Here is a 55,736-nt window from a genome sequence, read left to right on the forward strand (position 1 = left end):
GCCGCGCGCCACCCCATCGGTCAAAGACGTCCGGTCAGAACCAGAACGACAAGAATCACCAGGATGAGCCCGAGCCCACCGCTGGGACCATAGCCCCAGGACCGGCTGTGACCCCACGTTGGAAGCGTGCCAAGCAACGCCAGCACGAGCACAACGATGAGAATGGTGCCGAGCATGTGGCTATCCTTTTCCTGATCTGAAAATTGGCGGCCCTGCCACGCCTGAGGAGGGGGAGGCGCGGCAGGACCATTCGGCGGCGGCGTCAGCCCCGGTTGGGGTCGGCCTGCATCTCGCCGAATACTTGTTCGAGCGGACCGTCGATCCTGGTCGCCCGGTCAGAGAACGCGTGGAACTTGCTTTCGACCCAGCGTTCCGCGTTTTTAGAAATGCATCGGTGCCTTCTTGGCTTTGATCTTTCATCACGATCATCGCCCTTGGCCGCGTTGTCGGTCTCGGACGATTAGGTCGCGCGACCTTTTCCTGCCTGACGGATCGTCAGACGTGGTCGTGACCGGATCGACGATACCCCGCCTGCAAGGGTGAGCGCGAGGCCATCCGATTATGCACATCTTCGCGAATTTCAGCCCTCGCGGCACTAACCCACATCAGCGTTGACGACATCTGTTTTCCCTAAGATCGAGGCGTGTCTTATCCTGCGCCTCGCCCGGAATGCAGTCTTTGCACATTGCCAAACCGGGTGGGATCATCGACCCGCTCTGCGTGTCGGCATCGACGGCCAGTATCCGAGGTGGCGGCCTCCCCGGCGTGACATCCGGCACGTTCGTTGCCGGATCCGTTCGGCCCACGCGCCGGCGAATGTGAGCTTTTCAAGTCCCCGCCATGATCAGACAGATCCTTGATGCCCGCGATCATCAGAAAGGCACGCGCGCCAAATGTCAGAAGACCAAGCGAAAACAATATCGACCCCAACGCGCTCCAAGCCTGTGGGCGGATGGTTCTCCACACTCGAACGCGGTTCGTTCCAGACACTGTTTCTGGGCATCATCGCAGGGGTGATGGCCCTGGCTGCCCTGGATGCGGCCAGTCTGATCGCGATTCCCACGGTGCTGGCCTTGCTCTGTGCGATCGCGCTCGCGCCAGCAGTCCGGTGGCTGGAACGCACGGGCGCGCCCGCATCGCTTTGCGCGGCTGTCGTCGTGGGCGGCCTTCTGGTCGGGACGGCGATCACCGTTTATGCGTTCGCGCCCTCGGCCGAGGCCCTGAGCAAGCGCGGGCCGGAAATCTTGCGCGAGGCGGAGTGGCGCGCGCGCCGGATCATATCCGACCTGTCACCCGCAACCGAAGGCGGGACGCGCTCGGGATCCTCCGCCGGGCTGGAAGAAAGCCGGGTCACCAATCCCGACAATCCGCCTTTGCCGGATGAGGACGATGGAAACGACACAGACGACGACGCCATGGACAAGCTGGTGGATGGAGGGCAGCGATTGCTGGCGGACTGGGCGATCGGCGCGCCGAGGGTTGCTGCAGGTGCCTTGTTGTGGGCCATGCTGACTTTTTTCCTGTTGCGTGATCGCGTGATGCTGGCCCGCTGGGGCCTGTCGCTGATTTCCCAGGCCTCGACGCGCCGGGCGGTTGGCCGGGCCATGCGAGATGTAAGAACGAACGTCGCGCGCTACCTTCTGGCCATCACGGTTGTAAACCTGGGCCTCGGGATCGTCATCGCGATCGCGTTCCACCTGATCGGCATGGCGCATGCGCCTCTCTGGGGTCTCGCGGCCGCGCTCGCAAACTTCATGCCCATTGTCGGGTTTGCCATCCTGTCGGTGGTCACGCTTGCAGTCGGCATCGCTTCGTTCAACGATCCGGTTGTCGCTCTCATACCCTTTGCCGTGGTCGTGACGCTGAATGCCATCGAGGCCAACGTGGTTACACCCATGATCATAGGGTCGCGCATTCAGATTGCGCCGATCGCCATTTTCGCGGCAATCGCCCTGGGGGCCTGGCTCTGGGGGGCAGCCGGGGCGCTGATCGCCACCCCGGCATTGATTGTCGCGGCAGCCTTCGCGCGACGGCTCAGCGCCGCCGGGCGGCCCTCACTGCCCCGCCGCCATCAGGACGACCCGGATGGAACAGCGGTTTTGACCGACTGTCCGGGTCCCTGACGGGTCCACTTGTCGATCACCTCCCGCTATTGCGCATCAGCGTCGTGATCCGGCGGACGGCGACACGGCGGTTGGCGCGTTCGGCCTGCTGCGTGGGGATTTTCAGGAAGCGTTCGCCATAGCCCTGCACGACCATGTTTTCGGTCGGCACATCGAAATACTCGTTGAATGCGAGCGCCACGGACTCGGCGCGCCGATCCGACAGCAGCAGGTTGTAGCCCGGCTCTCCGATCGCATCGGTATAGCCCTCGATCAGAAACAGTTCGGTCGGATCCTCGGCGATGATGTCGCGCATCAGCAGGCCCATCTGCCGCAACTGCTCTGCCTGCGACGGCTGGATCGCGGCAGACGCGGTGGCGAAGGTCACGTTCCGGAGGTTGATCTCGGGGCTCAACTGCCGCACTTCATAGATTTCGCGCACCTGTTGCAGGCTGAAGCTGCGGCCGATGTCGCGCTGGTCGGCCGCAAGCAGGGCCGCGCGCAGGCTCTCGCGGTCGCTGGCCGCCTGATAGTCGTAAGTGTCGGCTTTCGGTTCGGGAAGGTCACGAACCACCACCGGCGCAAACTCCTGGGTGTCGTCGAACAGCACATATTCGCGCCCGTCCGTCTCGATCAGAACGCGCCTCAGGACGCGCCCGCGGGAATCGCGGATGGTGACGATCTCGGTGCCATCGCTGCGCATGACATTGGTGCGCGTGGAGCCGTCGCTGAACCGCTGGGTGCGCACATCCGAACCCGGCTGGCGAAGCAACGCATCGTCGTCCTTTAGGATACGGTAGTCATTGTCGTCATCCACGACGATGACCCGGTCCCCGGTATTCGCCTCGACGCGCTGACCGTTCAACAGGATCCCGCCGACCACCGCCGCGCCGAGCGCGAGCAGACCTGCCTTTTGCAGATCGCTCATTCCGCTATCGGACTTCGCTTGTGGTGCGGCATTCTGTTGGGTGAGGGTGCCCTGCTGATTTTCAGGGTTCCATTCGTCGAACTCTTCATCGCTCGAACGGCTTGTCTCTTCGGTGATCGTCTCGGTTGTCACGTCGGCCGAAGTTTCGTCATCGGCCTCGGCCGCGAGTACCTCGGCTTCCTCCGCCGCCAGGGCCTCTGCTTCCGCTTCCGCCTCTGCGTGGGCGTCAGCCGCCGCCGCATCTTCCTCGGCCTGATCCGCTGCCGCTGCGTCGGCCTCTGCCTCGGCTTCCTCCGCCGCCAGAGCCTCTGCTTCCGCTTCCGCTTCTGCCTCGGCGTGGGCGTCAGCCGCCGCCGCCGCATCTTCCTCGGCCTGATCCGCTGCCGCTGCGTCGGCCTCTGCCTCGGCTTCCTCCGCCGCCAGGGCCTCTGCTTCTGCTTCCGCCTCGGCGTGGGCGTCAGCCACCGCCGCATCTTCCTCGGCCTGATCCGCTGCCGCTGCGTCGGCCTCTGCCTCGGCTTCCTCCGCCGCCAGAGCCTCTGCTTCCGCTTCCGCCTCGGCGTGGGCCTCTGCGGCTGCCTCCGCTTCAGCCTCGGTCTGATCCGCTGCCGCAGCGTCAACCTCTGCCTGTGCCTCAGCTTCCGCTTCTGCCTCGGCCTCTGCCTCTGCCTCGATCTCGGCCGCAGCGTCGTCGACAAGGTTTTCTGCCGTCGCCACGGCTGCGCCAAGTGCTCCCACGTCGTTCCCTGTTTCTGCGTGTGTTTCGGCATCGGCAGCGTTCGCGGTGGCTCGTGCCAGCGACGGGACTGGTTGCAGCAATGAGATGGCAGCGAGAATTGCAGTGGTCGATTTCAGGGAATTGCGTGTCATGTCGTTTTCCTCTCAAAGGGGGTCAGGATTAGCATCGCGGATATCACTCCAGCGCATCGACAGCGGCCCGGCATTTCTCCAGACAAACGGGTTCGTTGTCGTCCGCGAAGAGCACCATGCCGGGCGCGCCCGATCATGCCCAAGCTAGCGCGAAAGGAATGCGGACAGGCTGATGCATGTAAGTGCCAGCGGTCGTGAATCCTGCGATACATAAGGAACGAGCGGGCGAAACGATGAGTCGTCCGCAGACGTTCACACCTGGCATCACATCCGAACAGGAGTCGTGCGGCATGCCCATCAGGGCACCGCAGAGGCATCTGGCGATGATGGTGAAAACAAGGACAATCAAAATGAACCTTTTCAAGACCACAGCCCTTTGCAGCGTATTCGCGCTGGCCGCCGCCGGCCCGCTGGCCGCGTTGGAAAAAACCCTCTCCGGCGTGGAGGTCACATCCGCCCTGAGTTCCTACGAGGAAACCAATGTCCACAAGTTCTGGCCGACCCTGGACGAGGACCTCGCCACCGCGATCAGCTCGAAGCTGAATGTCGATGACAAGGCCGACGCGCCGCGGATCTCGGTCGAGATCAACAAGGTTTCGGTCGATGGCGATACGATGCTGCCGGATTCGGGCGAATTCAACACGCTCGAGGGCACCGTGACCACGTATGAAGGGGGCAACGATCCCGAAGCGGCCAACAAGGCGGACGACACCGATTCCCAGATCGGCAGCTACGCCCTGCGCATGACGGCCACCAGCGGAGAGCGCGAGGTGCCTGACGACTGGGTCACCGTGGCCCCGTCCCAGGACGATTTCTACAATGCTCTCGTTGACGCTTACGCGACGACCATTGTCGAGCGCATCGAGGAATAATCGCTGATATGAGACGCCGGTCCGACATCGGTCGGACCGGCGTTTTTCCAATTCGGGACAGGTTTCCGAAAGGCAAGGACCGGCGCGCAGGCATTTACCGCATGCCCGACCGGATATCGACCTACCGGAGGCTTCCCGAATGATAAATATTCTCACCACCGCGACACAAGCAATGCAATGGCCAGGCAGCCTGATCCGACCGGCACTGTCGCTCCAGACGGCACTGAGCGACCTTGTTGTCGAGACGGCATTGCTGCCCTTCAGGACGTTCAGCCCCGCGACAACGGCCGACACGGACGCATCCGGGGCGGGCAAGGTCAAACGCAAGATGGGAGCCGTGATCCGGCGGTTACGGGATATGCCAACGCTTGCGTCCGGGGCCGCCACCCGAGCAGGGAGCGGCCAGATGTCCCCCCGCATTCCATCGGAGGCGCAATACCTGACCCGCAGGCATCGAAGCGCTGCGGGCTCGCGTAGCTTCCGGCTCTATCTGCCGGCCAGCCATCCCGACCGGCCCAAGGGCCTCATCCTGATGCTGCATGGTTGCAACCAGACCCCGGAGGATTTTGCCACCGGTACGCATATGAATGCCCTGGCCGAAAAGCATGGTCTGGCCATTGCCTATCCGGCGCAGACCAGGCGGCAGAACCGGGTGGCCTGCTGGAACTGGCACAAACCGCGCAACCAGATGCGCGGCACCGGAGAGCCCGCCATTCTCGCCGCGCTGACGCGCAAGCTGATGCGCGAATTCGGCCTGGGCCGCGATGATGTCTTCGTGGCCGGGCTCTCGGCAGGTGGTGCGATGGCGACAATCCTTGCAGATGTCTACCCGGATGTCTTTGCCGCCGCCGGGGTGCATTCCGGCCTTGCGCGGGGGGCGGCATGGGATACGCTTTCGGCGATGTCGGCAATGCATAGCGGCGGCGCGCCCACCGGAATTGCCGCCATCGCCGCCACGCGGGCAGGGCCGGTGCGCCGGATCATTTTCCAGGGTGCGGACGACCGCACGGTCAACCCGCTCAATGCCGGATTTATCGTCGCGGCAGAGATGGGCGGGGATGTTGCGCCGACCAGTGTGGGCAAGCGGTCCGTGCGCGGGCGTGACTATTCCCGTAGTTTCTACGCGGACCCCAAGGGCGCGGTCCTGATCGAGCTGTGGATGATCGAGGGCTCCGGACATGCCTGGTCCGGGGGCCGCGCGGCGGGATCCTACACCGACACGAAAGGCCCGGATGCCTCGGCGCAGATGGTGCGTTTCTTTCTGGACAAGCCGACCTGAGACGGGTTCGCTGATTCTGCGAGAGACTAGGGCCACGCCACGAAAGTTGAAATTTCAAGGAAAGGGATGGGACCATGACAGATGAAGACACGCTTTGGGCCATGGAAGAGCGGTTCTGGACCGAAGGCGCGGACAGCGCGCGATCGATGACGGCCAAGGGAGCCGTTCTTGTCTTCCCCTACCCGGTGGGCATCCTGCGGGGTAACGATATCTGGCGGGAAAGCCAGGTCGCGCAGCGCTGGCGCACGGTTGCTTTTTCCGAGCATTGCTTCTCCCGCGAAAAGGACGTGGCCATCCTGGCCTATCATGTGTCCGCCGAGCGCGACGGCACGCCGATCTATGAGGCGCTTTGCACGTCGTCTTACCTGAACGACAATGGCACGTGGCTGCGGATGGTGCACCAGCAGACGCCCTTTTCCTAGGCCCGGCACCTCCTGTCTTCGCGTCGCGATGCAGGGCGATCCATGAGATATCGGGCCCCGCCGCACGAGGTAAAAGGCGGCGGGGCCATCCGGCACGGGGCTCAGGCTTTGCGCATGGCCACCTTGCCCTTGCCGAATTCTTTTCGAAGGATGCCTCAGGTCGTTTTGAAGCCATCCTTGACGCGGGGCTTGGCGAGGAACGGAGATCCTGTAAGAGCGCGCGCGCGCCACGAATCATCAGCTTGATCCGATGCGCCCGCCCGGACACTAACCTGCATCAGTGCACGGGGCTCGTCGCGAAACCATCAGGACCGGCGCGCCAGAAAGAAGGCCGCGAGAAAGGCTGCAAGCGGCAGGAGTGGACGGGCTGACCGGGTCAGCGCCATTGCAAGGGCAATGTCCGCCTCGGTGCGGGACCGCGCCTCGGCAGCCTGTGCCATCCGGCGGGCCACGAGGGCGCGCCCGATCAGATGCACAGCCAGGGCCATCACTCCCATGAGAAAGGCTGCCATAAGCGCTGCTACCGGAAAACCGAACTGGCCGGTCAGCGCGGCCAGGCCCGATGCGAGCAGCAGCAGCGCCGTTAGCACACACAGCGCTGCCGTCAGGGTCACCGCCGTCACCCGGACAGCCGCAGCCCTGGTTCGGGCCGCAAAGACATCACGCAATGGCGCGAGAAACGGCAGGTCCGTCACGGATCAGCCCTTTCGCGCGACAAGGCCGAGCAAGAGGCCGATGCCCGCCGCGATACCGATCGCTGTCAGTGGATGACCGCGCACCGCGTTGGTGGCTGTTGTCTGGGCGTCCCGGCCGGTCTGGCCGATCTTGCGCCCGGCGGTTTCGATTCCGTCGGACATGTCTTCGGTGATCGTCGCGGTCAGTTTCGCAAGATCGGCGCGCAGGGTCTCGATCTGCTGGGCGATGTCATGCTCTGGCGCATCGGTCTTGGGGTTCAAGGGGGCGGATTTGTTCATGAGTGGTCTCCGGACATTGGGTCGGGTGCCACGGGTCGTGCCGTGGCTCACTTTTGGCGCAGACCGGTCCCGTGGGGCCGACGCTGGCCGGTGTCATTTTCGCGTGCGGCGAAGAGTGGTTGCGTTCAGCGAAGTCCCAGAAGGCCCAGGACGAACACGATGACCACGATCAGCCCTACGAGATAGACGATCCGGTTCATTTGGGTGCCTGTCCCGTTCGGGATCACCAACATTGGCATCCCTTCGCACAACACTAGCGCTCTGCCCAACCTGCGAAACAACATGGATCAGTATCGCCAGAGGAAGGCTCGCGAACTGCCCCCGGTGGTGCGGGTGTATCGTGGCCGGGCTGATCCAGGTAAGTGCGGTCGAGCGGGAAACCGCCATGTTGACCCCTCACCGCCGCATCTCGCGGGGGCCAAGGGTCGGGGAATGGCTCCGCTGCGGCACATGTGTCGCGCCGGAAGATACCCGTCTCAGGAGATCACACAATGACACAGTCAAACATCATCGGTCTTGTCGCGCTTGTCCTGGGCACCGTGCTGCTTTTCTTCGCATGGAGGGGAACCAACACGCCGGTCGATCAGATGACCGAGGCGATGACCGGCCGATTCTCGGGAGACACGATGTGGTTCATGATCGCCGGTCTTGTCTGCGTCGTGGCGGGCGGCGCACTGCTCATGCGGGGCCTGCTTCGCAACTGATGAAGAGGGCGGGTCACCGGGCACGGCGGATGCGCCTGTATCTGTCGCTCAATCTGCCCGCCGCTGCGCGACCATAGTTCCAATACAAGGAGTCCATTGATGTCACTAGTCAATCTCATCGTCACGCTTGTCGTCGTTGGCGTCGTCCTCTGGGCAATCAACACCTACCTGCCGATGGATCGCAAAATAAAGTCGATCCTGAACGTGGTCGTTGTGATCCTCGTGATCCTGTGGCTGTTGCGCGGCTTCGGGCTGCTTGGCGACCTCGGCTCGATCCAGGTCGGTGGCTGAGACGCACGGGCAGGTTTTGCCATTGGGTCTTGACTGAGGGCCTTGGCAGGGACCGTGGGAACGGTTAGCCGCCCGATCCCGACGCGCCCAGGAATATCGTCTGGACCAGCATGTACACCACCGCCAGGATCGCGAGGAGGGTGCTCCACGACATCGTTCTTCCCGTCGGTGTGCCGTCGCTTGATGGTTTCATGCGCGCAGTGCGCGCGGGCAGCAGGTGGGTCAGGTCATCGGCCACCGCCTGATGGTCTCGCTCGAGCAGGGGCACGTCGCGACAACGCGACAGCAAGAGGCTCAGGCGCGCGCCCGCGGCCTCGCGGCTCAAGGCGGCAAGCTCTGCCGCCTCTGCCCATGGATCGAGGTTGAGCCGCGCCAGCACCGAGAGGACACTGACCGTGCTGCCGGCCCGGTCCTCGCCTACCGGAGCATAGAGAAACCGCTCGAAATCGGGGTTGTTGGGGTTGAGCATCGTCGATGCGGACATGGGTGTTTCCTCCATTGGGTGGGTGCGTGCTGCATTGGCGGGACGCATTCCGGCCAAAAACGCGATCCGAACACCCCCGGTCGCCGGGATCATAGTGATAGGCGCGGGGCGCGGGCTGACGCAGATCAGTCCGTCGCGACATATCTTTTGCGGCGTGGCACGCCCTGCCCAAAACCCGCAGTTCGACACCACGCTAACATGGGTCAGCACGGCGTGCCCGGGTCTGCGCTAGTCTGAAACTGGAGAACAAGTCGATCCGTTGATCGTCGCTGTAGTGCCCCCTGCAAAGCGGGGCGCGGCGATGCGTTCCAGCCCCAAAGGCGTGCCCCACCAACGAAACGCCCCCCGGACCGATGCGCGGGCCTGATCGCGACACCGACACCTGAAACCACAAAGGCGGACCTTCTGACCGCCGGAGGATATGACATGAATGCTCCCGAATGGCTCAAGCCCGGTCTCTATGGGGCCGCGATCGGCGCGATCCTCGTCGTCGGCGTCGGCTTTGCCTGGGGCGGTTGGGTCACCGGTGCCACGGCGCGCGAAAGCGCGATGACCCGCGCCCATGACGATGTGGTCGCCGCCTTTGTGCCGGTCTGTCTCGACATGGCGGGAACCGATCCCGAACGGGCCCGCAAGCTCGAGACGATCCGGACCGCGACCAGTTACAAGCAGCGCGATGCCCTCATGGACACCGGCTGGGCCACCATGCCCGGCTCTGTGGATGCCGACAGGGACATCGCACAGGCCTGTCTGAAAGGGCTGGACCTGGATGCGTCATGATACCACTTCGCCTGCTGCGTGGCCGTTGGCCGCCATGCCCATCAAACGGGCCGATCAGCCGGGGCTGACGATCCTCGCCCTCCGGGGGCTTATGATTGGTGCCTTCGTGCCTCCCGCATCCCCCTCGTTCGCCCAGGCCAGTTCCGCGCCGGACAATGCCCATGCCCGCAGTTACGGGGATGGATGGGAATGCGACCGGACCTTCAGGCGCGACGGGGCGGCTTGCGTGCCGGTCGTGGTGCCGGCCAACGCCCATCTCAACCGGACCGGCAACAAGAACTTTCAGCGGTCCAGGGGCAATGCGTGCTCAACAAATAGGTCCGTGCCGCTCGCAATCTTCACCTGAACCCCTTTTGAGAAAACCAGACAGGAGCCATCATGGATATCGAAGACAGAGTCTTGCAGACCAAGCGACCCAATGCACGTGGCGCGCAAGCCCCGCCCGCGCACGGCCCGTACCTCGCCACGCGATCCGGCGCGCCGGTCGTCCCTCCTACCCCCACGGCAATCATTTATTGCGAGGGCAACTTCGCCAGGATCGACGGCAAGACCGCTAACGGCCTCGTCCGCCATTCGCAGGCCTATCGCATCGTTTCGGTGATCGACAGCACGCATAACGGGCGCGACAGCGGCGAAGTTCTCGACAATGCACCCAACGGCATTCCCGTGCTCAGGGATATTGAGACGGCCATCGCAAATGAGGCAACGATCCCCGACACGCTGATCTATGGCATGGCCCCGTCCGACGGCAAGCTGTCCGCCGAGGATCGCGGCGTCGTGCTCGATGCTATTGCGTTTGGCATGAACATCGTCAGCGGCTTGCATGAATACCTGGGCGATGATCCCGAAATCGCCGCGGTCGCGGCGTTCGGCAATGTCACCATCCGTGATATCCGCAAGCCCCGGCCAGGCAAGGACATGCGCCTCTTCGATGGCAGCGTCGCCGATGTCGAGGCGATCCGCATCGCCGTTCTGGGGACCGATTGCGCGATCGGCAAACGGACGACCGCCACGGTCCTGACCAATGCCCTGAACGCGGCCGGAATCAGGACGGTCCTTATAGGCACCGGGCAGACCGGTCTCATGCAGGGGGCCAAGTATGGGGTCGCTATGGATGCCGTGCCACCGCAGTTCTGCTGCGGAGAGCTTGAGCGCGTGATCCTTGCCGCATCGCGGGACGAGCGGCCCGAGGTCATCGTGATCGAAGGGCAGGGGGCGCTCAGCCATCCGGCCTTTTGCACCTCCGCCTTCATCCTGCGCGGCAGCCAACCGCAGGCGGTCATCCTTCAGCACGCCCCGGCGCGCGCCCATCGCTGCGACTTTCCGGGCATGGCCATGCCTGACCCGGCCCGGGAAATCGCGCTGATCGAAGCCTTCGCCGATACAAGGGTGATCGGCGTGACGATCAATCACGAGGACATGGCCGAGGCGGATCTGGATGCGACCATCACGCGGTGTCGGCGCGATCTGGCCTTGCCGGTCAGCGATGCCCTCGCCCGACCGGCTGCGGATCTGGTCGCGATGGTTCTCGCGGCCTGTCCCGGCTTGCGGGAAAATCGCGTTTTGGCCGCGCAATGAGCACGCCCCGCATCGAGATCAACCTCGACAAGATTCGCGAGAACACGCGGACCCTGGTCACGCATCTGGCCCGCCGCGGCATCACCTTGACCGGTGTCACCAAGGCCGTTTGCGGATGTCCGGCTCTCGCCGGGGCGATGCTTGCCGGGGGGGCGACAGGTCTGGCCGATGCACGGCTTGTGAATATCCAGCGTCTGCGCCGGGCCGGTCTCACCTGTCCGATCACGATGATCCGCCCCCCGATGCGGAGCGAGGTTCGCCAGATCGTCAGGAATTGCGAGACAAGCTACAATACCGAGCCGGAGATCCTCGCGGCCCTGTCCGAGGCCGCCGTGCGGCGCGGCGTCATCCACAATGTGGTCCTGCTGGTCGAAATGGGGGACATGCGCGATGGCATCCTGCCTGCCCAACTGGTGCGTATCGCGACCTATGTCACCGGTAAACCGGGTCTCGCCCTGAAAGGCATTGCCGCGAACTTTGCCTGTCTCGGCGATGTTGCGCCGGATGCGGCAGCCATGGCCACGCTCTCCGATTTGGCCAATGACGTCGAAGGCGCATGTGGTCCGATGCTGGAAACCGTGTCGGGCGGCGCGTCGGCCAATCTGCCATGGGCGCTCGGTCAAGGGCCATCGGGGCGCATCAACAACCTGCGTCTGGGCGAGGCGATCCTTCTGGGCACCGATCCCGCCTCCGGGCGGCCGATCCCGGGCCTGCACACGGACGCCTTCACGCTCGTGGCAGAGGTGATCGAGGCGAAATGCAAGCCGCTTTGGCAGCCCTCGCCCATGACCGGCGCGGGGCGGGCGAAACCGTGCCTGATCGGGGAGGCCGATGGCCGGACACGCGCTGTCCTCGCGGTCGGCCAACAGGATACCGATCCGCAGGGGCTCGGCTTTGGCGCGGGCATCCGTTTTCTCGGTGCAACCAGCGATCATCTGATTGTCGACAGCAAGGATATGTCTCTACGGGTGGGCAGCGAGGTCCGGATGCGCCTGCGCTATGGCGCGCTCATGCGGGCCATGACCACACCTGCCGTCACAAAATCCTTTCACACCACACCCGCTGTCAAACGAGACGCCGCAAATACCCGCGACAAAGCCTATCCCGCGCTGGTGGCGTGCGGACAGGCCCGAACCGATCCCGCGCCCAATCCCGGGCCGGATATGACTCTACCCAACCAAAGGATGAACCCATGTCTTTCAACGACCTGACAAAGAAGACTGCCGCCCTGGACAAGGCGAAATCAGACAAGAAACCGGAAAAGGAAACCGCAACGAAAGCGCCGAACGATCCGCCCCGGAAACCGGCCCCGAAAGTCTGAACGTCGCTCTCTGCGTCGGCGAGCGAACGTGCTTTCCGGCCAGATTCCGCGTCACGTCACCCCGAATGAGGCCCCGAGATGAAACCCGAAGTCACCGAGTTATACCGACCACCCAGCGCATTGAATGACACGCCCAAGGAGCGCAATTGCCTGCGATGCAAGGTAAAATTCTGGAGCTCCGGGTTCGGCGAGCGGGTTTGTCGTCGCTGTAAGGGGTTGAGCGCGTGGCGCAATTCGGCCCCCGCCAATCCGGGCACATCCCGCAACCGTTGAACGCATCCCCATGTCCGCCGCATCTCGCAGACCGGCAAGGAGGGACCTTCTGCCCAGCCTCGGCAAGCTGTAAGCGACAAGGTAACGATCGCGCCGCGATGTGGTCCTCAGCCCGAGCAGATTGATGCGGCGATGCGCTAGGGACCGCGCCGCCAAACGTTGGGCCGCAGGGTATACGTCGCCGATCCATGATGAATGCGAAGTAAACGGTGTTTCCCCGGCCATCCATCAACCCGGATACACCTTGCTCGAGGGATAACTTCGCCGGGTTTTCGAGCGCGCCGCATGATCGCGAAGGTGCCATGCCCATCCGCCGTCGTCAGCACGATCTCGGCCCGCCAGACGAGCTTGCGCGGGGTGTTGCGCTCGGTGATCAGGGCTTGAAGCCCTGCATGGTCAACGGGACCAAGATAGAGGCAGATGTCATCGCGTCTCATACGCCGAATACGGCACATCAAGCCGCCGACGAGAAACTTGCGCCAGGTGGGGAACACTAGCCATTCGGCCAGCCCATCAGGCTCAATAGTAAAGGGACAGGAGGGTTCATACTTTTCAGTGGTGATCGTTTGTTCTGAGACCGTATCCCGGATCAAGGTCACACGACGCTAAAGCACGCCGAAAGGATTTTCCATGAACATAGCTCTCCTCTTCAATTCCGCAGACCGGGAAATCGAACCGTCGCGCGTGAAAGCCACCTATCTCAGAGAAGTAACCGCCGGGCTTAACGACGCGGAAGCCAGGGCATATCTGCTTGAGTTGATCGAACGCGATATCGCTGAAGCCAAAGAAGGTCTTGGGAGACTCAAGGATGCAATTCCTCACGCCGACAAGCAGGGAGTGCAGGTTCTTGGCATTCTTTGGAACGCGAGACCGCGCATCAAAACCTATGGATATATCAGCCAGGAGCTGGAATATCTGAACGGAAGGTATCCCGACGAGATCGCGCTCAACAGTGCGGTCAAGCGATTGAGGCGAGCGCTGGAAAAGACTGATTTTCCCATCGAAATCCGCAACCATTACGGCATTGGATACAACCTTCACGCACCAGCTAATTGGCAGGCACCCTGGGGTGATGAATAACGTCACCTGCAAAGCCCAACGCAATACGGTGCCAGACTGAGCAGTGGCGCCGGCCGTTCAGAAATCCACCGCGCGGCGGTGGCGATGTCCCGTAGCGCCTTCTTCAACTCTTCGGTGCTGACTTCTTTTCAGTGATCACCAAACAGCAAAGGACTACCAAAATGAAGCTGGGATCCAAGGGAGCGCGCACGTTGCCATTGTCGTTCGCGACGGGGTCGGCGGCTGGCGCAATTCGCGCACGCGGCGTGTGCCTGGCGAGGTTTGCTGCTTTCATCAAGAAAGAGAACGGTGCGGTTGCAGTCATTGCAGGACTGGCGATCCCTGTTCTCCTGGGGTTCACGGGACTGGCGCTTGAATACGGTCAGATGCTTGTCGTGCGCGCCGAGGCGCAGCGCACGGCTGATCTTGCCTCGTATGCCGGTGCCGTTGCGTATGCGCAGAATGGTGATACCGGTCCGATGGTCGATGCAGCCACAGGTGTGGCGCGGCTTAACGGTTTCAGCGCTTCCGAAATCGTGGTGGTCCTCGACACCTCGTTTCCAACGGCGTCGGGGACTGCGGTCCGCGCGACGATCACCACGCCGAAACCGCTTTATCTGCCGTCTCTTTTGGGTGGCGATACCTCGGTTGATGTTACCGCATCGGCGGTCGCAGGCGCCTTGGGGGGCGAACCGGCCTGTATTCAGGCCCTTGACTCCAACGGCAGCGGGATCACCCTTTCAGGTGGAGCCATGTTGCAGGCAGATGAGTGCGCCGTCGCATCGAACGCAGAGGTTGCCGCGCCCTGCGGTACCAGCATCATCACCGCATCGCTGAGCTACGATTCGGCCAACGCGCCTGATACCGGGGGTTGCAATACCATCCGGACGCCCGAAGGCGATGCCGCGCGGATGGTCCGCCGACCGACGCCCGATCCGCTGGAAGACCTGGAAGCAATCGTTCTGGCCCGCGATCAGATGGCGGCAACCGCCATGCTGTCGCCGCCCGGGGACGTGGTCGTCGCAGCCGGACCGGATGTCGATTTTGGCTGGAACAGTCAACGGACCATCAATCAGGCCGAGGCTGTGGGATGCACGGCGTCCCTCACATCCGCGGACAGTATCTGGACCTTCTCCTGCCCCGGCCAGACCACCGTGAACCTCGGCAATGTCACGCTTGGGGGCGGCCTGACGTTGCACTTCAATCCCGGCGGCGCGGCAACAACCACCTATAACCTGTCAGGGAGCATAGACAACGGCGGCGACCGCATGAGCTTTGCAGGCGGCACCTATAACGTCGCCGACGGCATCAATACCGGCGGCGGATCCGTGACCGAGTTCGGTGCCGGCACCTATCGCATCGGCCGTTCGGATAAGCGCTGCAACGGAGACCTCTACAGCATCTGCAACACAAGTGAGTTGACGTTCGAGGGGCCCAGCGAATTCGTTCTGCCCGGCGGCGTCCGCAACTCTGGCGGCGCGAGCCTGACGCTTGGCACGGGCAACGGCAACAGCTTTCGGATTGGCCCCTCATCGTCAGGCGACGCGATTTCGACTGGCGGTGGTGCCGAGACGATCATGGGCGATGCGGATGGCGGAGTATTCGAGGTTGCGGGCTGGATCGACGGCGGCAGCGGCGGCAGTTGCCTTGTGCTTTCCTCGGCTGAGTTGCACGAGATCAAGGGTTCTGTCATCGCATCGGGCGCGGTTCGCTTCGGGGCCGGCCTTTATGTCATCGACGGATACATGCATCTGGGCGGCAATGGCGGCGGCACGGCCCCGTGCGGCGGTGAAACGATCAGTATCGAAGCGGAAGACACCACGTTCCTGATCTCGGCCAACGGACCGGAACCCAGCGGCGGACGCTGTCGCGACGAGGCATTCTGCGTGACCTCCGGCTACAGCGATGTTCACTTCACGGCACCGCAAACCGGCCCCTTTGCCGATCTGGCTTTCGTCGGGCCGCTTGATCCGTCGCGGTACCAGGGTGCTTTGTTCGCGGGAGGGGCCGGCGACAGCGTGGTGTCGGGCGCATTCTACTTTCCCAACGGTCCGATCACGCTGTCCGGCGGGGCCAGCGCAAGCGGTAGCGATGGCGAATGCCTGCAAGTGATCGGGGCCGAGATCTCGATGTCGGGCGGCACGTCGGTCGCATCCGAATGCAACCTGCCGGGTGCCGCAACCCAAGGCCGCGTGGTCCTGCTGAGATGACCCGGAGAGCCGCATCCCTGATCCGGTCGCTGAAACGTGACAAGAGCGGCAGCATCGCAGTCGAGTTTGCCCTCGTCGCACCGGTCCTTGTGTTCGTCCTCGCGGGGGTGATCGACATCGGAAGCGCCACCTATGCAAGGCTTTCGCTTGACGCACGGGTGACGGCGGCGGCGGAATACGCATTGTTCCAGACGGCTCCGAACGATCAGGACAGCGCCGATGATCTGGCCAGAAAACTGATCGGACTGCTGCAAGGCGAGGCATCGGACACCGCCGAAGTGATCGTGAACAATGCCGCCAGCGCACGTTGGACCGGCTCTGCGGTGACCACATCGTCCCGGCCCGGGGATGCCGCGGCGTGCTATTGCCCAACCCTCGTGGAGGGGGATCTCGCCTGGGGGCCGGTTGCGGAATGCGGAACGCCCTGCACTGATGGCGGTAGCGCCGGGCAGTTTGTGCAGCTTTCCGCGACCACGCGCCATGTCACGATCTTTCCCGGCTACGCGTTCATCGACGGCGACACGGTGGCGACGCGCACCGTGCTGAGGCTGCAGTGACCCTGTTGGGCACACTCCGCGCCTGTTTTCGAAGGCAGAGTGGTGCGGTTGCCATCGAGTTCGCTTTCATCGCGCTCCCGCTGGTGCTTTTGCTGGGTGGGTCGATCGAGATCGGTCGCTACGTGTGGACGCGCCTAGCCTTGCAGGACGCGGCCTCGACCGGGGCACGCTGTCTCGCGCTGCAAATTGCCCCGTGCTTCGGAGCAGAGACCATGGACCTGAATGGAACCGTGAGCTTTGTCCGCGAACAGGGAGCGGCCTGGGCCATCGTCATCCCGGACGACTCGATCACGGCAGAAGAGACCGGTGCCTGTCAAGCCGTGGACGACTTTGCGAAAATTGGCATCCGGTACCGTTTTGCTTATGTTCTGGCCATTCTGCCCGATACATGGATCAGTGTGGAGGCCTGCTTTCCCGTCATGCCCTCTGAGTGACCGTCGCGCGGCGGACTGTGCCCAACGCCGATAGCTGTATCGTCGCGCAATTAAAGAAAGGCGGGATCGAGATTCTACGACGCCGTTCCTTGAGAACGGCTGATGCCACGGATAGCGTGAACCCGAACACGCCCCGGAACCATCCTCTTTTCTTCTTTTCGGGCGAAATACGAGGTTCCAGATGAGTAACGGCGCGAAACTTCTCGTCGTAGACGACGATCCGATGATGCTGGATTTCGCGTTGAGTGCCCTAGTCTCGCTGGGATACCGCACGGTTGCTGCGATGGATGCCGAGACCGCGTTGCGCTTGGTGGAACAGGACGATCAAATTCAGGCCGCCATCGTTGACATGCGTCTTGGAAATGGGCCCACCGGAGCGGAGCTGGTGTGCGCGGCGCTTGCAATCCGGCCCAACCTGCACGTGCTTCTTACGTCAGGTGCTCACGGGCTATTGCAAATCGCCAAGCAGGACATGCCGAAGACTGTCGAGCTTTTACCGAAACCTTACCGTCGCCGTGATCTGGCGGACCGCCTGACTCGCTTGTTGTGTCCGGATGTCGGCGTCGTCTGACCGCATGTGAATGCGCAGTCTGCGCGCCCGTCCTTATTCCCTTGGCTTGAGCAGGTCTGCACCAAGCATCGCAGCCTCGACGCGGTTCGATGCTCCCAGAATCTGGAAGATGAAAGAAAGATGGAACTTTACCGTGCTGGGATTTATGCCCAGCTCACGCGCAATCGCCTTGTTCGGGAGCCCTGCAACAAGAAGTCGAAGTACTTCAAGCTGGCGAGGGGTCAGCGCGGCGAGAGAAACCGAAGACCACTCGCTCGCGGTTTCGGGCGCGTCAGTGGCGATCATCGATTGTGGTGTGAAGGGCGGGACATAGACGGCGCCGTCGGCAATCTGCTGGAGTGCCGCCTCCGTTTCGCCGATGCCCAGGCCCTTGTTGATGAAGCCTTGCGCGCCGGCTGAGAGTGCCATGAGTATGTCATCACTAGATCTGGATGCTGACAGCACCACGAGGCGGCTGTGCGGCTGTGCGACCTTGAAACTGTGCAGAAGGTTTCGATTGTCAATTCCGGGCATGTTCAGGTCGACGAGACCGAGGCCGAAAACCATATCGCTGGAAAGCTGTTCAATGGCCTCCTGCGCCGTGGCGCAAATGACAACGGTCTCAACCTCGAACCGGTCACGCAGTACAACGTCTATCGCCACACGAAAGAATTCGTCATCATCTATGATGATGACGGGCGATAGGTTTGCCAGTTTAACGTGCGTTGACATGGGGTCTCGAATTTTCCGAGGTCTCCTTTGAGCCTCCTATCGGGTCGCTTTCATAGAAGCCCGACATCGCTTGATGAGGCAATACTGTTTACAGAACCCGAAGCAGATTTTTACAGTGGGTGTCCATTTTACTCTTGGTCATTTCCGTCACCAAGTATTTATAATAATCGCTGTTTTCCACTCAAGATCATCCGGGTCACCACTAAACGTCGATTAATCGCCGATCGCCTGTGATTCGGCATTCGATGGTGTTTGTGGTCTGGGCGATCTTCCATTACAATTCAGAATTGAACGCAATGCTCTGTGTCGGTTGAGTGTGGCCGATCAGATTCCGCCTTGCGGATAGCCCTTGGATACGTCTGCGGTGAAGGGCCATCGACGTCACCGCGCATTGATTGGGGGCTAGTCATGGGCAGACACGCGTCCAAGGAGCCATACCATGCGTCACCATCGGCACTTGATTACCTCGGCACCGCTGCCGAATGCCCGCAAGCGGCTCTCGCGCCGCGTGCGGCACCAAGCCGGAGGTCACCGGGAACGTGATGAACGCTGAAGGGTCTTCAAAACACCTTGCCGCCCCCGCCAGCCATGCGGGATTTACCCGATGATTGAGCTGTCGCCAATTGTGGCCTTCGCGCTGGTCGCGCTGCTGGCGGCGCTTGCCGTGGCGCTTTTCGCCTTGTGGCGCTTGCATCGTGGTGTCCGCGCCCCGATCCGCCGTATGCTTGATGCCGTGGCCGCTGGCCAGCAGGATGAGGCCGCGCCGAAGCCTGGCGTGAGTGGGGATATGCAGCGCCTCGAGGAGGCGTTCAACGAGACGCATGCGCGCCTCAAGGCGCAAGAGGCGACCCTCGATCAAGCCTTCGAGATTGCCGGGCTTGGCACCTGGGCGATCCTTCCGGATCTGGATTCGGTGCGCGCGTCCTCGCATATCCGCATGATACTGGGGTTTTCCGAAGACGATGATGTCGTCCGACTCGACGAGCTCCGGGACCGGATCGTGCCGGAAGACCGGGCCGCTTTCGCGGCGGCGCTGCGGCGCGCCACAAACGAACGCATTTTGACCGCGCTGGAATTTCGCGCTGTCGACGCAGCCGGAGAGGTCCGCGTTTTCCAGGCGCGCACCGGGCCGGGCGGGGCCGTGCCGCGCGCCCCGGAGCGCGGGGTGTCCGGCATTATTCAGGACATCACCGAGCTGCGCCACAAGGAGATGGCACTGGCGAGGTCGAGCCGGCTTGAACGTCTGGCCGGCGAGGCGGCGCGCGTCGGTGGGTGGCGCTATGATGTCGCGACCCGCATGTTCACCGGAACGCAAGAGACGGCCAAAATCGTCGGACGGGAAGCCGACTGGCATTCTTCGATCGACGACGCGATGGACGGCCTCGTGACCGGGGATGACCGCGCACGGATGGAGCGCAGTTTCTGGACCTGCGTCGGGACGGGTACCCGGTTCGACGAGATCGCAAAGTTCAAGAAATTTGACGGCGACGAGATATGGTTGCGGGTGATCGGCGAGGCGGAACGCGACGCGTCCGGCAAGATCGTTGCCACCTATGGTGCCACGCAGGATGTCTCGGAGCTGGTCTGCGCCCGAGTTGCGGTAGACGATGTCCGGGCGCTCATGCAGACGATTCTCGACGATCTGAGCGATGGTTTCATCATTCACGACCGCGACGGGGAGATCCGGTACATGAATCGCAGGGCGCATAGCATTCTGGGCGTGCCCGATCTCAACCTCATCGACCGCAACATCTGGCGGGACCTTCCCCTGGCCGCCGAGTCGCCGTTCGCACGGGTGATTTCCGCTGCGCTTGAAACTGGAGAGAGCCAGAAGTTCGAGGGTGAACTTTCCACACCCGATCAGTGGGTGAATGTCATGGTGCACCCGACGAATGCAGGGATCGCCATCTATCTCAACGACGTCACCGCGGACCGCGAGGCGCGCACCCGGTTGCGCCTGCTTGACGCCGCTGTTGCCCGAGTGAGCGACGTAATCCTGATCACCGAGGCAAAGCCGCCGGATATGCCCGGCCCGCGTGTCGTTTTCGCCAACGAGGCGTTCGAGCAAGTGACGGGCTACTCGCAAGACGATATACTGGGTTCGACGCCGCGCATGCTGCACGGGCCCGATACGGAACGCGAGCGCCTGAGAGAGATTCGCAAAGCAATGAAGACCGCGCAGCCCATTCGCACGGAGATTACGAATTACCGCAAGGACGGAAGCCGTTTCACGGCCGAGCTCGACATAAACCCGCTGTTGGATGATGCCGGAAAATGTACGCATTTCGTTTCTGTCCAGAGAGACACGACCGAGCGACGCAAAGCGGAGGAATATCTGCGTGCCCGCGAAGAGCAGTTCCGCCTTGCCAGCCAGGCTAGCCGGGACATCATCTGGGATTGGGACATGCACACCGGCATCATCTGGAATAGTGAAAATTCCGAAGAAATCTTCGGCACCATATCACAATCACATGTCGGGACCATCGAGGTCGGGCACGGTGGGAACAGTCAGGATGGGCATATCGAGAAAATCCCCGAAGCGCGCATTGAAAACGTGCTGGAGCGGGTTCATCCAGATGACCGGCTGAAAGTCACCGAGAGTCTCGACGCGGCACTGGGCGGAGACGCGCAGACCTGGCGCTGCGAATACCGTATCAGGACGCAGGAAGATGCCTGGCGACATATCTCCGACAAGGCTTTCATCGTGCGCGACGACGATGGCGCGCCCCGGCGCATGGTCGGCGCCATGTCGGACGTGACCGAATTCCAGGCGCTGGACGCCCAGTTGCATCAGGCGCAGAAGCTTGAAACGGTCGGCCAGCTCACCGGCGGCATCGCGCATGACTTCAACAACCTGATCACGATCATTCTGGGCAACTGCGACATTCTTCTGGACGACATAGGGGAGGAGCCGGCGCTACGCCCGATGCTCCAGTCGATCGAGGATGCAGCCGAGCGCGCTGCTCGGGTCTCAAGCGATCTTCTCGCGTTTTCGCGGATCCAGTCGCTTGAATTGCAGCCGACCGACATCAACAAGCTGATCCAGCGGTCGTCGGGTCTGTTTGAACGAGCGATCGATGCCAGCGTGGACATCCGCTATGATCTGACCGACGCGCCGACAGTGGCCCGTGTCGATCCCAACAAGTTGCAGGCGGCGCTGCTCAACCTCATTATCAACGCAAAGGCTGCGATTCCGGAAGACGGGCACATCACGTTGGTCACCCGCGCGAAAACCGTCGAGGACGTAATCCCGCACAGCGACGTTGTTCCGGGCGACTATGTCCTGATCGACGTTACCGATGACGGGGCGGGAATGTCACCAGAGGTCGCAGGCCACGCGTTCGAGCCGTTCTTCACCACCAAGGAGCCGGGTGTCGGGACGGGCATGGGCCTCAGTTCGGTTTACGGATTGGTAAAGCAGTGTGGCGGTCACGCCGAGATCGTGTCGGAGCCGGGCAAGGGCACGACGGTCACGCTTAGCCTGCCCGTGGCTGACGAGGTGGAACCCGCCCCGCCGCCAGAGGCACTGAAGGAGTCCGGTGGTGGAGGCGGAGAGCGAATCCTCGTCGTCGAGGACGACGCCGAGCTCCGGGCTTTCGTGAAAACGGTACTGAGCCGGATGGGATATCGCATCGTCGAGGCCGAGAACGGACAGATCGCGTTGGATATTCTGAAAGAGGATGACGGGTTCGACCTGCTATTCACCGACATCGTCATGCCGGGCGGGGTCACCGGTGTCGAGGTTGCTCAGACGGCACAGGACATGCATCCCGGATTCAGGGTGCTTTTCACATCCGGCTATGCCCAGGATGCCCTGCCGAAAGAACGGCATGTGCCGAGCGATGTGCCGATGCTTTACAAACCGTATCGCGCAAGTGAGCTGATCAAGAGCGTCAAGGACATCTTGTCCAAAGAGGTCCCGCGCGGGTTCTGACGCGGCGCTGTCAGCGGGGCGCCGGATCGACCCACCCGAATGGCTAGGCCATCACGCCAACTGTTTTCAGGCGCTTAGAGGGGCCATCTATCATTGCAGACGACCCATCATCCAAGGCGTTCGACGCTTCGGACAGCGGAGTGGGCCGGTCTGCCGGAATGTCCGGTTTACCCTGCGAAAAGGACCGCAACACATGCTGCAATTTATTCACAATCTCAAGAAAAACGACTCTGGCGCAACTGCCATCGAATATGGCCTGATCGCCGCTCTCGTCTCCGTGGCTATCATCGGTGCGCTCACAACGCTCGGCACTGACCTCGGCGGCATCTTCGGCGACGTCTCGACCGAACTGCAAGGCGCAGGCGGATGACCGATCTGTCACGGGGCGGTATCGCGCCGCCCCGTGACAACCAACGTTTTGGCAGGCGGCAGTCGTGATCTTCCTGTCCCTCTGGTTCGTCGCAGGGCAACTCTGCGCCGCCGTAAGCGATGCAGTGACGCTGCGCATTCCAAACGCGCTGATCCTGTATCTCCTGGCGGGTTACGCGGCCACCGCCGCGCTGACGGGACCCGGCTGGGCCGATCTTGCCGCGAGCGCTGCTGTTGGCATCGCAATTCTTGCTGGCGGCGCGCTCCTGTTCGCGCGGGGATGGATGGGTGGCGGCGACGTCAAGCTTCTCGCGGTGACTGCGCTTTGGCTCGAACCCGCCGCGATGCCAGCCTTTCTGTTGCTGACCGCCATGGCCGGAGGGCTGCTGACCCTGGCGCTCGTCATCTGCCGCGCACTCGGCGCACACCGCCTCGCCGGCGACAGATTCGCGGCCCTGCGCGCCCCGATGGATCGCGTGCCCTACGGAATTGCCATTGCCGCGGCGGCTATCGCCGTCGCGTTCCTGCGACCGGGAGCTCTCTTGACAGGGTGACCGCTGCCGCACGTTGCTGCCAGGAGGACTGACATGCTGAGACTCATACTTGTGCTAATTGCCCTCGCGGCGGGCGGCGGTGCCGCTTGGATCGCGGCGCAGCAAATTGCCCCAGAGTCCGTTGCCGCCACAGAAGCGCCGACCCCGGTTGCCACCGAAATGACAGCGGTGCTTGTGGCTGCACGGGAGGTGTCGCGCGGTGGTCAAGTCACGACCGGAGCCTTGCGATGGCAACCATGGCCGGTTGACGCCGTGCCGCCGACCTTCATTGAACGCTCGGCGCGACCCGATGCCCTGAGGAAACTTGCAGGGCAGTTCGCCACCCGTCTGATCACGGCTGGCGAGCCAATCGTCGAGCGAGCCTTGTCGCAGGAACCGCACGGATTTCTGGCCACGACGCTGACCCCCGGAAAGCGCGCGGTCGCCATTCAAGTGGACGCGCAGAGCACCGCGGGCGGGTTCATCCTGCCCAATGACCGCATCGACGTGATCCATACCGTGAGAGAGTCGCGAGAGCGTGACGAAAACGAGGCCCGCAGCCGCACGATACTGCGGAATGTTCGGGTTCTGGCCATCGACCAGACGACCGAGGATATCGAATCCGGCACGGTCCTTGGCAAGACAGCGACCCTGGAGCTGACCGAGGCTCAGGTCGAAGCCGTCACCGCGGCGGGATCGACGGGCACGCTGTCACTTTCACTGCGCCCGCTGGAGGAGGTTCCAGGCGAAGCGTCAATGGAAATCCAGGCGGCGCCAAAGACGATCCGCGTCCGCCGGGGAACCACCATCGAGGATATCGTGATCAACTGATCTCGCCCCCTCACACTACCACCGGGGGAGAAGGAGCAACTATGAAACATGCCTTGGTCAAGGTCGAGGAGGGAACCGGCACTTTTGCACCTGCGGTGCCCTCAAGCGCGCGTGTGCCACACCTGACCGTCGCCGCGTTCTGCGTGACGGCTGAGACGCGCGACGCAATTGAACGTGCCAACAGGGATCGTCGTCTGACCCGTGTCAAGGCCGAGGTAAGCGATGGCGGCATCGCGAAGGCGTGCCGCGTGTTCAAGGACAGATGCACGCCCGCGCTGCTGATTGTCGAGGTTACAGGCACAGGCGCGGCCCTGCTAAAGGATCTGGATGCGCTTGCGGAGGTTTGTGATCCCGAAACCAGGGTCGTGGTGATCGGTGTCGAAAACGACATCACCCTCTACCGCGAACTGACCGGGCGTGGGATAGCGGACTATCTTGTCGGCCCGATCACGCCGCTGACCTATGTCGCGACGATTCAAAGGCTCTTTGCGCAGGAAACCGCAACGCGGCTGGGCAAGGTCTTTGCCTTCGTGGGGGTCAAGGGCGGGGTTGGTGCGTCGACCCTTGCGCAGAACATCGCCTGGACGATCGCAGAGGAGCGGGCCAGCCCGACGCTGTTGATGGATCTCGATTTCAGGTTCGGATCGGCCGCCGTGAACCTCGATCTGAAGTCGGTCACGGGCCTTGATAAATACATCGACGATCCGGACAAGCTTGATGCCGAGCTGCTGGACCGGCTGATCGTACAGCGCGGGGAGTACCTCAGCGTATTGCCCGGTTTCGATGACCCATTGGGTGACGTCGACCCCGCGCCGGATGCCGTCGAACGTCTGATCGAGATCGCGCGCGCGTCGTTCCCCTACGTGGTGCTCGACCTGCCGCATGACTGGTCATCTGCCAGCCGCGATGCCCTGACATCGGCGGACGAGGTGATTGTCGTTGCCTCGCCCAATCTGACGAATTTGCGCAATGCGCGCGCGCTGATGGCGCGGCTTCGCGCCCTGCGCCCCAATGATGCGACGCCCCGGGTCATTCTGAATGCCTGTCGGATGCCGCGGCGCAGGGAAATCGCGCCCGACAAGTTCGCCAAGAGCCTGGGCGTCGATGCATGGACGACGATCATGTTCGATCCGGCGACGCTCGGAAATGCCGCGGCGGAAGGGCGTACAATACGCGAACAAGCACCGCGCAGCAAAGTGCAAGCCTCGGTGAAACATCTCGCCCAAGACCTGATGAGCCGGGGGAAAGAGAAACCGCGTGGCTGGCTTCACAAGTTCCTCGGCCTTGGCTGAGCGCATAAATTCTTCGCATCCAATCGCAACTGGAGAGACCCTACATGTCCCAATCCTTCGGTAAACGTTCGGCGCTGGCGAATGCGCAGGAGGTGGCACCGTCCGCCTCTGACATGACGCGGACAACGGTTGCGCCGCCACGTCCTGTGGATGCCGTGCCCCAGCGAGCGGAGCGATCTCTGGACGTGCCGTCGCCGGAAAAGCACGTCGCGCCAAAATCGGTATCGTCGGAAAGCGCAGCCGAATACATCGACCTGAAAAAGGAAATCTTTGGTGCGTTGATCGAAACGATCAATATCACCGAACTTGGCCAGCTGGATCTTCCGGTCGCGCGGCGCGAGGTGGGCGGCGTCGTGAGCGAGATTCTTGCGGCCAAGCGCGCCGTGCTGTCCAGCCGTGAGCAGACCGAGCTGACCGAGGAGATCTGCAACGATGTCCTTGGATACGGCCCTCTGGAACCACTGCTGGCGCGCGACGACATCTCCGACATCATGGTGAACGGCACCAACCTTATCTATATCGAGGTCGGCGGTAGGGTCGAGCAGACAAATATCCGCTTTCGGGACAACGAACAGCTTCTCAACATCTGTCAACGCATCGTCAGCCAGGTCGGCCGCCGTCTGGACGAGTCGAGCCCGATTTGCGATGCGCGGCTGCCGGACGGAAGCCGCGTCAATGTGATCGCGCCGCCACTGGCAATCGACGGTCCAAGCCTGACGATCCGGCGGTTCAAGAAGGACAAGCTGACGCTGGATCAGCTTGTCGGTTTCGGTTCGATCACGCCGGAAGGAGCCGAGATCCTGAAGATCATCGGCCGTGTCCGCTGCAACGTACTGATCTCCGGCGGTACCGGGTCGGGCAAGACGACGCTGCTGAATTGTCTGACCAAATATGTGGACTCTGACGAACGGATCGTGACCTGCGAGGACTCCGCCGAGCTTCAGCTTCAGCAGCCACATGTCGTCCGGCTGGAAACCCGGCCTGCGAACGTCGAGGGCACCGGCGAGGTGACGATGCGTGATCTGGTGAAGAACTGTCTGCGTATGCGTCCCGAACGGATTATTGTCGGCGAGGTGCGGGGTCCCGAAGCCTTCGATCTGCTGCAGGCGATGAATACGGGCCACGATGGCTCGATGGGAACGCTGCACGCAAACACCCCGCGCGAGGCGCTGTCACGCCTTGGCGCGATGATCACGATGGGCGGCTACGAGCTGCCATCGCAAACGATCCAGGAAATGGCGGTCTCGTCCATTGATGTCATCATTCAGGCGGCGCGCTTGCGGGATGGCTCGCGGCGCATCACCCACGTGACCGAAGTGCTGGGCATGGAGGGCGACGTTCCGATCCTGCAAGATATCTTCGTCTACAAGATGCTGGGCGAGGATGAAAACGGTCGGATCGTTGGCCAACACCAATCGACGGGCATCGGGCGTCCGGCGTTCTGGGACAGGGCCCGCTATTTCGGTGAAGAAGACCGGCTGTCGCGCGCGCTTGAAGCGGCGACAAAATCCAACTGAACCGGGGACCGGTACGAAGATGCTGCAATTTGATCTCACTGTTCTGATCGTTCCGCTCGCCGCTCTGGCGGCAGTCGGACTGCTGCTGGCCGTCGCCATGCCATGGGTTCGAGCGCGTGAGCGGAACCAGCGGCGCATGGCGCTGGCCGTTGGTGACGGTCAAGGCGCAAGCCGGCCAAGCCGCCCCGACGGGCAGACCTCGACCCGTCGCAAGGCCATCGAGAAGACGCTGAAAGAAATCAACGAGCGGCAATCGGCCCGCTGGACCCGACGCAATCGGCCCGACCTCGAACAGCGTCTGCGCGAGGCAGGGCTGACCTGGACGCCGCGCTTCTACCGGATGCTGAGCGCGGCCATCGCCGCGGGTGCGTTTGCCGCGTCGTTGGCACTCGGGCCGCTCTTCGCGGGCGCAATTGCGCTGGTGGCAGGGCTTGCAGTACCGCATTTTTACGTCGCGCTGGTGCGGCGGCGGCGTCTGGCCGCATTCGCCGCCGGGTTTCCCGATGCGATCGACGTGATCGTCCGGGGCGTCCGCGCGGGGCGTCCGCTTGCCGATTGCCTGGCTGTTGTCGCGGCCGACACCGAGGATCCGATCCGGACCGAATTTCGGCTGGTGGTCGAGGACCAGTCTGTCGGGCTGCCCATTCAGGAAGCCGTCGAACGGTTGGCACAACGTGTGCCGCTTCAGGAAGTCGGGTTTCTGGCCATCGTGGTCGCGATCCAGAACCGCGCGGGCGGCAGTCTGACGGAGGCCTTGGGAAATCTGTCGACGGTGCTGCGCGGACGTCGGCAGCTGCACGCCAAGGTCAAGGCGATGAGTGCAGAGGCCAAGACCTCGGCGGGCATCATCGGCTCTCTTCCGGTGATCGTGGCGAGTCTCGTTCAATTGACCAGCCCCGAATACCTCGCGGTTCTCTACCAGACCGATCTGGGGCTGATGGTGGTCGCCGCCTGTGCCGTCTGGATGTCCATCGGCGTATTCGTGATGCGACAGATGATCAACTTTGACATGTAAAGGAAGCGGACCGTGCCAATCGACCTGACCGATACACAGCTTCAACTGATGATCATCGCGCTGTCGGCCCTGTCCGTCATCGGGGTCGTTCTGACAGTCGCCTGGCCGTGGATCGCGCGAGATCGGTTCGCGGAGCGGATGCAACTGGTCGAGAGAGACCTGCGCCAACCCCGCCGCCGCGAGCAGCCCGGGAAAGGTGCGACTGGCACCGCGCGCTCGCTGCTGTCCGCCAAGGAACCGAACCGGGTTTTCGCGGAAATCGTCGGGCGACTGGGCCTCGCGCGCCTGACCGACGAAAGCGGCGCGTCAGAGCTTTTGCGGATGGCGGGCTTGCGCGGGCGCGCGCCACTGATCGCCTTTCTCGCGTCACGCCTGATTGCGGCCATGGTGATGCCTGGCATTGCCTTCGCCTATATCACCCTCGTGATCAAACCGGACCTGTCGCTACCGATCATGGCCGCAATGGCATCCGTGGGCGCGGTCATTGGTTTCTGGCTGCCGACGATCTACATCCGCAACCTGATTGGCAAGCGGCACAGCAGCCTGCGCCGCAGTTGGCCAGATGCGTTGGACCTGTTGCTGATCTGCGTCGAATCCGGGATGAGCAGCGAAGCCGCCTTTCGCAAGGTGGCCGAAGAGATCGGCAGCCAGTCAAAGGAACTGGCCGAGGAAATGTCGCTGACCACAGCCGAACTGGCCTATCTATCCGATCGTCGGCAGGCCTATGAAAACCTTGGCATGCGAACCGGGCTGGACAGCATCAAGGCCACCGTTATCGGCCTGATCCAGTCCGAGAAATACGGCACGTCGTTGGGGCAGACGCTGCGCGTGCTGGCCAAGGAAAGCCGCGATTTCCGCATGGCCGCCGCCGAGAAGAAGGCGGCGTCGCTGCCGCCCAAACTGACCGTGCCGATGATCCTGTTCTTCCTGCCGGTGCTCTTTGCGGTGATTGCGACGCCCGCAGTCATTCAAGCCCTTGGAGCATCCTGAAAATGACATGTGCAACCCGGTCTGCCCACAATATCGCCGCGCTCTGCACCGCCTGCGGCCGCAGGTGGACCTGCGCACAGGTCAGGGCCGCTATGGGGTGTCGTCCTTATGCGCATCCGCGCCGCCCTCGGCCGCAAACCGCGCCTGCTTGGTCCAGCGTTCAAGAGCGAGGGTCACGCGGGTGTTTGCGCGTATCGCTTCGTCGAGGCGGGCGGACGCCTCTGCAAGCGTCGGAAAACCAAGAACCCCGGCCCGGCCCGCTGTCTGGTGTGCAATTTTGCGGAGCGTTTCGAAATCCGCCTGGTCACGCCCGATCCAGCGCAGGTGCGTTTCAAGATCCGCGCGAAACATGTGCAGACGGGCCAGCGCGCCCGCATCCCCGAAGACGGCGCAGGCTTCTTGGAACGCATCCGGATCCTCGATTCCTTCTGCCGCCTGCTCGACCAGATCGCGTTCCGCCATGCGGTTCCCTCCGCTTTTATCCGACATCCGTTCCTGAACATGAAGGCAGCCCCCATGAAATACCCGAAATACTGCATCCCGGTCAAAGCGACGCTTGAAAACGGCAGCCAGCACTTTGGCGGCGTCCATGTCACCCAGAGCCAGCGCGTTCTGGACGTGCTTTGCGACGACCGGCCCTTCATTCCTTTCTCGCTGCGCGATTGCACCATTCTGCTGAACAAGTCCAAGCTGGTACAGGTCGATATTCTGAAAATGGCCGAAATTCTGGAAATGCAGGACATCCTGCCCGAACTGAACCTCGATTACCTGAGAGCGAACAGTTGGTGACACTCGTCGCCCATTCTGTTTCCCGGCCTTGCACAGGAGCTTTGAGCGTCCCATGACCCTTCAACCGACAAAACTTGACGATGAAGCCGGCCGGATCGCGGCGCTCAGGCAGATGGATGCGCTGACCTACAGTTCCGAGGCCAGCTTCAAGCATATCACTGGGCTGCTTCAACTCATCCTCGACATGGAGATGGTCAGCATCAACTTTATAACTGAAGAAAAGCAGATACTGAAGGCGCGTCAGGGGATTGACGTGACGGAAATGCCGAGGGATGTGGCGTTCTGCAATATCGCGATCCGGACATACGACCTGCTGATCATCGAGGACACCCATGACGACGCGCGCGTGCGTGACAACCCCTTGGTAACCGGGCCGCCGTTCCTGCGCAGCTATATCGGGGCACCTTTGACAACGGCGGATGGATACAATCTTGGCATGATCTGCGCCGTCGGCACCAAGCCACGCCATTTCACCGCGCGTGAGGTGAGGATGACCACCAAATGCGCAAAGCTCACCATGAACCAGCTGGAGCTGCGCAGCCAGGCAAGCCATGACTTTCTGACCGAACTCTCCAACCGGCGCAGCTTTGTGTCCGGATTGGAAAATGAAATGGCGCGGTTGCGACGCAGCAAGGGAACCGCCTCTGTCGCCTTTCTTGACATCGACCTTTTCAAGCAGGTGAACGACACCTTCGGCCACCCGGCGGGGGATCGTGTCTTGCGCGAATTTGCCGACGTCATCGTCGGGCAGTCCCGCCAGCACGATCTTGTGGCGCGCCTCGGGGGCGAGGAATTCGCGGTGTTGTTGCCGGACACCGATCTTGACGCGGCCCGAATCTGGGCAGAGCGCGTGAGAGAGCAGGTGGCTGAAACCCGGTTTGACGGAGACAATGCGTTGCGGTTGACAGTCAGCGTCGGACTGGCTTCGGTTGACGAAACACAGACGACATCCGATGCGATCATGCTTATGGCCGACACCGCGCTTTACGAGGCGAAGCAACTGGGGCGCAACCGCGTAACGGTACTGTAATGCGCGCTTGCCTGAAATTCCAACCACGCATTCCGCCGAAAGGACACCAATGACAGAGGCCGCGCCATCGACCACGGTGCAAACATCGGACCTGACAAGCGCCTTCGAGAATGGTGACTTGCTATTGCACTATCAGCCAAAGGTGAATGTGTCCGGGCGCTGGCCCGAGATCGTCGGGTATGAGGCGCTGGCCCGCTGGCCGCTTGCGGGTGGCGGGTTCATCCCGCCGGATCAGTTCATCCCGCTGGCCGAGGAATGCGGGCTCGTGCTGTCGCTTGACATCTGGGTAATCGAGACGGTTTGCCAGGAACTGGCGCATTTGCAAGCAGGCGGCGCACGGTCCGGCCTGAGCATGTCGGCCAATGTCAGCCCGCAGCAGTTCCGGCAACCTCATTTTGCACAATCCGTCGCTGACATCCTGACCCATACAGGGATCGCTCCCAGCGACCTCACGCTGGAGATCACGGAAAGGGCCGTGCTGGACGAGAACGAAACAACCGGGAGGAACATCCTTGCCCTGAGCGAAATCGGTGTCTCGCTGTCGCTGGACGATTTCGGCACGGGCTATTCGTCGCTCTTTTACCTGAGGGATCTGCCCCTTAAAGAGATAAAGCTGGATCGCAGTTTTATCTCGGGGCTTCCTCACCGGCGCCAAGATGCGGCGATCGTCAGCGCCACGATCAATCTGGCGGCAGAGCTGGGGCTGCGGGTGGTCGCAGAGGGTGTGGAACTGCCCGGGCAAGCCGCATGGCTGCGTCTCAAGGGATGTCAGACGGTACAGGGATTTCTCTATGGGCGCCCGGCGGTCCTCGATCACCATGTGACCGCGCTCTGATCTGATGTCGCGTTGGGTTTCCAATTCCTGGCACACCCCATCGGGTGGTTCAGTTCCTATCTTGGCACATTGCGATGCCGTCTGGGAAGGCGGCAACCATCCCATCTACCGATGATGATCGGGCGTTCCATCACAACCCAGAAGACGTAATGATGCTGACACCGAGTGATGGAGACCCCGTCGGGCAGGGGCGGCATTGACCTTGACTGTGCCCGACCATCGGCAAGGCAGTAACGCCGCCGCTTGCCTGTCTTTGCACGGGGAGGGGTGGCAGAACAGATGCCGTGTGCGTATGGTGTGCACTGCGGGCCCGTGCCGAACATTGGCTGTCCCGAGGAGATTACAGAATGCCCCTGAACGCAGCCGCCGAGGCCGCGCGGTTGTCTACGGCCCCGATGATGGACTGGACGGATCGCCATTGCCGGTATCTTCACCGGCTGCTGAGCCGTCATGCGCTGCTCTACACGGAAATGGTCACGGCGCCGGCCCTTGTCAGGGGCGGGGCGCTGCATCTGCTTGACCATTCCCCGCAGGAACACCCGGTCGCGCTGCAACTGGGCGGGTCGAATCCGATTGAGCTGGCGCAGGCGGCGCGGCTCGGGGCGGAGGCGGGCTATGACGAGATAAACCTCAATTGCGGCTGCCCCTCGGACCGGGTGCAGTCGGGCACGTTCGGCGCGGTGCTGATGCGTGAGCCGCGCCTTGTGGCCGAATGCTGTGCCGCGATGATCGCCGCGCAGTCGCGCGAGGTCACCGTCAAGTGCCGCATCGGCGTGGACGAGCAAGACCCCGAGACGGTGCTGCCCGACTTTCTTTCGCGGCTTCAGGAGGCGGGCGTGCAGCGGGTCATCATCCATGCGCGCAAGGCGTGGCTCGATGGCCTCAGCCCACGGGAAAACCGCGACATCCCGCCGCTGGATCACGATCTGGTGCTGCGGATGAAGGCGCGCTTTGCCGATCTGCACATCTCGATCAACGGCGGCATCACCTCTCTGGACGAAGCGCAGGCGCTGCTGGCACAGGGCCTCGACGGGGTTATGGTGGGGCGCGCGGCCTATCATCAGCCGGCCGATATCCTCTGCGCCGCCGACCGGCGCATCTTTGGCGTTCCCGGTTCGGACAGCACGCCCGAGGGCGCGGTGCGCGCCATGCTGCCCTATATCGAGGCGCATCTAGGCGCCGGTGGCAAGCTCAACCAGGTCACGCGGCACATGCTGGGCCTCTTCGCGGGCCGCCCGGGGGCGCGCGGCTGGCGGCGGATGTTGTCGGAAGGGGCCACGCGCCCCGGTGCCGGGCCGGAGCTTGTCGAGGCGGCGCTGGAGCAAGTGGTGCAGGTGGCGGCCTGAGCGCTCAGCCGTGGCGGTCGGCGAGGCGGCGTGCGGCGGGGCCAAGCGTGGCGTCCGACAGGTCGGGCAGGGGGAGCGGTGTGGCTTCTGCCTTGCTCACCCGCCGATAGCGCGGGTCGTAATGGGTGCGGATGAGGTCCTCGACCAGCGATGCGAACTCTCCTGCCGCCGCCAATGCCCGCCATGTGGCAACCTGCTCGTGTCCGTGATAGCGCACGAGGCGTTCGAGGATCGCGTCGAGCCGCGCGGGATCAGCGATCATGTCCTCGTACTCGGCGAGGATATGCCCCACCCGCGCTGCCATCGGCGCGTCAACCCGGATGCCGGGCGCCGATTTCATCGCCACGGCGAGCGCGGGCGGAAGGGTGATGCCCCCAATCCGCGCGCTCTCGGCCTCGAGGAAGACGGGGCGCGCGGGATTGAGCGCAGCCACGCGCATGGCGAGCGCGCTCTCGAACGCCTTTTGCGAGGGCTGCTCCGTGCCGATGAGGCCAAAGAGCGAGCCGCGATGCCCGGCCAGCGCCTCGAGGTCGATCACCTGCGCACCCGCGGCGCGCAGATGCGCCAGTAGCCGCGTCTTGGCCGTGCCGGTGCCCCCGTCAATGAGCAGCACGGGGCAGGGAAAGGGGCTGTCGTAGAGCGCCGCCACCACCAGCCTGCGATAGCTGCGATAGCCGCCAGCGATGGTGTCTGCGCGCCAGCCGATCTGTTGCAGGATAGAGGTGAACGAGCCCGACCTCTGCCCGCCGCGCCAGCAATAGACCAGCGGTCGCCAGCCGCCCTGCCGATCCGCCAGCGGGCCCTCGATATGCGCGGCGGCATTGCGCGCCACCAGCGCCGCACCGATCTTGCGGGCGAGGAACCGGTCCTCCTGCACGTAGATCGTGCCGACGCGGGCGCGTTCGGCGTCTGACAGCACCGGCAGGCTGATCGCGCCGGGGATATGGTCCTCGGCGTATTCCGCCGGAGAGCGCACGTCGATCACCTGATCGAAGGGGAGGGTGCCGAGATCGCCAAGACTGTCGAGCGTGACCGGCACCCTCAGCTTGCCCGCCGTATGCCCATGACGCGGGCACGCGCGCGCGGGTCGCTGTCAAAGAGCGCGGCCAGTTGCTCGGTCATCGCACCGGCAAGCTGATCGGCGTCGGTGATGGTCACCGCGCGGTCATAATAGCGGGTCACGTCATGGCCGATACCGATGGCCAACAGTTCCACCTGCTTGCGGCGTTCGACCATCGCGATCACGTCGCGCAGGTGCTTTTCGAGGTAGTTGGCGGGGTTGACGCTCAGCGTGCTGTCGTCCACCGGCGCGCCATCGGAGATCACCATCAGGATCTTGCGCGCTTCCTTGCGTGCCACGATCCGCCGGTGCGCCCATTCCAGCGCCTCGCCGTCGATATTCTCCTTGAGCAGGCCCTCTTTCATCATCAGCCCGAGATTGTCGCGCGTCCGCCGCATCGGCGCGTCGGCGGATTTGTAGACGATGTGGCGCAGGTCGTTCAGGCGACCGGGCAACTGCGGGCGGCCCTCGGCGAGCCATTTCTCGCGGCTCTGCCCGCCTTTCCACGCGCGGGTGGTGAAACCCAGAACCTCGACCTTGACCGAACACCGCTCCAGCGTGCGGGCAAGCACGTCTGCGCAAATTGCGGCGATGGAGATGGGCCGCCCGCGCATCGAGCCGGAATTGTCGAGCAGAAGCGTCACCACCGTGTCGCGGAACTCGGTATCCTTTTCCACCTTGAAGCTGAGCGGCGTGGTGGGGTTGGCCACCACGCGGGCAAGGCGGCCCGCATCGAGGATGCCCTCTTCGCGGTCGAACTCCCAGCTTCGGCTCTGCTGCGCCTGAAGGCGTCGTTGCAGCTTGTTGGCGAGCCGCCCGACCGCACCCTTCAGCGGGTCGAGCTGCTGGTCGAGATAGGCGCGCAGGCGTTCAAGCTCGACCGGGTCGGCGAGGTCCTCGGCGCGGATTTCCTCGTCATGGCTGGCGTCATAGATCATGTAGCCCGGATCCGCCTCGGAGGCGGGCGGCGGCGGTGGCGGGTCGAGCGGTGCCTCGCCCTCGGGCAATTCCGTCTCGTCGTCCATGTCCTGGTCGGCCATCTCGTCGAGGCTGACCTGCGCCTGTTGTGCGTCCTGCTGTTCGTCCTGGCTGCGCTCGGGATCGGCGTCGGCCTCGTCCTCGTCGCTCTGGTCCTCGCCCTGGCTCTCGGGGTCGTCCTCTTCGCCGGTCTCTTCTGCCTCGTCTTCCTGGTCGTCATCGGGGCTGTCGGGGTCGTCGCCCAACTGGTCGCCATAGCCCAGGTCCTCGATGATCCGGCGGGCGAACTTGGCAAAGGCGGTCTGATCGGCGAGCGTTTCCTGCAAGTCCTCCAGCGTGCCGCCCGCCTGCTCTTCGATAAAGCCGCGCCACAGCTCCATCACGTTCTGCGCGCCCGGCGGCAGATCGCGCCCCGTGGCGAGGTGGCGGATGAGGTATCCGGCGGCGGCGGGCAGGGGGGCGTCGTCGGTCGAGGTGACGCGGTCAAAGCCGAGCCGCGCGGCATCCTGCGCGATACGCGCGTCGATATTGGTGGCCGTGCCGGGCATATCGCGCGCGCCCACGGCCTCGCACCGCGCGGTCTCCATCGCCTCGTAGAGGTCGCGCGCCATGTCGCCCGGCGGCGCGTAGCGCGCGTGCAGCGCGTCATCGTGGAACTTGTGTCGCAGCGCCAGCGCATCCGCGGTGCCACGCGCCAGCAAAACCTCCTCGCGGGTCATCCGGCGGCTCACCTGCGGCAGGCGCATCGCATCGCCCGACAACCCGGCGGGATCGACCGAGTAGCTCACCGTCAACTCGCTGTCGTCGGCCATCACCTTGGTGGCATTGGCCAGCGCCTTCTTGAACGGGTCGGCGGGGTTGTCGGTGGGTTTGGTCATCGGGTGTTCCCCAGACGTGGCTTTACTGTACGCTCACGTTCGCCGCGCTCTCGGGAAGTTCCTCGTCGAAGCAGCGCTGGTAGAATTCCGCCACGGTCTGGCGCTCCAATTCGTCGCACTTGTTGAGGAAGGTGAGCCGGAACGCATAGCCCACGTTGCGGAAGATGGTGGCGTTCTGCGCCCAGGAGATCACGGTGCGGGGGCTCATCACCGTCGACAGCTCGCCATTCATGAAGGCGGTGCGCGACAGATCGGCCACCGTTACCATGCGGCTGACGGTCTGGCGCCCCTCGGCGGTGTTGAAGATCGGGTTCTTGGCCAGCACGATCGCCGTCTCTGCGTCGTGGCTCAGGTAGTTGAGCGTGGCCACCAGGTTCCAGCGGTCCATCTGGCCCTGGTTGATCTGCTGCGTGCCGTGGTAAAGCCCCGTGGTGTCACCGAGGCCAACAGTGTTGGCCGTGGCGAACAGGCGGAAATACGGGTTGGGCGTGATCACCTCGTTCTGGTCGAGCAGCGTCAGCTTGCCATCCGCCTCCAGCACCCGCTGGATCACGAACATCACGTCCGCGCGCCCGGCGTCGTATTCGTCGAACACGATGGCCGTCGGGTTGCGCAGCGCCCAGGGCAGGATGCCCTCGTGAAACTCGGTCACCTGCACCCCGTCGCGCAGCTTGATCGCGTCCTTGCCGATCAGGTCGATCCGGCTGATATGGCTGTCGAGGTTGACGCGCACGCAGGGCCAGTTGAGCCGGGCCGCGACCTGCTCGATATGGGTGGATTTGCCGGTGCCGTGATAGCCTTGGATCATCACCCGCCGGTTGTGCGAAAAGCCCGCGAGGATCGCCAGCGTGGTGTCGGGATCGAACTTGTAGGTCGAATCGAGCTCGGGCACCCGTTCGCTGCGCTCGGCAAAGCCCCTCACGATCATGTCGGTGTCGATGCCGAAAACCTCGCGCACGGCGATTTCCTCGGTCGGTTTCGCGTTGATGTCAATCGTGCCGTCAGCCAATTCGCCGGTCCTTCGATAGGGTCGCTGTTTCGTTGGTGTCGTGGTGCAACATATCGCGTGGAAGGGCAAGGGGAAGGGGCAAGATCGGGTTGGCCTCATGGTTCGTCCGCACTGGTCATACCGGCCCGTCGTGCTAGGATTGGGTGCGAACGGGACAGTGGCGAGCATATGGCGACGCGCGACGACATAGAACGGCACATCCTGCGCGCCGCGCAAGGGGACCGGACAGCGTTCAAGGCGCTCTATGACGCCACGTCGGCGAAACTCCTGGGCGTTGCCCTGCGTGTGTTGAATGACCGCGCGGAGGCCGAGGATGTGTTGCAGGAAATCTACGTCAAGATCTGGCACAATGCCGCGCGTTACAATGTCAACGGGCTGAGTCCCATGACCTGGCTGATAACGATCGCGCGCAACAGCGCCGTCGACCGCCTGCGCAAGCTGCGCAGGGCCGGGACGACCGACGTGCTCGAAGACCGGATCGCCGACACCGGGGCAGGGCCCGAGACGCAGGCCATCGCCGCCTCCGAGCGGCGGCGGCTCGATGCGTGCATGGAGGAGTTGGCCGCGCCGCGTGCCGAGGCCGTGCGCCGTGCCTATCTAGACGGCGAGACCTATGCCGATCTCGCGGCGCGGTTCGACGTGCCGCTCAACACGATGCGAACATGGCTGCGCCGCAGCCTCTTGAAGCTGAAGGAGTGTCTGTCGCGATGAGCGATCGGGACCAGCCAGACCGGGACGAGGACCACATCCTCGCGGGCGAATACGCGCTCGGCCTGCTTTCGGCAGAGGAGGCGGCGGCGTTCGAGGCGCGCATGGTGCGCGACCCGGACCTGCGCGCCGCCTACGCGCAATGGGCCACGGATTTCGCCGCCATGACCGACGAGATCGCGCCGCAGGCCCCGCCCGCCCATGTCTGGCAGCGGATCGAGGCGGGGCTGTTCCCCGATGCCCGACCCCGCGCCGGCTGGATGCGGCGGCTGGCGCTCTGGGGCGGCGGCCTTGCGGCGGCGGCGGTGCTGGTCCTGGCGCTCGTTACCGGTGGCGACTGGGGTGCGCCGCCGCAAGCGCCCGCCGAGGCGCTCTACCGCGCCGAGGTGGCCGCTGAGGATCGCAGCCTGGTGGTCGATGCCGTCTATGACGCCGCGACCGGCACCCTCTTGATCGACCGTGCGGCGGGTGCGCCCGCGCCGGGCCGTGCGCTGGAACTGTGGCTCATTGCCGGAGAGGCGGCGCCGGTCTCGCTCGGTGTTCTGCCCGAGGACCGGCGCGGGTCGATCCCGGTGCCCGACGCCCTGCGCCCGCGCCTGCCCGGTGCCGTCCTCGCGGTCTCTGACGAGCCCCCGGGCGGATCGCCCACCGGCGCACCCACAGGCGACGTGCTGGCCACCGGCGCGGTGCGCGACACCTAGACCGGCTGCTGAAAAACGCTTTCACCGCCGCCGGCCAAGCCCCCGCCCGGCCCTGTAGCGTACAAATCGCGCGAGGCAGGTGCCACCCCCCTAGGCAAACGCTCGCAAAGCTCCTATATTCAGGGTGTTCCCGGCAACGGGGACTATGGACATAAACGCGCTCGTAATAAGCGGATCGGACCCGGGGGCGGTACCCGGCGGCTCCACCAATAATCCTTCATTTGGGGATCATGGGGCCGAAACAGGATCGACGAACGTCTAAAGGGGTTATGCTTTGTCCCGGTGAGGTACCACCGTTATCGGTCCGAAACGTACAGTTGCAAATGACAACCGTGCTCCGGTGGCCGTTGCTGCGTAAGCAGTAACCAAACCGAAACTTAAGCCCTTGCCTCTAGCAAGGTAAGGCGGGGTTCGCAGGCACCTGGCAACAGAAGCCTGCACTTTCATTCAAATGTCGCTTGTCCCGATGCGCGTCGCGCGCCACAAGGACGCATGGGCGCGCCAACCTTTCCCGATCTGTTGCGCAGCTTCGCGCGGATCGGCCTGCTGAGTTTCGGCGGGCCGGCGGCGCAAATCTCGGTGATGCATGACGAGTTGGTGACGCGGCGCGGCTGGATGTCGGAAAACCAGTTTCTCGGCGCGCTGTCCTTTTGCATGCTGTTGCCGGGGCCCGAGGCGATGCAGCTTGCCACCTATGCGGGTTGGCGACAGAGGGGCGTGCCGGGCGGGCTGATCGCCGGGCTGCTCTTCGTGCTGCCCGGCGCGGCGGTAATTCTCGGTCTCGGCTATGGCTATGCCATCTGGGGTGGCGTACCGCTGGTGCAGGCGGCCTTCCTCGGCGTCAAGGCGGCGGTGGTGGCGATCGTGGTGCAGGCGCTGTTGCGGATCGCGCGCAAGGCGCTGGCCACGCCCGGCCACTGGGTTGTGGCGGGGCTGGCATTCGTCGCGATGTTCGCGCTTGGCGTGCCGTTCCCGGCGATCATCGCGGCGGCGGCGCTCTGGGGGTATTGGCAGAGCCGCAACTCACCGCCCGCGCCCGCGCCCGCGCCCGTGGGGACGGCGGTGCGGCCCGCAGACACGCTGCGCACGGCGCTCATATGGGGCGCACTCTGGGCGGCGCCGGTGCTGGTGGCCTGGGGCGCGGGGGCTGCGTTCCTCACCGATCTGGCGCTGTTCTTCTCCAAGCTGGCGGTGGTCACCTTCGGCGGGGCCTACGCGGTGCTGGCCTACATGGCCGACACGGTGGTGAGCGCCAAGGGCTGGATCACCGCCGCGCAGATGATCGACGCGCTTGGCCTCGCCGAGACCACGCCCGGCCCGCTGATCCTGGTGACCGAGTTCGTGGGCCTTCTGGCAGGCTGGCAGGCCGGGGGGGCAGGGCTCGCGCTGGTGGCCGCGCTGCTCACCCTGTGGGTGACTTTCGTGCCCTGTTTCCTGTGGATTTTCACCGGTGCGCCTTATGTCGAGGCGATCCTCGCGCGGCCCCGGCTCAAGGGGGCGCTGGCGGGAATATCGGCGGCCGTGGTGGGGGTGATCCTCAACCTGTCGCTGTGGTTCGCATTGCACGTGGTGTTCGGCGAATTGCGAGAGAGCCTGGTCGGTCCGGTGCCGGTCTGGGGGACCGTGTCCTGGACCGGGCTGGGGCTGACGGTGCTGGCGGCGGTGCTGCTTCTGTGGGTGCGGGTGCCGATGGGCCGGGTCCTGGCGCTGATGGCGGCGCTCGCGGCGGCGGGACATGTTTTGATCTGAGGCTTGCTCGCAGGCTCTTTCGTTTCGATCCGAATCCCCTATGCTGACGGTGTCGATCTTGTTCGAGGTAAGGAATGACCCGCTCCATCGATTATGGAACCCTGATGCATCGCGCGATGCGTGGCCTCATCCAGGAGGTTCTGACGGACGTGGCCGAGAACGGGCTGCCGGGGGCGCACCATTTCTTCATCACCTTCGACACCACACATCCCGATGCCGAGCTGGCCGACTGGCTGCGCGAGCGCTACCCGTCAGAGATGACGGTGGTCATGCAGCACTGGTTCGAGGCGCTTGAGGTCAGCGACGACGGCTTCGGCGTGACGCTCAATTTCGGCGAAGCGCCCGAGCGGCTTTATGTGCCTTACGAGGCGATCCGCACCTTCGTTGACCCGTCGGTCGAGTTCGGCCTGCGGTTCGAGACGCAGGACAGCGACGATGACGAGGACGAGGACGACGGCGCCCCCCTCGAAGAGATAGACGATGCGGGCGGCGCGCAGGAGGAGACCGGCGAGGTGGTGAGCCTCGACAAGTTCCGCAAGTAGCGGGTCACGAGCGGGGTGGGCCTTGGTATCCCGTCGTATACAGCATTGATCTTTCCGGCACCTGCGGTATGAACGGGAGAAACCGCCAAGGAGGCCCGCCATGACCGCCACCCGCACCGAATCCGACAGTTTCGGCCCGCTCGAGGTGCCCACCGACAAGTATTGGGGCGCGCAGACGCAGCGCAGCCTGATGAATTTCCCGATCGGTTGGGAGCGGCAGCCGGTGGCCATCGTGCGCGCGCTGGGTGTCATCAAGAAAGCCTGCGCGCAGGCCAACAAGGCATCCGGCAAGCTCGACCCGCGGATCGCCGACGCGATCATCGCGGCGGCGGGCGAGGTGATCGCGGGCGATCTCGACGATCATTTCCCGCTGGTCGTCTGGCAGACCGGCTCTGGCACGCAATCCAACATGAACGCGAACGAGGTGATCGCCAACCGCGCCATCGAGATTCTCGGCGGCGAGATCGGATCGAAGGACCCGGTGCATCCCAACGATCACTGCAACATGGGGCAGTCCTCCAACGACACCTTTCCCACGGCCATGCATATCGCCGCCGCGATGAGCGTGCGCGACGTCGCGTTGCCGGGGCTGGAGGCGCTGGCGGCGGGGCTCGAGGCGAAATCCCACGAGTTCCGCGACATCATCAAGATCGGCCGCACCCATACACAGGACGCCACGCCGCTGACGCTGGGGCAGGAATTCTCGGGCTACGCGCATCAGGTCCGGATGGGCATCTCTCGCGTCAAGGCCTGCCTTCCCGGCATATACGAGCTGGCGCAGGGCGGCACCGCCGTGGGCACCGGGCTCAACACCGCGCCCGGCTGGGGCGAGACGGTTGCGGCCAACATGGCGGAAATCACCGGCCTGCCTTTCGTCACCGCGCCCAACAAGTTCGAGGCTCTGGCGGCCCATGACGCGATGGTGTTCCTGTCCGGTGCGCTCGCGACGGTGGCGGGGTCGTGCTACAAGATCGCCAACGATATCCGTTTCCTCGGGAGCGGGCCGCGCTCGGGTCTGGGCGAATTGATCCTGCCGGAGAACGAGCCGGGCAGCAGCATCATGCCCGGCAAGGTCAACCCGACGCAGGCCGAGGCGCTGACGCAGGTGGCGGCTCACGTGATGGGCAACGACGCGGCGATCAAGTTCGCCGGATCGCAGGGTCATTTCGAACTGAACGTCTACAACCCGATGATGGCCTACAACCTGTTGCAGTCCATCCAGCTTCTGGGTGACGCCACGGCGAGCTTCACCGAGCGGATGCTCACCGGCATCGCGGCCAACGAGGACCGCATCGAGAAGCTGATGAAGGAATCGCTCATGCTGGTCACGGCGCTGGCGCCCACCATTGGCTATGACAACGCCACCAAGGTGGCCAAGACCGCGCACCGCAACGGCACGACGCTCAGGGAAGAGGCGATCAATCTTGGCTTCGTCGATGGCGAGACCTTCGACCGCGTGGTGCGCCCCGAGGACATGATCGGCCCGAGATGAGCGACACCCCGGTCAACCTCAACCGGATACGCAAGCATAAGGCGCGGGCGGCGAAAAAGGCCCGTGCCGACGAGAACGCGGCGCGTTTCGGGCGCACCAAGGCGCAGAAGGCGCGCGAAGAGGCCGAGGCCGAGAAGGCCCGCCACGTGCTGGACCTGCACAGGCGCGAGGAAGAGTGATGCGCGCTTCATCCTGGCTCAAATATCCCGGGGGAGTCGCGCGGAGGCGCGACGGGGGCGGCGCCCCTATCCCCCACGCCCGATGAGCGCGCGCCCCGTCAAGCGATCGCTCACGCTCCAGGGGCACCGCACGAGCGTGTCGCTGGAAGAGCCGTTCTGGCAGGCGTTCCGCGAGATCGCGCGCGCCGAGGGTCGCGCGCTCAACGCGCTCGCCGCCGAGATAGACGCCGCCCGCGACCCCGGAACCGGGCTTGCCTCGGCGATCCGGCTGCACGTGCTGGCGCATTTCAGGGCGCGGGCAGAGGCGGTTCAAAACCGTCATCGCTGAGCGCGCATGTCGTTTTCGGAATGATTCTCACCGCACCCGGTTGAAGGCCGCGTAAATGCCGCGTTACCTTGATGACACGCGTGGACCGTCTTTTCGGGCGGCGGAAATGTCCGGCGGCGGCAGTCTCGTTGCCGCTGGAACAGGGAAAACCCGGCGGCACCGGGCAAGGGTGAAGCCCTGCAAAGGTGCCCGGAATGCCGTCGGCAAAACAGGAGGGACACGGATGTCAGACGACACCGCCAATCAGGGTATCCCCGCGCCGGAGGGCGCATCGGATATCATCGACACCGATTACAAGATCGGTCAGGACAACATTCAGACGAAGATCGGGCCATTCGGGCTCGACATTCACAACCCGGTTTTCGTGATCTCGGGGCTCGTCATCATCGCTTTCGTGGCCTATGCGCTTCTCGCGCCGCAGCAGGCTGCGGATTTCTTCGGCTGGCTGCGCCCGGCGCTGACATCGACCTTTGACTGGTTCTTCCTGTCGGCGGCCAACATTTTCGTCATCTTCTGTCTGTTGTTGATCGTCACCCCTTACGGTGCGGTCCGCCTTGGCGGCACCGACGCGACGCCCGATTACGGCTATCTTGGCTGGTTCGCGATGCTGTTCGCTGCGGGCATGGGCATCGGGCTGATGTTCTTCGGCGTGCTGGAGCCGGTCTATCATATGGCCATCTCCGCGCCGCTGGGCGTGCCGTCGCCCTTTACCGAGGGCGGTGAGCTGATCCCCGAGAATGTCGAGGCGGCCAGGGCTATGGGGCTGGCGGCCACGTCCTATCACTGGGCGCTGCACCCTTGGGCGATCTATGCCGTGGTGGCGCTGGCGCTGGCGCTGTTTTCCTACAACAAGGGCCTGCCGCTCACCATCCGCAGCGCGTTCTACCCGATCTTCGGCGAGCGTGTCTGGGGCTGGACCGGGCACATCATCGACACGCTGGCGGTGTTTGCGACGCTCTTTGGCCTGGCCACCTCGCTGGGCTTCGGCGCACAGCAGGCCAATGCCGGTCTGGAACATATCTACGGCATCCCCAATAACGTGACGGTGCAGGTGATCCTCATCATCGCGATCACGGGCGTCGCGCTCATCTCGGTGCTGCGCGGCCTCGACGGCGGCGTCAAGGTGCTGTCGGAGATCAACATGGTGATCGCGCTCGTGCTGCTGCTGTTCGTGCTGTTCGCCGCCGGGGCGGTCACGATCCTGGGCGATTTCGTCTCGGGCCTTGGCTCCTACTTCAAGAACGTGATCCCGCTCTCGAACCCGTTCGGGCGCGAGGATACCGGCTACATGCAGGGCTGGACCGCGTTCTACTGGGCCTGGTGGATCTCCTGGTCGCCCTTCGTCGGCATGTTCATCGCGCGGGTCAGCCGCGGTCGCACGGTGCGCGAGTTCGTGACCTGCGTGCTGATCATCCCGAGCCTCGTCTGCGTGTTCTGGATGGCCGTCTTCGGCGGCGCGGCGATTGATCAGGTGCTGAGCGATCCCGCTGGCAGCGCGGTCAAGGCGCAGGTGATCGACAGCTACAACCCGCCGCTGTCGCTGTTCGCCATGCTCGAATCGCTGCCGCTGGCCTCCATCACCTCGACCATCGGGATCATCCTGGTGATCGTGTTCTTCGTCACCTCGTCGGACTCGGGCAGCCTTGTGATCGACACGATCACCGCGGGCGGCAAGGTCGATGCGCCGGTGCCGCAGCGGGTGTTCTGGTGCACGTTCGAGGGGCTGGTGGCAATTGCGCTGCTGGTCGGCGGCGGCCTGGGTGCCTTGCAGGCGATGGTGATCTCGACGGGCCTACCGTTCACGCTCATCCTTCTGGCGATCTGCGTCTCCATCTGGAAAGGCCTCGCCTCCGAGAAGCGCTGAGCGCGACCCGGAACTTAAAACCAGGGCCCCCCGGTGCTTGCGCGCCGGGGGGCTTTGCTGTTTGGTGCCCGCAAATGGTGGGAAAAACCTAGGGGGAGATGGCCAGTGATACTGGACAACGATTTCGTGCGCGCGCAGTTCCCGGCCTTTGCCGAGCCGACGCTGGCCGGGCAGGCGTTTTTCGAGAACGCGGGCGGTTCCTATACCTGCGCGCCGGTCATCGCGCGGCTGGAGCGCTACTACCGGCAACGCAAGGTCCAGCCCTACGGCCTCTACGACGCGAGCCGTCTGGCGGGAGAGGAGATGGACGAGGCGAGGCAGAGGCTGGCCGCGATGATGGGTGTGGCCACGGACGAGGTGAGTTTCGGCCCCTCGACCACGCAGAATACCTATGTTCTGGCGCAGGCGTTCCGGCAGTGGATGCGCCCCGGCGAGGCGATCGTCGTTACCGATCAGGACCACGAGGCCAATTCCGGCCCGTGGCGGCGGCTGGCCGACGAGGGAATCGAGATCCGCGAGTGGAAGATCGACCCCGGCACCGGGTTGCTCGACCCCGCCGATCTGGACGCGCTGCTGGACGAGCGGGTGCGGCTGGTGTGTTTCCCGCATTGCTCGAACGTGGTGGGTGCGGTCAACCCGGTGGTCGAGATCACCGCGCTGGCGCATGCGGCCGGCGCGTTCGTTTGCGTGGATGGTGTGAGCTATGCGCCCCACGGCCTGCCGGAAGTAGGGCGGTTGGGCCCCGATATCTATCTATTCTCGGCCTACAAGACCTATGGGCCGCACCAGGGCATCATGGTCATTCGCCAAGAGCTGGCGCGGATGCTCCCCAACCAGGCGCATCATTTCAACGCCGACACGCTCTACAAACGGTTCACGCCGGCGGGCCCCGACCACGCGCAGGTGGCGGCCTGTGCGGGCATCGCCGACTATATCGACACGCTGGCCACGCATCACGGCATCGCGGGCGATCCGGCGGCGCGCAACGCGGGTGTGCACGAGGCGATGCGCACCCACGAGACCACGCTGTTGCAGCCGCTGCTCGATCACCTGAAAGACCGCAACCGCGTGCGCCTGATCGGCCCCTCTGACGCCACTGTGCGCGCGCCCACGGTGGCGCTGGCGCTCGACCGGCCCGGAGCAGAGGCCGCCGCCGATCTGGCCCGACGTGGCATCATGGCGGGGGGCGGCGATTTCTACGCCCATCGCCCGCTCGAGGCGATGGGGATCGACCCCGCCCACGGCGTCTTGCGGCTGAGTTTCGTGCATTACACGAGCCGCGACGAGGTGGAGCGGCTGATGACCGCGCTCGACGACATTCTTTGATCCGCTCCCCGGCTCGTAGCGTAACACAACGAAAACACGAGGAAGGGGATGTCCGATCAAAGACCGGTAATTGTGTGGCTGCGGCGCGATCTGCGGCTTTCGGACAATCCCGCGCTGCGCGCCGCCTGCGCGGCTGGCGGGCCGGTGATCCCCGTTTTCATCCATGATGACAGCGTGGCCTCATTGGGGGGCGCGCCGAAATGGCGGCTGGGTCTGTCGGTGGCATCGCTGGCGCGCGACCTGGAGGCGCGCGGCAGCCGGCTGATCCTGCGGCACGGCGATGCAGCCGAGGTGATCGCGGCGCTGGTGGCGGAGACGGGCGCGGGCGCGGTGCACTGGTCGCGGCTCTACGATCCCGATTCCATCGCGCGCGATGGCGCGATCGAGGCGATGCTGAAGGCGCGCGGCGTGGAGGCGCACAGCCACAATTCCCACCTCCTGTTCGAGCCGTGGACGGTCGAGACAGGCACCGGCGGTTTCTACAAGGTCTACAGCCCGATGTGGCGCGCGGTGAAGGATCGCGAGGTGCCCGAGCCTGCACCTGCGCCCGCGCGCATCGCCGCGCCCGAGGCGTGGCCCGCAAGCGATGCGCTGGCGGACTGGCGGATGGGGGCCGCGATGGACCGGGGCGCGGCGATTTGCCTGCCCCATCAATGCGTGGGCGAGCAGGCGGCGCAGGGGCGGCTCGGTGGCTTCGTGGCAGAGACCATCGGCGCCTACGAGGACGCGCGCAACAACCCCGCCATTTCTGGCACCTCGAACCTTTCGGAGAACCTGACCTATGGCGAAATCTCGCCCCGGCAGTGCTGGCACGCCGGGCTGCAGGCGCAGCACGAGGGCAAGCGCGGGGCCGAGCACTGGCTAAAGGAGCTGGTTTGGCGCGAGTTTGCCTATCACCTGATGTATCACACGCCGCAGATCCTGAGCCGCAACTGGCGCGAGGGCTGGGACGCGTTTCCGTGGTCCGAGGGGTGCGACCGGGATGTTCTGCGCTGGAAGCAGGGGCGCACCGGCATCCCCTTTGTCGATGCCGCGATGCGCGAGATGTATGTGACGGGCCGGATGCACAACCGCGCGCGGATGAACGTGGCTTCGTATCTGACCAAGCACATGATGGTGCACTGGCGGGTGGGGATGGACTGGTTCGCCGAGTGCCTGACGGACTGGGACCCGGCGTCGAACGCGATGGGTTGGCAGTGGACCGCCGGTTGCGGGCCCGACGCCGCCCCCTATTTCCGCATCTTCAACCCCGAGACGCAACTGGCGAAATTCGACCCCGAGGGCGGCTATGCGCGGGCCTGGATCGCCGAGGGACAGGCGCGACCGTCGGCCACGGCGCTGAGCTATTTCGACGCGATCCCTAGAAGTTGGGGCCTATCCCCCGGTGATCCATACCCCGCCCCGCTGATCGGTCTGGCCGAGGGGCGCAAATCGGCCCTTGCGGCGTACGCGGCAAGGGAGTTTTAATGATCAAGGACATGGCGAACGAAGCAAGGCTGATACCGGACGACAGGCCGCGCCGCACGACCGCGGGCGAGACGCGGCTACCGCGCTATTTCGCGCGCTGTTTCGGCGTGGCACAGGGAATGCGCGCCGGGCGGCTGGATATCGGCCTGCCCGACGGGCGGCTGTTTCGCGCCGAGGGCGCGGAGCCGGGCATCGAGGCACGCATCGACATCCACGACCGCGAGGTGTTCGCGGGTCTGGTGCGCGAGGGTTATCTCGGGTTTTGCGAGGCCTATCTCGACGGCGCGTGGTCGACGCCGGACCTGCAGGCCTTTCTCGACCTGCTCAACGACGACAATGACAACATCTACGACGGCTATCCGGGGCAGACGCTGGCGCAGACCTATGAGCGCATCCGCTTCTGGTTCAAACGCAATTCGAAGAGCCAGGCGCGGCGCAACATCGAGTATCACTACGATCTGGGCAATGAGTTCTACGCGCTGTGGCTCGACGGGACGATGACCTATTCGAGCGCGCTGTTCGAGACCGGCGCCGACAGCCTGGAGGAGGCGCAGACCGCCAAGTATCGCGCGCTCGTCGATGCAATGGGCGTGAAGCCCGGCGATCACGTGCTGGAGATCGGCTGCGGCTGGGGGGGATTCGCCGAATATGCCGCCGCCGAGCGGGGGCTACGGGTGACCGGGCTGACGATCAGCCCGGCGCAGCTTGCCCATGCGCGCGAGCGGATCGCGCGGGCGGGGCTCGCGGACCGGGTGGAGTTGAAGCTCCAGGACTATCGCGACGAGCGGGGCCGCTTTGACGGTGTCGCCAGCATCGAGATGTTCGAGGCGGTGGGCGAGCGCTACTGGCCGGTGTTCTTCGACACCCTGCGCGACCGGCTCAAGCCGCGGGCACGCGCCGCGCTCCAGATCATCACCGTCGAGGACCGCCGCTTTGAAAGCTATCGCCGCGAGGTGGATTTCATCCAGAAGTATATCTTTCCCGGCGGGATGCTACCGGGGCCCGCGGTGCTGCGCGAGCAGGTTCGGCGCGCGGGGCTCAGAGTGCTGGGATCGCGCGAGTTCGGCCAGAGCTACTCCGAGACGCTCCGGCGCTGGCACGCGCGGTTCTACGCGCGCTGGCCCGAGATCGCGGCGCAGGGCTTTGACGCGCGGTTCCGTCGGATGTGGGAGTTCTACCTTGCCTCTTGCGCGGCCGCGTTCAAAGGCGGTAGTTGCGATGTTACGCAGATCACCCTCGCAAGGTCCGGCTGAATGCCCGTTACCGACACCATGCCCACCTCTGGCAAGCTCATGGCCGCGTTCGGGCTGGGGGTGCTGGGCTGGATCGGGTCCGAGCTGTTTCGCCCGCTGATGGAAGAGGGCACCGATTTCGGCTGGTTCAACTATGTCAACGTGGTGCTTGGCCTTCTCTGCGGTTGGCGGGTGACCGGGCGGCGGCTGGGGTTCGGCTATGCCACCGGCATCAGCGCCGGGCTAACGGGCATGGCCGCCCTGGTGTTCTGGGCGTTGTTTGTCCAAAGTTTCAACGAGATGCTGCGGCTTGCGCTCGACGGGCGCATTACAGGGTTCATGAATGGGCTCACCGAGATGTTCGAGCTTGCCACGGAATACGGGCTGGTGATGCTCGACGGCACGCTGATCGGCGTGCTGCTGGCGGGCGGGTTTCTCACGGGGGCCATCGCGGAATGGGCCGAGCGGCGGTGGGCGTGAGCGACACGCAGACGCGGGAAGGGTATCTCGCGGCGGTGCTGGGCCCGGACGTGCCTTCGGCGCTGCGGCACGAGGCCGAGCCGGAGGTGATGCGCGGTCACGATCACGGTGTCCCGGCAGAAGAGATGGCCGCGCGCCGCGCGATGATCCTCTCGCGGGCCTGGGCGCGGATGGCGGCGCGGACGGCCCCTGCGCCCGCGGGTCTTCGTAGCGACATGCCGCGCGATGCGGTCGCGGAGGAGAGCGTCTTGACCACGCATGACGGGTTCTTTCTAACCCGCCGTTACGGCCTGCGTCATCCGCGCTTTGACGGCGGGCAGAGCCCGCAGGTCTCGCGCGACGTTTTCGTGGCGACCGACGCGGCGCTGGTGCTGCCCTACGATCCGGCCCGCGACCGGGTGCTGTTGGTCGAGCAGTTCCGCATGGGCCCCTACGGGCGTGGCGATCCGCTGCCGTGGATGCTCGAGCCGGTGGCGGGCCGCGTGGATGGCGGCGAAACCCCCGAAGAGACCGCCCGGCGCGAATGCATCGAGGAGGCGGGACTGGAGCTGCGCGGTCTGGAGCGGATTTCCAGCCATTACTGCACCCCCGGCTATTCCACGGAATTCTTTCACCTTTTCGTCGGCCTTTGCGATCTGCCCGAGGCGCGGCAGGGGCGCGGCGGGCTGGCCACGGAGAACGAGGACATCCGCACCCACGTCATCGGATTCGACCGCGCAATGGGTCTGCTGGAGAGCGGCGAGGCCAATAACGGGCCGCTGGTCTTGAGCCTTCTGTGGCTTGAGCGGGAGCGTGCACGCCTGCGGGCGGCGGGTTGAGTTCCCCCCGCGCAGGCCCTACACCTGAGACGCGGGACATCAGGACAGGAGCGATCGGGATGCGCATGGCACGCAACCTCGCCGAGGCGGTCGGCAATACCCCTCTCATCCGGCTCAGGCGCGCGAGCGAAGAGACCGGGTGCGAGATCTGGGGCAAGTGCGAATTTCTCAATCCCGGACAATCGGTCAAGGATCGCGCCGCGCTCTACATCATCCGCGACGCGGTGGCGCGCGGCGCGCTCGCGCCGGGTGGCACCATCGTCGAGGGCACGGCAGGCAATACCGGCATCGGTCTCGCGCTGGTGGGCGCGTCGATGGGGTTTCGCACCGTCATCGTGATTCCCGAGACGCAGAGCCAGGAAAAGAAGGACATGCTGCGCCTTGCCGGGGCCGAGCTGGTGCAGGTGCCCGCCGCCCCCTACAAGAACCCCAACAACTACGTGCGCTATTCGGGCCGTCTGGCCGAAGAACTTGCACAAACCGAGGCCAAAGGCGCGATCTGGGCCAACCAGTTCGACAACGTGGCCAACCGGCAGGCGCATGCCGAGACCACCGGCCCCGAGATATGGGAGCAGACCGGCGGCCGCGTCGATGGCTTCATCTGCGCGGTGGGCTCGGGTGGCACGCTGGCGGGGGTGGCCGAGGCGCTGCAGGACAAGGGCGTCAAGATCGGCCTCGCCGATCCGGAGGGCGCGGGCCTCTACAAGATCTACACCGGCGAGGATAACCCCGGCGACTCGATCACCGAGGGGATCGGACAAGGGCGGATCACCGCCAATCTCGAGGGCTTCACCCCCGATTTCACCTGCCGGGTTCCGGACGCCGAGGCGCTGCCCATCGTCTTTGATCTGCTGGCGGAGGAGGGGCTGTGCATGGGCGGCTCGACCGGCGTGAACATCGCGGGAGCCATGCACATGGCGCGCGAGATGGGGCCGGGGCATACCATCGTCACCGTGTTGTGCGATTTCGGCAACCGCTATCAATCCAAGCTCTACAACCCCGAATTCCTGCGCGGCAAGGGCCTGCCGGTGCCCGGCTGGCTGACCGAGGCACCGCGCTCGATCCCGGGTGTGTTCGTCGAATGAGGACGCTTCTCGTCGCGCTCTGGGTGGCGCTGGGCACGGCGCTGATGGGTCTTTCGGGGCCGGCTCCGCTGGCCGCGACGGCGCAGGCGCAGCAGGTGCTGAGCGGGCCGGATTTCGCGGCATGGGAGGAGCTTGCCGCGCGGGTCGAAGAGGCGCTCGACGGCGGCGAGGTGGCCACCCCCGTGCTGGAGGATTTGCGCGGGCAGGTCGCCGATTTTCGCCAGCAATTCACCGAGGCGCAGGACGCCAACGCCACCGCGATCAAGACCGTGCGCGACCAGCTCGATGCGCTAGGCCCGCTGCCCGAGAAAGGCAACGAGCCCAACGAGATCGCCGCGCAGCGCGAGGAGCTGGAGCGGCGCCTGGCGCGGATCGAGGCGCCGGTGCGCACGGCCGAACTGGCCCGAAGCCGGGCCGACGGGCTCATCACCGGGATCGACCAGACCATCCGCGAGCGCGAGACGGCGGAATTGTTGCGCATCGGGCCGATGCCCGTGAACCCGCTGCACTGGCCCGATGCGCTGCGCGCGCTCTACCGGCTGGCGGGCGACGTGAGTGGCGAGGTGCTCCGTTCGTGGCAGAGCCCGATCGAGCGCACGATCCTCAAGGACAACCTGCCGGTAATCCTTGTTCTCGTGCTGGCCGGGTTGGTGCTGTTGGCGCGGGGGCGGCGCTGGTCCGTGCGGCTGATGCGGCGACTGGTGGGCGAGAACCCCAGCGCGGGACACTGGATTGCGAGCTTCGGCGCGTCGCTGGGCGAGTGGTTGCTGCCCTATGCCGGCGTTTACGCGCTGGTGCGCGCGGCTTTGGTCTCGGGGATGGTGGGCGTGCGCGGCGAGATGCTGCTCGACGCGCTCTTGCCCGCAGCCTTGATCCTGCTGCTGGCGCGCTGGCTGGCGCAGCGGGTGTTCCCGCGCCACGAACCACGCGGCCCGGTGCTGCAGCTCGACGATCGTTGCCGCTATTCGGGGCGGCTCTACGGGGCGATGCTTGGGTTGGTGGTGGCGGCCTTCTACTTTTTGCAGACGGTGGCCGAGGGCGCTGACTGGAGCGAGGCGGCCACCAATGTGGTGATCTTCCCGGTACAGGTGCTGACCGGGCTCCTGCTGTGGCGGTTGGCCGCGTTGCTGGCTCTGCACAGCCGCGCCTGTGCTGACGAGAATGACGGCGAGGCCGGGTTCTCTGGCCGGGTGACGCGGCTCATTGGCCGTGTGCTGCTGGCGGTGGCGGTGATCGGGCCGCTGCTGGCGACGGTAGGCTATGTCAAGGCGGCGCAGGCGTTGATGTTGCCAACGGCGCTGTCGCTCCTGCTGCTGGCGGCTCTGGTGATCGTGCAGCGGCTCTTGACCGAGCTTTACGTGATGGTGACGGGCAATCGCGACGGCGCTGCCGACTCGCTGGTGCCGGTGCTGGCGGGCTTTGCGCTGGTGATCGTCTCGGTACCGGGATTCGCGCTGATCTGGGGTGCGCGCACGGCGCAGCTCATGGAATTCTGGACACGGTTCACGCAGGGGATGAGCCTGGGCGGCGTGCAGATATCACCGATGGTCTTTGTGACCTTCGCCGCCGTCTTCGCGGTGGGATACGTGGTAACGCGGCTGTTGCAGGGGGCACTCAGGAACACGATCCTGCCCAAGACCAAGCTCGATACCGGCGGGCGCAATGCGATCGTGTCGGGGCTAGGCTATGTCGGGATATTCCTCGCCGCAGTGATCGCGATCACCAGCGCGGGGATCGACCTCAGCTCGCTCGCCATCGTGGCCGGGGCGCTGTCGGTGGGTATCGGCTTTGGCCTCCAGAATATCGTGTCGAATTTCGTGGCCGGGATCATCCTGCTGATCGAGCGGCCGATTTCCGAGGGTGACTGGATCGAGGTGGGCGGCCAGCACGGCTATGTCAAATCCATCTCCGTGCGCTCCACCCGGATCGAGACCTTCGACCGCACCGACGTGATCGTGCCCAATGCCGATTTCGTCAGCGGTACGGTCACCAACTACACCCGCGGCAACACCGTGGGCCGGGTGATCGTGCCGGTGGGCGTGGCCTATGGCTCCGACACCCGCAAGGTAGAAGCGATCCTGCGCGAGGTGGCCGAAGAGCACCCCATGGTGCTGATGAACCCGGCGCCGAATATCGTGTTCCGCGGCTTCGGGGCGAGCTCGCTCAATTTCGAGATTCGCGCCATCCTGCGCGACGTCAACTGGGTGATGAACGTGCATTCTGACATGAACCACGAGATCGCGCGGCGCTTCGTCGAGGAAGGCATCGAGATTCCCTTCCCGCAACAGGACGTGTGGTTTCGCAACGGCATGCCCGCGGGCGGGGCAGGGGGCGAGACCGAGGTCGCCGCGCCCCAGCCGCCGAGCAGCGCGCCGGTGCAGTTGACCGAGGCCGATTTCGAGGGCGGTGACGGCGACGGAGGCGGGCGATGACCGAAATGCTGTTTCGAACCGATCCCTACATGACCGAGGCCGCCGGGCGGGTGGTGGCGCACACGCCGGAGGGGGGCGTGGTGCTCGATCAAACGGTGTTCTACCCTGCGGGCGGCGGACAGCCCGGCGACAGCGGGCGGCTCGACTGGGACGGCGGCAGCCTGCCGGTGGCCACGACCGTCAAGGCCGATGGGGACGCGATCGCGCTGGTGCCCGGCGCGCTGCAGCCGCTGCCGCCGGTGGGTGCGCAGGTGTCGCAGACGCTCGATTGGGAGCGGCGGCACCGGCACATGCGGATGCACACCGCCCTGCACCTGCTGTCGGTGGTGATCCCGCTGCCGGTGACCGGCGGACAGGTGGGCGAGACGCGCTCGCGGCTCGATTTCGACATGCCCGAAGCCCCGCAGGACCGCGAGACGCTGGAGGCGCACCTGGCGATGCTGGTGGATCGCGATCTGGCGGTGACCGAGGACTGGATCACCGATGCCGAACTCGACGCCAATCCCGGCCTGGTAAAGACCATGTCCGCCGCGCCGCCGCGCGGGGCCGGGCGGGTGCGGCTGATCGGGATTGGCGTGGGCGAGGATCGGGTCGATCTGCAGCCCTGCGGCGGCACCCACGTGGCCCGCACCGGCGAGATCGGGGCGCTGCGGCTGGGCAAGATCGAGAAGAAGGGCCGCCAGAACCGGCGGGTCTACCTGCACCTCGACGGGTGAGGTACGGCGGGCTTCGCCCTTGGATCCGCGCCGGGAGTAAAGTCCAAATGCCTGCTTCAGCCCCCCCCGCTCAGGCGGCGGGACGGGTAGTGTCGAGCTCTTCCTCGGTCTCGGGCAGGCCCTCGCGCGACAAAAGCACCGCGATCGGGCGCAGCCCCGGCACGTGGCTGAACACGATCATCGCGCCCACCATGATCGGCACCGCGAGGAACATCCCCGGAATCCCCCAGACCGCCCCCCAGAAGGCAAGGCTGATGATGATGCCAAAGGATGACACCCTGAGCGCGCGCCCCATCAGCATCGGGTCGATCACGTTGCCGTTGAGGAACTGGACCGCGCCGATAATGGCGAATATGCCCAGCGTCGTGGTGCCATCGCCCAACTGCACGAAGGCCACCAGCGCCACCAGCACCGTGGCCACGATCGAGCCGATGGCGGGGATGTAGTTGAGCACGAAGGTCAGGATCCCAAGCGCCCCCGCGAGATCGAGCTCGAAGAACCGCGCCACACCGTAGACCATCAGCCCGGTCACCGCGCTCACCAGCGTCTTGACCAGCAGGTAATGGTTCACCCGGTGGATGATCGAGCCGATGATGCGCCCGGTGCGCTCCGCCTGTGCCTTGTCGCCCAGGAGGCTTTCGAGCTTGGTGTCGAACCACACCCGCTCGGCGAAGAGGAAGCCCACGAAGAGGATCACAAGCACCGTGCCCTGCATCAGGCTGCCCGCTTGGCCCGCGATGGTCCGCAGATAGCCCGCGACGTCGAACGTGGCCACCGCCTGCCGCACCGCCGTTTCCGCCTGCGGCCCGAGCCACGCCACCGCGGCGGCAATCGCCTCGGGCGCGCGGTCGGCATAGGCGATGGTGGTGGAGAGCACCGTGTTGGCCTGTGACAGGATGATCGCAGACAGGCTGAGCAGCGCCGAGGAGATCAGCACCAGTGCCGTGATGCTTGCCAGCCAGTTTGGGATGCGCGCCGGGCCGATGCGCATCCGCGCGATGGAGTTGATCGCGTCGGAGGTGATGCTGAACAGGATGATCGCGGTGGCGAGCGAGATCAGCAGGAACCGAGCCTGCACCAGCAGGAACAGCACCACGGCAAACGCCATGATGAGTTGCGCGGCGGTTCGGATACGCTGGAAATCCTGCGTCTCGGTCCGGATGGGGCGGGGATTGGTCACGTCGGCGGGCGCTCGCTTTTCGAATGATCTCGCGGTTTCCCCTCAATACCGGGAAAAACCGGGGAAGATCAATCTAGCGCGGGCTGGAAGAGCACGATCATGAGACTTTGTGCGGCGCGGGTGACGTCGATCCGGGCATCGCCGCGCGCGATCCGGGCGGCCAGCAGGTGGAATTCGACCCGCCGCGGATCGGGGGTGGGCAGGGTCGCGCGCCCCGCCAGCCCGTCCCAGAGCGCGGACTCGGCGGCGATATCGCCCTCGCCGGTCGCTGTGATGCCAAAGCTGCCCGCAGCCAGGTGCGTCACCGTCAGTGTGCCGCCGCGCGGCAGCGCGTGGACCACGCACAGGATCGCCAGCGCCACGTGCTGTGCCGCCGCCCGCCCGAGTGGGCCGTCGAGCGCCCAGTCGAGCCGCAGCCGCGGTCGTGTGGCAAGGTGGCCGCGCACCGTGGTGCCGAGCGTGGCGGCGTCGAGTGCTGCGCCCGTGCCCGCGTGTCCGAAGGCGAGGCGCAGCATCTCAAGCGTGGCGCGCGCGCCGGTCAGGCTGTCGCGCAAGAGCGCCATCTCGTCCGGGTTTGCCCCACCGGAGGCGCCTGACAGGAACTCCAGTCC

55 protein-coding genes and 1 other RNA gene (1 of these 56 running past the window's edge) are annotated in these 55,736 nt (G+C 64.6%); 43 read left to right on the forward strand and 13 right to left on the reverse strand.

Going from position 1 to position 55,736, the window contains the following annotated elements; translation table 11 throughout:
- Window positions 1-20: 20 nt before the first annotated feature.
- A complete protein-coding gene (locus CRJ03_RS01985) occupies window positions 21-176 on the reverse strand; it encodes a DUF3309 family protein (protein ID WP_104017245.1) in 156 nt (51 codons plus the stop codon).
- A 717-nt stretch (window positions 177-893) separates the two neighbouring features.
- Between CRJ03_RS01985 and CRJ03_RS01990 the strand changes: the two genes are divergently transcribed.
- The gene (locus CRJ03_RS01990) at window positions 894-2,123 is read left to right on the forward strand and encodes an AI-2E family transporter (RefSeq protein ID WP_104017246.1); all 1,230 of its coding nucleotides are present in this window, start codon (window positions 894-896) and stop codon (window positions 2,121-2,123) included.
- 16 nt (window positions 2,124-2,139) lie between these two features.
- On the opposite strand, the gene CRJ03_RS01995 is transcribed toward CRJ03_RS01990, so the two are convergent.
- Window positions 2,140-3,900 carry an OmpA family protein gene (locus CRJ03_RS01995; protein ID WP_104017247.1) on the reverse strand — a complete coding sequence of 587 codons (1,761 nt, stop codon included), beginning with the start codon at window positions 3,898-3,900 and terminating at the stop codon, window positions 2,140-2,142.
- Window positions 3,901-4,250: 350 nt separating this feature from the next.
- Here CRJ03_RS01995 and CRJ03_RS02000 point away from each other — a divergent pair, with 350 nt between their 5' ends.
- The 3 genes from CRJ03_RS02000 to CRJ03_RS02010 all read left to right on the forward strand — a co-directional run bounded on the left by CRJ03_RS02000 (window position 4,251) and on the right by CRJ03_RS02010 (window position 6,473).
- The gene (locus CRJ03_RS02000; protein WP_240611529.1) at window positions 4,251-4,772 is read left to right on the forward strand and encodes a hypothetical protein; all 522 of its coding nucleotides are present in this window, start codon (window positions 4,251-4,253) and stop codon (window positions 4,770-4,772) included.
- Window positions 4,773-4,911: 139 nt separating this feature from the next.
- Window positions 4,912-6,051 carry an extracellular catalytic domain type 1 short-chain-length polyhydroxyalkanoate depolymerase gene (locus tag CRJ03_RS02005; RefSeq protein WP_104017248.1) on the forward strand — a complete coding sequence of 380 codons (1,140 nt, stop codon included), beginning with the start codon at window positions 4,912-4,914 and terminating at the stop codon, window positions 6,049-6,051.
- Between the two features lie 74 nt (window positions 6,052-6,125).
- Complete coding sequence (locus tag CRJ03_RS02010) at window positions 6,126-6,473, forward strand: hypothetical protein (protein WP_165375214.1); 348 nt, start codon at window positions 6,126-6,128, stop codon at window positions 6,471-6,473.
- Between the two features lie 305 nt (window positions 6,474-6,778).
- Here CRJ03_RS02010 and CRJ03_RS02015 read toward each other — a convergent pair whose 3' ends face one another.
- Window positions 6,779-7,168, reverse strand: coding sequence for a hypothetical protein (locus CRJ03_RS02015; protein WP_104017249.1), 390 nt, complete (start codon window positions 7,166-7,168; stop codon window positions 6,779-6,781).
- Window positions 7,169-7,171: 3 nt separating this feature from the next.
- Entirely contained in the window at window positions 7,172-7,447 is a 276-nt protein-coding gene (locus CRJ03_RS02020) for an ElaB/YgaM/YqjD family protein (RefSeq protein ID WP_104017250.1), read from the reverse strand.
- Between the two features lie 491 nt (window positions 7,448-7,938).
- Between CRJ03_RS02020 and CRJ03_RS02025 the strand changes: the two genes are divergently transcribed.
- Both CRJ03_RS02025 and CRJ03_RS02030 read left to right on the forward strand, forming a co-directional pair.
- Window positions 7,939-8,151, forward strand: a complete 213-nt coding sequence (locus CRJ03_RS02025; protein WP_104017251.1) for a DUF3185 family protein — start codon at window positions 7,939-7,941, stop codon at window positions 8,149-8,151.
- A 99-nt stretch (window positions 8,152-8,250) separates the two neighbouring features.
- Window positions 8,251-8,442 (forward strand): Thivi_2564 family membrane protein, encoded by a 192-nt coding sequence (locus tag CRJ03_RS02030; protein WP_104017252.1) that lies wholly within the window; start codon window positions 8,251-8,253, stop codon window positions 8,440-8,442.
- 64 nt (window positions 8,443-8,506) lie between these two features.
- Here CRJ03_RS02030 and CRJ03_RS02035 read toward each other — a convergent pair whose 3' ends face one another.
- Window positions 8,507-8,926 (reverse strand): hypothetical protein, encoded by a 420-nt coding sequence (locus CRJ03_RS02035; protein ID WP_104017253.1) that lies wholly within the window; start codon window positions 8,924-8,926, stop codon window positions 8,507-8,509.
- A 426-nt stretch (window positions 8,927-9,352) separates the two neighbouring features.
- On the opposite strand from CRJ03_RS02035, the gene CRJ03_RS02040 reads away from it, so the two are divergent.
- From CRJ03_RS02040 to CRJ03_RS20415, 4 genes are all read left to right on the forward strand, one after another.
- The gene (locus tag CRJ03_RS02040) at window positions 9,353-9,706 is read left to right on the forward strand and encodes a hypothetical protein (protein WP_104017254.1); all 354 of its coding nucleotides are present in this window, start codon (window positions 9,353-9,355) and stop codon (window positions 9,704-9,706) included.
- A gap of 378 nt (window positions 9,707-10,084) precedes the next feature.
- Entirely contained in the window at window positions 10,085-11,284 is a 1,200-nt protein-coding gene (locus tag CRJ03_RS02050; RefSeq protein WP_104017256.1) for an N-acetyltransferase DgcN family protein, read from the forward strand.
- Entirely contained in the window at window positions 11,281-12,495 is a 1,215-nt protein-coding gene (locus tag CRJ03_RS02055; RefSeq protein ID WP_104017257.1) for an alanine/ornithine racemase family PLP-dependent enzyme, read from the forward strand. The genes CRJ03_RS02050 and CRJ03_RS02055 overlap by 4 nt, the downstream gene beginning before the upstream one ends.
- Window positions 12,477-12,605, forward strand: a complete 129-nt coding sequence (locus CRJ03_RS20415) for a hypothetical protein (RefSeq protein ID WP_276308219.1) — start codon at window positions 12,477-12,479, stop codon at window positions 12,603-12,605. The genes CRJ03_RS02055 and CRJ03_RS20415 overlap by 19 nt, the downstream gene beginning before the upstream one ends.
- 410 nt (window positions 12,606-13,015) lie before the next feature.
- On the opposite strand, the gene CRJ03_RS20650 is transcribed toward CRJ03_RS20415, so the two are convergent.
- A complete protein-coding gene (locus CRJ03_RS20650) occupies window positions 13,016-13,477 on the reverse strand; it encodes a hypothetical protein (protein WP_206018278.1) in 462 nt (153 codons plus the stop codon).
- 31 nt (window positions 13,478-13,508) lie between these two features.
- Here CRJ03_RS20650 and CRJ03_RS02065 point away from each other — a divergent pair, with 31 nt between their 5' ends.
- From CRJ03_RS02065 to CRJ03_RS02085, 5 genes are all read left to right on the forward strand, one after another.
- The gene (locus CRJ03_RS02065; RefSeq protein ID WP_104017258.1) at window positions 13,509-13,958 is read left to right on the forward strand and encodes a helix-turn-helix domain-containing protein; all 450 of its coding nucleotides are present in this window, start codon (window positions 13,509-13,511) and stop codon (window positions 13,956-13,958) included.
- Between the two features lie 161 nt (window positions 13,959-14,119).
- Window positions 14,120-16,147, forward strand: a complete 2,028-nt coding sequence (locus tag CRJ03_RS02070) for a TadE/TadG family type IV pilus assembly protein (RefSeq protein ID WP_104017259.1) — start codon at window positions 14,120-14,122, stop codon at window positions 16,145-16,147.
- Window positions 16,144-16,704: a TadE/TadG family type IV pilus assembly protein gene (locus tag CRJ03_RS02075; protein WP_165375215.1), complete on the forward strand. Its 561-nt coding sequence runs from the start codon at window positions 16,144-16,146 to the stop codon at window positions 16,702-16,704. The genes CRJ03_RS02070 and CRJ03_RS02075 overlap by 4 nt, the downstream gene beginning before the upstream one ends.
- The gene (locus tag CRJ03_RS02080; RefSeq protein ID WP_104017260.1) at window positions 16,701-17,138 is read left to right on the forward strand and encodes a TadE/TadG family type IV pilus assembly protein; all 438 of its coding nucleotides are present in this window, start codon (window positions 16,701-16,703) and stop codon (window positions 17,136-17,138) included. Before CRJ03_RS02075 ends, CRJ03_RS02080 begins: the two co-directional genes overlap by 4 nt.
- Window positions 17,139-17,319: 181 nt before the next feature.
- A complete protein-coding gene (locus tag CRJ03_RS02085) occupies window positions 17,320-17,709 on the forward strand; it encodes a response regulator (RefSeq protein ID WP_104017261.1) in 390 nt (129 codons plus the stop codon).
- 33 nt (window positions 17,710-17,742) lie between these two features.
- On the opposite strand, the gene CRJ03_RS02090 is transcribed toward CRJ03_RS02085, so the two are convergent.
- Window positions 17,743-18,420 (reverse strand): LuxR C-terminal-related transcriptional regulator, encoded by a 678-nt coding sequence (locus tag CRJ03_RS02090; protein ID WP_104017262.1) that lies wholly within the window; start codon window positions 18,418-18,420, stop codon window positions 17,743-17,745.
- Between the two features lie 604 nt (window positions 18,421-19,024).
- On the opposite strand from CRJ03_RS02090, the gene CRJ03_RS02095 reads away from it, so the two are divergent.
- From CRJ03_RS02095 to CRJ03_RS02130, 8 genes are all read left to right on the forward strand, one after another.
- On the forward strand, window positions 19,025-22,354 hold the full coding sequence (locus CRJ03_RS02095; protein ID WP_104017263.1) for a hybrid sensor histidine kinase/response regulator: 3,330 nt from the start codon (window positions 19,025-19,027) through the stop codon (window positions 22,352-22,354).
- 193 nt (window positions 22,355-22,547) lie between these two features.
- Window positions 22,548-22,724 (forward strand): Flp family type IVb pilin, encoded by a 177-nt coding sequence (locus tag CRJ03_RS02100; RefSeq protein WP_206018279.1) that lies wholly within the window; start codon window positions 22,548-22,550, stop codon window positions 22,722-22,724.
- Between the two features lie 64 nt (window positions 22,725-22,788).
- Window positions 22,789-23,277, forward strand: coding sequence for an A24 family peptidase (locus CRJ03_RS02105; RefSeq protein WP_104017264.1), 489 nt, complete (start codon window positions 22,789-22,791; stop codon window positions 23,275-23,277).
- Window positions 23,278-23,310: 33 nt separating this feature from the next.
- On the forward strand, window positions 23,311-24,087 hold the full coding sequence (cpaB, locus tag CRJ03_RS02110; RefSeq protein WP_104017265.1) for a Flp pilus assembly protein CpaB: 777 nt from the start codon (window positions 23,311-23,313) through the stop codon (window positions 24,085-24,087).
- Window positions 24,088-24,128: 41 nt separating this feature from the next.
- Window positions 24,129-25,379, forward strand: coding sequence for a CpaE/TadZ family protein (locus tag CRJ03_RS02115; RefSeq protein WP_104017266.1), 1,251 nt, complete (start codon window positions 24,129-24,131; stop codon window positions 25,377-25,379).
- Window positions 25,380-25,423: 44 nt separating this feature from the next.
- On the forward strand, window positions 25,424-26,896 hold the full coding sequence (locus tag CRJ03_RS02120; RefSeq protein WP_240611530.1) for a TadA family conjugal transfer-associated ATPase: 1,473 nt from the start codon (window positions 25,424-25,426) through the stop codon (window positions 26,894-26,896).
- Between the two features lie 19 nt (window positions 26,897-26,915).
- Window positions 26,916-27,911 (forward strand): type II secretion system F family protein, encoded by a 996-nt coding sequence (locus CRJ03_RS02125; protein ID WP_104017268.1) that lies wholly within the window; start codon window positions 26,916-26,918, stop codon window positions 27,909-27,911.
- Between the two features lie 12 nt (window positions 27,912-27,923).
- The gene (locus CRJ03_RS02130) at window positions 27,924-28,901 is read left to right on the forward strand and encodes a type II secretion system F family protein (protein WP_240611531.1); all 978 of its coding nucleotides are present in this window, start codon (window positions 27,924-27,926) and stop codon (window positions 28,899-28,901) included.
- Between the two features lie 90 nt (window positions 28,902-28,991).
- Here CRJ03_RS02130 and CRJ03_RS20530 read toward each other — a convergent pair whose 3' ends face one another.
- Window positions 28,992-29,744 carry an Hpt domain-containing protein gene (locus CRJ03_RS20530; RefSeq protein WP_104017269.1) on the reverse strand — a complete coding sequence of 251 codons (753 nt, stop codon included), beginning with the start codon at window positions 29,742-29,744 and terminating at the stop codon, window positions 28,992-28,994.
- Between CRJ03_RS20530 and CRJ03_RS02140 the strand changes: the two genes are divergently transcribed.
- From CRJ03_RS02140 to dusA, 3 genes are all read left to right on the forward strand, one after another.
- Window positions 29,743-30,720: a sensor domain-containing diguanylate cyclase gene (locus tag CRJ03_RS02140; protein WP_104017270.1), complete on the forward strand. Its 978-nt coding sequence runs from the start codon at window positions 29,743-29,745 to the stop codon at window positions 30,718-30,720. The two genes, CRJ03_RS20530 and CRJ03_RS02140, sit on opposite strands and share 2 nt — an antisense overlap.
- Window positions 30,721-30,769: 49 nt before the next feature.
- Window positions 30,770-31,555: a putative bifunctional diguanylate cyclase/phosphodiesterase gene (locus tag CRJ03_RS02145; protein WP_104017271.1), complete on the forward strand. Its 786-nt coding sequence runs from the start codon at window positions 30,770-30,772 to the stop codon at window positions 31,553-31,555.
- Window positions 31,556-31,902: 347 nt separating this feature from the next.
- Window positions 31,903-32,901 (forward strand): tRNA dihydrouridine(20/20a) synthase DusA, encoded by a 999-nt coding sequence (dusA, locus tag CRJ03_RS02150; RefSeq protein WP_104017272.1) that lies wholly within the window; start codon window positions 31,903-31,905, stop codon window positions 32,899-32,901.
- A gap of 4 nt (window positions 32,902-32,905) precedes the next feature.
- Here the strand turns inward: dusA and mnmH are convergent, their stop codons facing one another.
- From mnmH to cobS, 3 genes are read right to left on the reverse strand one after another with little or no spacing between them, the layout of a single operon-like run.
- Window positions 32,906-33,940: a tRNA 2-selenouridine(34) synthase MnmH gene (gene mnmH / locus CRJ03_RS02155; protein WP_165375218.1), complete on the reverse strand. Its 1,035-nt coding sequence runs from the start codon at window positions 33,938-33,940 to the stop codon at window positions 32,906-32,908.
- A 2-nt stretch (window positions 33,941-33,942) separates the two neighbouring features.
- Window positions 33,943-35,817: a cobaltochelatase subunit CobT gene (gene cobT / locus CRJ03_RS02160; protein WP_104017273.1), complete on the reverse strand. Its 1,875-nt coding sequence runs from the start codon at window positions 35,815-35,817 to the stop codon at window positions 33,943-33,945.
- Between the two features lie 22 nt (window positions 35,818-35,839).
- Complete coding sequence (cobS, locus tag CRJ03_RS02165) at window positions 35,840-36,826, reverse strand: cobaltochelatase subunit CobS (protein ID WP_104017274.1); 987 nt, start codon at window positions 36,824-36,826, stop codon at window positions 35,840-35,842.
- 168 nt (window positions 36,827-36,994) lie between these two features.
- Here cobS and CRJ03_RS02170 point away from each other — a divergent pair, with 168 nt between their 5' ends.
- From CRJ03_RS02170 to CRJ03_RS02250, 17 genes are all read left to right on the forward strand, one after another.
- The gene (locus tag CRJ03_RS02170) at window positions 36,995-37,537 is read left to right on the forward strand and encodes a sigma-70 family RNA polymerase sigma factor (RefSeq protein ID WP_104017275.1); all 543 of its coding nucleotides are present in this window, start codon (window positions 36,995-36,997) and stop codon (window positions 37,535-37,537) included.
- Entirely contained in the window at window positions 37,534-38,235 is a 702-nt protein-coding gene (locus tag CRJ03_RS02175) for an anti-sigma factor (RefSeq protein WP_165375219.1), read from the forward strand. Before CRJ03_RS02170 ends, CRJ03_RS02175 begins: the two co-directional genes overlap by 4 nt.
- A gap of 87 nt (window positions 38,236-38,322) precedes the next feature.
- Window positions 38,323-38,677, forward strand: a transfer-messenger RNA (tmRNA) gene (ssrA, locus tag CRJ03_RS02180).
- 50 nt (window positions 38,678-38,727) lie between these two features.
- Window positions 38,728-39,984, forward strand: coding sequence for a chromate efflux transporter (chrA, locus tag CRJ03_RS02185; protein WP_104017277.1), 1,257 nt, complete (start codon window positions 38,728-38,730; stop codon window positions 39,982-39,984).
- A gap of 74 nt (window positions 39,985-40,058) precedes the next feature.
- Window positions 40,059-40,526, forward strand: a complete 468-nt coding sequence (locus tag CRJ03_RS02190; protein ID WP_104017278.1) for an SspB family protein — start codon at window positions 40,059-40,061, stop codon at window positions 40,524-40,526.
- Window positions 40,527-40,626: 100 nt separating this feature from the next.
- Window positions 40,627-42,018, forward strand: a complete 1,392-nt coding sequence (fumC, locus tag CRJ03_RS02195; protein WP_104017279.1) for a class II fumarate hydratase — start codon at window positions 40,627-40,629, stop codon at window positions 42,016-42,018.
- Window positions 42,015-42,197, forward strand: a complete 183-nt coding sequence (locus tag CRJ03_RS02200) for a DUF4169 family protein (protein WP_104017280.1) — start codon at window positions 42,015-42,017, stop codon at window positions 42,195-42,197. Before fumC ends, CRJ03_RS02200 begins: the two co-directional genes overlap by 4 nt.
- A gap of 82 nt (window positions 42,198-42,279) precedes the next feature.
- On the forward strand, window positions 42,280-42,525 hold the full coding sequence (locus CRJ03_RS02205; protein ID WP_104017281.1) for a ribbon-helix-helix domain-containing protein: 246 nt from the start codon (window positions 42,280-42,282) through the stop codon (window positions 42,523-42,525).
- Between the two features lie 223 nt (window positions 42,526-42,748).
- Entirely contained in the window at window positions 42,749-44,389 is a 1,641-nt protein-coding gene (locus tag CRJ03_RS02210; RefSeq protein WP_104017282.1) for a BCCT family transporter, read from the forward strand.
- A gap of 105 nt (window positions 44,390-44,494) precedes the next feature.
- Complete coding sequence (locus tag CRJ03_RS02215) at window positions 44,495-45,715, forward strand: aminotransferase class V-fold PLP-dependent enzyme (RefSeq protein WP_104017283.1); 1,221 nt, start codon at window positions 44,495-44,497, stop codon at window positions 45,713-45,715.
- 48 nt (window positions 45,716-45,763) lie between these two features.
- Window positions 45,764-47,182: a cryptochrome/photolyase family protein gene (locus CRJ03_RS02220; RefSeq protein ID WP_104017284.1), complete on the forward strand. Its 1,419-nt coding sequence runs from the start codon at window positions 45,764-45,766 to the stop codon at window positions 47,180-47,182.
- Window positions 47,182-48,435 carry an SAM-dependent methyltransferase gene (locus CRJ03_RS02225; protein ID WP_240611533.1) on the forward strand — a complete coding sequence of 418 codons (1,254 nt, stop codon included), beginning with the start codon at window positions 47,182-47,184 and terminating at the stop codon, window positions 48,433-48,435. Before CRJ03_RS02220 ends, CRJ03_RS02225 begins: the two co-directional genes overlap by 1 nt.
- Entirely contained in the window at window positions 48,436-48,894 is a 459-nt protein-coding gene (locus CRJ03_RS02230) for a TrgA family protein (RefSeq protein ID WP_104017285.1), read from the forward strand.
- On the forward strand, window positions 48,891-49,712 hold the full coding sequence (locus CRJ03_RS02235; RefSeq protein WP_240611534.1) for an NUDIX domain-containing protein: 822 nt from the start codon (window positions 48,891-48,893) through the stop codon (window positions 49,710-49,712). Before CRJ03_RS02230 ends, CRJ03_RS02235 begins: the two co-directional genes overlap by 4 nt.
- A 59-nt stretch (window positions 49,713-49,771) precedes the next feature.
- The gene (locus CRJ03_RS02240; RefSeq protein WP_104017287.1) at window positions 49,772-50,797 is read left to right on the forward strand and encodes a cysteine synthase A; all 1,026 of its coding nucleotides are present in this window, start codon (window positions 49,772-49,774) and stop codon (window positions 50,795-50,797) included.
- A complete protein-coding gene (locus tag CRJ03_RS02245; RefSeq protein WP_104017288.1) occupies window positions 50,794-53,229 on the forward strand; it encodes a DUF3772 domain-containing protein in 2,436 nt (811 codons plus the stop codon). Before CRJ03_RS02240 ends, CRJ03_RS02245 begins: the two co-directional genes overlap by 4 nt.
- The gene (locus CRJ03_RS02250) at window positions 53,226-53,945 is read left to right on the forward strand and encodes an alanyl-tRNA editing protein (protein WP_104017289.1); all 720 of its coding nucleotides are present in this window, start codon (window positions 53,226-53,228) and stop codon (window positions 53,943-53,945) included. The genes CRJ03_RS02245 and CRJ03_RS02250 overlap by 4 nt, the downstream gene beginning before the upstream one ends.
- 70 nt (window positions 53,946-54,015) lie before the next feature.
- Here the strand turns inward: CRJ03_RS02250 and CRJ03_RS02255 are convergent, their stop codons facing one another.
- A complete protein-coding gene (locus CRJ03_RS02255) occupies window positions 54,016-55,053 on the reverse strand; it encodes an AI-2E family transporter (RefSeq protein WP_104017416.1) in 1,038 nt (345 codons plus the stop codon).
- Between the two features lie 140 nt (window positions 55,054-55,193).
- A protein-coding gene (locus CRJ03_RS02260; protein ID WP_104017290.1) for a histidine phosphotransferase family protein crosses the window boundary here: on the reverse strand, window positions 55,194-55,736 show its 3' portion. It continues 87 nt past the right edge of the window; 543 of the gene's 630 nt are visible here — the last part of the coding sequence; the start codon falls outside the window, past its right edge; its stop codon occupies window positions 55,194-55,196.

The sequence above is a fragment of the Roseovarius nitratireducens genome (assembly GCF_002925845.1).
Taxonomy (GTDB): domain Bacteria; phylum Pseudomonadota; class Alphaproteobacteria; order Rhodobacterales; family Rhodobacteraceae; genus Roseovarius; species Roseovarius nitratireducens.

What these genes read in the sequence shown, in the direction of transcription:
- CRJ03_RS01985 (WP_104017245.1), bottom strand. Translation starts at nt 176, where the DNA reads ATGCTCGGCACCATTCTCATCGTTGTGCTCGTGCTGGCGTTGCTTGGC.
- CRJ03_RS01990 (WP_104017246.1), top strand. Translation starts at nt 894, where the DNA reads ATGTCAGAAGACCAAGCGAAAACAATATCGACCCCAACGCGCTCCAAG.
- CRJ03_RS01995 (WP_104017247.1), bottom strand. Translation starts at nt 3,900, where the DNA reads ATGACACGCAATTCCCTGAAATCGACCACTGCAATTCTCGCTGCCATC.
- CRJ03_RS02000 (WP_240611529.1), top strand. Translation starts at nt 4,251, where the DNA reads ATGAACCTTTTCAAGACCACAGCCCTTTGCAGCGTATTCGCGCTGGCC.
- CRJ03_RS02005 (WP_104017248.1), top strand. Translation starts at nt 4,912, where the DNA reads ATGATAAATATTCTCACCACCGCGACACAAGCAATGCAATGGCCAGGC.
- CRJ03_RS02010 (WP_165375214.1), top strand. Translation starts at nt 6,126, where the DNA reads ATGACAGATGAAGACACGCTTTGGGCCATGGAAGAGCGGTTCTGGACC.
- CRJ03_RS02020 (WP_104017250.1), bottom strand. Translation starts at nt 7,447, where the DNA reads ATGAACAAATCCGCCCCCTTGAACCCCAAGACCGATGCGCCAGAGCAT.
- CRJ03_RS02025 (WP_104017251.1), top strand. Translation starts at nt 7,939, where the DNA reads ATGACACAGTCAAACATCATCGGTCTTGTCGCGCTTGTCCTGGGCACC.
- CRJ03_RS02030 (WP_104017252.1), top strand. Translation starts at nt 8,251, where the DNA reads ATGTCACTAGTCAATCTCATCGTCACGCTTGTCGTCGTTGGCGTCGTC.
- CRJ03_RS02035 (WP_104017253.1), bottom strand. Translation starts at nt 8,926, where the DNA reads ATGTCCGCATCGACGATGCTCAACCCCAACAACCCCGATTTCGAGCGG.
- CRJ03_RS02040 (WP_104017254.1), top strand. Translation starts at nt 9,353, where the DNA reads ATGAATGCTCCCGAATGGCTCAAGCCCGGTCTCTATGGGGCCGCGATC.
- CRJ03_RS02050 (WP_104017256.1), top strand. Translation starts at nt 10,085, where the DNA reads ATGGATATCGAAGACAGAGTCTTGCAGACCAAGCGACCCAATGCACGT.
- CRJ03_RS02055 (WP_104017257.1), top strand. Translation starts at nt 11,281, where the DNA reads ATGAGCACGCCCCGCATCGAGATCAACCTCGACAAGATTCGCGAGAAC.
- CRJ03_RS20415 (WP_276308219.1), top strand. Translation starts at nt 12,477, where the DNA reads ATGTCTTTCAACGACCTGACAAAGAAGACTGCCGCCCTGGACAAGGCG.
- CRJ03_RS02065 (WP_104017258.1), top strand. Translation starts at nt 13,509, where the DNA reads ATGAACATAGCTCTCCTCTTCAATTCCGCAGACCGGGAAATCGAACCG.
- CRJ03_RS02070 (WP_104017259.1), top strand. Translation starts at nt 14,120, where the DNA reads ATGAAGCTGGGATCCAAGGGAGCGCGCACGTTGCCATTGTCGTTCGCG.
- CRJ03_RS02075 (WP_165375215.1), top strand. Translation starts at nt 16,144, where the DNA reads ATGACCCGGAGAGCCGCATCCCTGATCCGGTCGCTGAAACGTGACAAG.
- CRJ03_RS02085 (WP_104017261.1), top strand. Translation starts at nt 17,320, where the DNA reads ATGAGTAACGGCGCGAAACTTCTCGTCGTAGACGACGATCCGATGATG.
- CRJ03_RS02090 (WP_104017262.1), bottom strand. Translation starts at nt 18,420, where the DNA reads ATGTCAACGCACGTTAAACTGGCAAACCTATCGCCCGTCATCATCATA.
- CRJ03_RS02095 (WP_104017263.1), top strand. Translation starts at nt 19,025, where the DNA reads ATGATTGAGCTGTCGCCAATTGTGGCCTTCGCGCTGGTCGCGCTGCTG.
- CRJ03_RS02100 (WP_206018279.1), top strand. Translation starts at nt 22,548, where the DNA reads ATGCTGCAATTTATTCACAATCTCAAGAAAAACGACTCTGGCGCAACT.
- cpaB (WP_104017265.1), top strand. Translation starts at nt 23,311, where the DNA reads ATGCTGAGACTCATACTTGTGCTAATTGCCCTCGCGGCGGGCGGCGGT.
- CRJ03_RS02115 (WP_104017266.1), top strand. Translation starts at nt 24,129, where the DNA reads ATGAAACATGCCTTGGTCAAGGTCGAGGAGGGAACCGGCACTTTTGCA.
- CRJ03_RS02120 (WP_240611530.1), top strand. Translation starts at nt 25,424, where the DNA reads ATGTCCCAATCCTTCGGTAAACGTTCGGCGCTGGCGAATGCGCAGGAG.
- CRJ03_RS02125 (WP_104017268.1), top strand. Translation starts at nt 26,916, where the DNA reads ATGCTGCAATTTGATCTCACTGTTCTGATCGTTCCGCTCGCCGCTCTG.
- CRJ03_RS02140 (WP_104017270.1), top strand. Translation starts at nt 29,743, where the DNA reads ATGACCCTTCAACCGACAAAACTTGACGATGAAGCCGGCCGGATCGCG.
- CRJ03_RS20530 (WP_104017269.1), bottom strand. Translation starts at nt 29,744, where the DNA reads ATGGGACGCTCAAAGCTCCTGTGCAAGGCCGGGAAACAGAATGGGCGA.
- CRJ03_RS02145 (WP_104017271.1), top strand. Translation starts at nt 30,770, where the DNA reads ATGACAGAGGCCGCGCCATCGACCACGGTGCAAACATCGGACCTGACA.
- dusA (WP_104017272.1), top strand. Translation starts at nt 31,903, where the DNA reads ATGCCCCTGAACGCAGCCGCCGAGGCCGCGCGGTTGTCTACGGCCCCG.
- cobT (WP_104017273.1), bottom strand. Translation starts at nt 35,817, where the DNA reads ATGACCAAACCCACCGACAACCCCGCCGACCCGTTCAAGAAGGCGCTG.
- CRJ03_RS02170 (WP_104017275.1), top strand. Translation starts at nt 36,995, where the DNA reads ATGGCGACGCGCGACGACATAGAACGGCACATCCTGCGCGCCGCGCAA.
- CRJ03_RS02175 (WP_165375219.1), top strand. Translation starts at nt 37,534, where the DNA reads ATGAGCGATCGGGACCAGCCAGACCGGGACGAGGACCACATCCTCGCG.
- chrA (WP_104017277.1), top strand. Translation starts at nt 38,728, where the DNA reads ATGGGCGCGCCAACCTTTCCCGATCTGTTGCGCAGCTTCGCGCGGATC.
- CRJ03_RS02190 (WP_104017278.1), top strand. Translation starts at nt 40,059, where the DNA reads ATGACCCGCTCCATCGATTATGGAACCCTGATGCATCGCGCGATGCGT.
- fumC (WP_104017279.1), top strand. Translation starts at nt 40,627, where the DNA reads ATGACCGCCACCCGCACCGAATCCGACAGTTTCGGCCCGCTCGAGGTG.
- CRJ03_RS02200 (WP_104017280.1), top strand. Translation starts at nt 42,015, where the DNA reads ATGAGCGACACCCCGGTCAACCTCAACCGGATACGCAAGCATAAGGCG.
- CRJ03_RS02205 (WP_104017281.1), top strand. Translation starts at nt 42,280, where the DNA reads ATGAGCGCGCGCCCCGTCAAGCGATCGCTCACGCTCCAGGGGCACCGC.
- CRJ03_RS02210 (WP_104017282.1), top strand. Translation starts at nt 42,749, where the DNA reads ATGTCAGACGACACCGCCAATCAGGGTATCCCCGCGCCGGAGGGCGCA.
- CRJ03_RS02220 (WP_104017284.1), top strand. Translation starts at nt 45,764, where the DNA reads ATGTCCGATCAAAGACCGGTAATTGTGTGGCTGCGGCGCGATCTGCGG.
- CRJ03_RS02225 (WP_240611533.1), top strand. Translation starts at nt 47,182, where the DNA reads ATGATCAAGGACATGGCGAACGAAGCAAGGCTGATACCGGACGACAGG.
- CRJ03_RS02230 (WP_104017285.1), top strand. Translation starts at nt 48,436, where the DNA reads ATGCCCGTTACCGACACCATGCCCACCTCTGGCAAGCTCATGGCCGCG.
- CRJ03_RS02240 (WP_104017287.1), top strand. Translation starts at nt 49,772, where the DNA reads ATGCGCATGGCACGCAACCTCGCCGAGGCGGTCGGCAATACCCCTCTC.
- CRJ03_RS02245 (WP_104017288.1), top strand. Translation starts at nt 50,794, where the DNA reads ATGAGGACGCTTCTCGTCGCGCTCTGGGTGGCGCTGGGCACGGCGCTG.
- CRJ03_RS02250 (WP_104017289.1), top strand. Translation starts at nt 53,226, where the DNA reads ATGACCGAAATGCTGTTTCGAACCGATCCCTACATGACCGAGGCCGCC.
- CRJ03_RS02255 (WP_104017416.1), bottom strand. Translation starts at nt 55,053, where the DNA reads ATGGCGTTTGCCGTGGTGCTGTTCCTGCTGGTGCAGGCTCGGTTCCTG.